This is a genomic window from Flavobacterium lacustre (genome assembly GCF_027474525.2).
Lineage (GTDB): Bacteria > Bacteroidota > Bacteroidia > Flavobacteriales > Flavobacteriaceae > Flavobacterium > Flavobacterium lacustre.
Genome location: NZ_CP114882.2, coordinates 1671578 through 1729248 on the forward strand (window position 1 = coordinate 1671578; position 57671 = coordinate 1729248).

General features: G+C 34.5%; 50 protein-coding genes (2 of these 50 running past the window's edge). 45 read left to right on the forward strand and 5 right to left on the reverse strand.

The window, feature by feature from the left end; translation table 11 throughout:
- The 12 genes from O6P34_RS07280 to O6P34_RS07335 form a co-directional block, all read left to right on the forward strand.
- Positions 1–2652, forward strand: the 3' portion of a protein-coding gene (locus tag O6P34_RS07280) for a DUF8693 domain-containing protein (RefSeq protein ID WP_269686659.1). It extends 1908 nt beyond the left edge of the window; the window shows 2652 of its 4560 coding nt (coding positions 1909–4560); the start codon falls outside the window, past its left edge; its stop codon occupies positions 2650–2652.
- Between the two features lie 21 nt (positions 2653–2673).
- Complete coding sequence (locus O6P34_RS07285; protein ID WP_269686660.1) at positions 2674–2883, forward strand: hypothetical protein; 210 nt, start codon at positions 2674–2676, stop codon at positions 2881–2883.
- A 224-nt stretch (positions 2884–3107) separates the two neighbouring features.
- Positions 3108–3638: a hypoxanthine phosphoribosyltransferase gene (hpt, locus tag O6P34_RS07290; protein WP_269686661.1), complete on the forward strand. Its 531-nt coding sequence runs from the start codon at positions 3108–3110 to the stop codon at positions 3636–3638.
- 18 nt (positions 3639–3656) lie between these two features.
- Positions 3657–4229 carry an adenylate kinase gene (locus O6P34_RS07295; protein ID WP_269686662.1) on the forward strand — a complete coding sequence of 191 codons (573 nt, stop codon included), beginning with the start codon at positions 3657–3659 and terminating at the stop codon, positions 4227–4229.
- Between the two features lie 183 nt (positions 4230–4412).
- Positions 4413–5687: a hemolysin family protein gene (locus tag O6P34_RS07300; protein ID WP_269686663.1), complete on the forward strand. Its 1275-nt coding sequence runs from the start codon at positions 4413–4415 to the stop codon at positions 5685–5687.
- A 78-nt stretch (positions 5688–5765) separates the two neighbouring features.
- Complete coding sequence (gene obgE / locus O6P34_RS07305) at positions 5766–6767, forward strand: GTPase ObgE (protein WP_269686664.1); 1002 nt, start codon at positions 5766–5768, stop codon at positions 6765–6767.
- 180 nt (positions 6768–6947) lie between these two features.
- Entirely contained in the window at positions 6948–9092 is a 2145-nt protein-coding gene (locus O6P34_RS07310) for a S46 family peptidase (RefSeq protein WP_269686665.1), read from the forward strand.
- A 123-nt stretch (positions 9093–9215) separates the two neighbouring features.
- Positions 9216–9929, forward strand: coding sequence for a tetratricopeptide repeat protein (locus O6P34_RS07315; protein WP_269686666.1), 714 nt, complete (start codon positions 9216–9218; stop codon positions 9927–9929).
- Positions 9926–11281, forward strand: coding sequence for a UDP-N-acetylmuramate--L-alanine ligase (locus tag O6P34_RS07320; protein ID WP_269686667.1), 1356 nt, complete (start codon positions 9926–9928; stop codon positions 11279–11281). The genes O6P34_RS07315 and O6P34_RS07320 overlap by 4 nt, the downstream gene beginning before the upstream one ends.
- A 55-nt stretch (positions 11282–11336) precedes the next feature.
- Positions 11337–12029 carry a RadC family protein gene (radC, locus tag O6P34_RS07325; RefSeq protein WP_269686668.1) on the forward strand — a complete coding sequence of 231 codons (693 nt, stop codon included), beginning with the start codon at positions 11337–11339 and terminating at the stop codon, positions 12027–12029.
- Between the two features lie 9 nt (positions 12030–12038).
- Positions 12039–12728 (forward strand): YjjG family noncanonical pyrimidine nucleotidase, encoded by a 690-nt coding sequence (locus O6P34_RS07330; protein ID WP_269686669.1) that lies wholly within the window; start codon positions 12039–12041, stop codon positions 12726–12728.
- A gap of 2 nt (positions 12729–12730) precedes the next feature.
- Entirely contained in the window at positions 12731–13495 is a 765-nt protein-coding gene (locus tag O6P34_RS07335; protein WP_269686670.1) for a hypothetical protein, read from the forward strand.
- Between the two features lie 111 nt (positions 13496–13606).
- Here O6P34_RS07335 and O6P34_RS07340 read toward each other — a convergent pair whose 3' ends face one another.
- Positions 13607–14884 carry a replication-associated recombination protein A gene (locus O6P34_RS07340; RefSeq protein WP_269686671.1) on the reverse strand — a complete coding sequence of 426 codons (1278 nt, stop codon included), beginning with the start codon at positions 14882–14884 and terminating at the stop codon, positions 13607–13609.
- 296 nt (positions 14885–15180) lie between these two features.
- Between O6P34_RS07340 and O6P34_RS07345 the strand changes: the two genes are divergently transcribed.
- Positions 15181–15942, forward strand: a complete 762-nt coding sequence (locus O6P34_RS07345; RefSeq protein ID WP_269686672.1) for a rhomboid family intramembrane serine protease — start codon at positions 15181–15183, stop codon at positions 15940–15942.
- Between the two features lie 61 nt (positions 15943–16003).
- Here the strand turns inward: O6P34_RS07345 and rlmB are convergent, their stop codons facing one another.
- Together rlmB and O6P34_RS07355 are read right to left on the reverse strand one after the other, a co-directional pair.
- Complete coding sequence (gene rlmB / locus O6P34_RS07350) at positions 16004–16738, reverse strand: 23S rRNA (guanosine(2251)-2'-O)-methyltransferase RlmB (protein ID WP_269686673.1); 735 nt, start codon at positions 16736–16738, stop codon at positions 16004–16006.
- Positions 16739–16902: 164 nt separating this feature from the next.
- Positions 16903–18240, reverse strand: a complete 1338-nt coding sequence (locus O6P34_RS07355; RefSeq protein WP_269686674.1) for an erythromycin esterase family protein — start codon at positions 18238–18240, stop codon at positions 16903–16905.
- Between the two features lie 390 nt (positions 18241–18630).
- Between O6P34_RS07355 and eno the strand changes: the two genes are divergently transcribed.
- The 4 genes from eno to ctlX all read left to right on the forward strand — a co-directional run bounded on the left by eno (position 18631) and on the right by ctlX (position 23332).
- Positions 18631–19923, forward strand: a complete 1293-nt coding sequence (gene eno / locus O6P34_RS07360) for a phosphopyruvate hydratase (protein ID WP_269686675.1) — start codon at positions 18631–18633, stop codon at positions 19921–19923.
- A gap of 154 nt (positions 19924–20077) precedes the next feature.
- The gene (locus tag O6P34_RS07365; RefSeq protein ID WP_269686676.1) at positions 20078–21358 is read left to right on the forward strand and encodes a citrate synthase; all 1281 of its coding nucleotides are present in this window, start codon (positions 20078–20080) and stop codon (positions 21356–21358) included.
- A gap of 72 nt (positions 21359–21430) precedes the next feature.
- Positions 21431–22345, forward strand: coding sequence for a dimethylarginine dimethylaminohydrolase family protein (locus O6P34_RS07370; RefSeq protein WP_269686677.1), 915 nt, complete (start codon positions 21431–21433; stop codon positions 22343–22345).
- Between the two features lie 51 nt (positions 22346–22396).
- Positions 22397–23332 carry a citrulline utilization hydrolase CtlX gene (gene ctlX, locus O6P34_RS07375; RefSeq protein ID WP_269686678.1) on the forward strand — a complete coding sequence of 312 codons (936 nt, stop codon included), beginning with the start codon at positions 22397–22399 and terminating at the stop codon, positions 23330–23332.
- Positions 23333–23381: 49 nt separating this feature from the next.
- On the opposite strand, the gene O6P34_RS07380 is transcribed toward ctlX, so the two are convergent.
- A complete protein-coding gene (locus O6P34_RS07380) occupies positions 23382–24011 on the reverse strand; it encodes a MarC family NAAT transporter (RefSeq protein WP_269686679.1) in 630 nt (209 codons plus the stop codon).
- A 154-nt stretch (positions 24012–24165) separates the two neighbouring features.
- Here O6P34_RS07380 and O6P34_RS07385 point away from each other — a divergent pair, with 154 nt between their 5' ends.
- Positions 24166–24531 (forward strand): CoA-binding protein, encoded by a 366-nt coding sequence (locus O6P34_RS07385; RefSeq protein WP_269686680.1) that lies wholly within the window; start codon positions 24166–24168, stop codon positions 24529–24531.
- A gap of 35 nt (positions 24532–24566) precedes the next feature.
- Here O6P34_RS07385 and O6P34_RS07390 read toward each other — a convergent pair whose 3' ends face one another.
- Positions 24567–26075 carry a sodium:solute symporter gene (locus O6P34_RS07390; RefSeq protein WP_269686681.1) on the reverse strand — a complete coding sequence of 503 codons (1509 nt, stop codon included), beginning with the start codon at positions 26073–26075 and terminating at the stop codon, positions 24567–24569.
- A 131-nt stretch (positions 26076–26206) separates the two neighbouring features.
- Here O6P34_RS07390 and recR point away from each other — a divergent pair, with 131 nt between their 5' ends.
- The 27 genes from recR to O6P34_RS07525 form a co-directional block, all read left to right on the forward strand.
- Positions 26207–26827, forward strand: a complete 621-nt coding sequence (gene recR, locus O6P34_RS07395) for a recombination mediator RecR (protein WP_269686682.1) — start codon at positions 26207–26209, stop codon at positions 26825–26827.
- Positions 26828–26896: 69 nt separating this feature from the next.
- Positions 26897–27688, forward strand: coding sequence for a polysaccharide biosynthesis/export family protein (locus O6P34_RS07400; protein ID WP_269686683.1), 792 nt, complete (start codon positions 26897–26899; stop codon positions 27686–27688).
- 14 nt (positions 27689–27702) lie between these two features.
- On the forward strand, positions 27703–30162 hold the full coding sequence (locus O6P34_RS07405) for a polysaccharide biosynthesis tyrosine autokinase (RefSeq protein ID WP_269686684.1): 2460 nt from the start codon (positions 27703–27705) through the stop codon (positions 30160–30162).
- A 24-nt stretch (positions 30163–30186) separates the two neighbouring features.
- The gene (locus O6P34_RS07410) at positions 30187–31173 is read left to right on the forward strand and encodes an SDR family oxidoreductase (RefSeq protein ID WP_432419587.1); all 987 of its coding nucleotides are present in this window, start codon (positions 30187–30189) and stop codon (positions 31171–31173) included.
- An 80-nt stretch (positions 31174–31253) separates the two neighbouring features.
- On the forward strand, positions 31254–32645 hold the full coding sequence (locus O6P34_RS07415) for a UDP-glucose 6-dehydrogenase (protein WP_269686685.1): 1392 nt from the start codon (positions 31254–31256) through the stop codon (positions 32643–32645).
- A 113-nt stretch (positions 32646–32758) separates the two neighbouring features.
- Positions 32759–33226 (forward strand): UpxY family transcription antiterminator, encoded by a 468-nt coding sequence (locus O6P34_RS07420; RefSeq protein ID WP_269686686.1) that lies wholly within the window; start codon positions 32759–32761, stop codon positions 33224–33226.
- Between the two features lie 130 nt (positions 33227–33356).
- Positions 33357–34406 carry a dTDP-glucose 4,6-dehydratase gene (gene rfbB / locus O6P34_RS07425; protein ID WP_269686687.1) on the forward strand — a complete coding sequence of 350 codons (1050 nt, stop codon included), beginning with the start codon at positions 33357–33359 and terminating at the stop codon, positions 34404–34406.
- A gap of 646 nt (positions 34407–35052) precedes the next feature.
- Entirely contained in the window at positions 35053–36336 is a 1284-nt protein-coding gene (locus tag O6P34_RS07430; RefSeq protein ID WP_269686688.1) for a nucleotide sugar dehydrogenase, read from the forward strand.
- A 326-nt stretch (positions 36337–36662) separates the two neighbouring features.
- Positions 36663–37088 (forward strand): adenylyltransferase/cytidyltransferase family protein, encoded by a 426-nt coding sequence (locus O6P34_RS07435; protein WP_269686689.1) that lies wholly within the window; start codon positions 36663–36665, stop codon positions 37086–37088.
- Positions 37089–37369: 281 nt separating this feature from the next.
- Positions 37370–38377, forward strand: coding sequence for a mannose-1-phosphate guanylyltransferase (locus O6P34_RS07440; protein ID WP_269686690.1), 1008 nt, complete (start codon positions 37370–37372; stop codon positions 38375–38377).
- Positions 38378–38389: 12 nt separating this feature from the next.
- Positions 38390–39340 (forward strand): GDP-L-fucose synthase family protein, encoded by a 951-nt coding sequence (locus O6P34_RS07445; RefSeq protein ID WP_269686691.1) that lies wholly within the window; start codon positions 38390–38392, stop codon positions 39338–39340.
- A 291-nt stretch (positions 39341–39631) separates the two neighbouring features.
- Positions 39632–39979, forward strand: a complete 348-nt coding sequence (locus tag O6P34_RS07450; protein WP_269686692.1) for a four helix bundle protein — start codon at positions 39632–39634, stop codon at positions 39977–39979.
- A 64-nt stretch (positions 39980–40043) separates the two neighbouring features.
- Complete coding sequence (gene gmd / locus O6P34_RS07455) at positions 40044–41138, forward strand: GDP-mannose 4,6-dehydratase (RefSeq protein ID WP_269686693.1); 1095 nt, start codon at positions 40044–40046, stop codon at positions 41136–41138.
- A 670-nt stretch (positions 41139–41808) separates the two neighbouring features.
- The gene (locus O6P34_RS07460; RefSeq protein ID WP_269686694.1) at positions 41809–43341 is read left to right on the forward strand and encodes a lipopolysaccharide biosynthesis protein; all 1533 of its coding nucleotides are present in this window, start codon (positions 41809–41811) and stop codon (positions 43339–43341) included.
- A 23-nt stretch (positions 43342–43364) separates the two neighbouring features.
- Positions 43365–44621, forward strand: a complete 1257-nt coding sequence (locus O6P34_RS07465) for a polysaccharide pyruvyl transferase family protein (protein ID WP_269686695.1) — start codon at positions 43365–43367, stop codon at positions 44619–44621.
- Positions 44622–44625: 4 nt separating this feature from the next.
- Positions 44626–45777 carry a glycosyltransferase family protein gene (locus O6P34_RS07470; protein WP_269686696.1) on the forward strand — a complete coding sequence of 384 codons (1152 nt, stop codon included), beginning with the start codon at positions 44626–44628 and terminating at the stop codon, positions 45775–45777.
- 284 nt (positions 45778–46061) lie between these two features.
- Positions 46062–46643 (forward strand): acyltransferase, encoded by a 582-nt coding sequence (locus O6P34_RS07475; RefSeq protein WP_269686697.1) that lies wholly within the window; start codon positions 46062–46064, stop codon positions 46641–46643.
- A gap of 2 nt (positions 46644–46645) precedes the next feature.
- Positions 46646–47803 (forward strand): glycosyltransferase, encoded by a 1158-nt coding sequence (locus tag O6P34_RS07480; protein WP_269686698.1) that lies wholly within the window; start codon positions 46646–46648, stop codon positions 47801–47803.
- Entirely contained in the window at positions 47794–49047 is a 1254-nt protein-coding gene (locus tag O6P34_RS07485) for an O-antigen ligase family protein (RefSeq protein ID WP_269686699.1), read from the forward strand. The genes O6P34_RS07480 and O6P34_RS07485 overlap by 10 nt, the downstream gene beginning before the upstream one ends.
- A gap of 3 nt (positions 49048–49050) precedes the next feature.
- Positions 49051–49998, forward strand: a complete 948-nt coding sequence (locus tag O6P34_RS07490; RefSeq protein WP_269686700.1) for a glycosyltransferase family protein — start codon at positions 49051–49053, stop codon at positions 49996–49998.
- Between the two features lie 381 nt (positions 49999–50379).
- A complete protein-coding gene (locus O6P34_RS07495) occupies positions 50380–51117 on the forward strand; it encodes a WecB/TagA/CpsF family glycosyltransferase (protein ID WP_269686701.1) in 738 nt (245 codons plus the stop codon).
- Between the two features lie 284 nt (positions 51118–51401).
- Complete coding sequence (locus O6P34_RS07500) at positions 51402–52310, forward strand: NAD-dependent epimerase/dehydratase family protein (protein ID WP_269686702.1); 909 nt, start codon at positions 51402–51404, stop codon at positions 52308–52310.
- The gene (locus O6P34_RS07505; RefSeq protein ID WP_269686703.1) at positions 52307–53260 is read left to right on the forward strand and encodes an MraY family glycosyltransferase; all 954 of its coding nucleotides are present in this window, start codon (positions 52307–52309) and stop codon (positions 53258–53260) included. The genes O6P34_RS07500 and O6P34_RS07505 overlap by 4 nt, the downstream gene beginning before the upstream one ends.
- A complete protein-coding gene (locus O6P34_RS07510; protein WP_269686704.1) occupies positions 53253–53828 on the forward strand; it encodes a PglD-related sugar-binding protein in 576 nt (191 codons plus the stop codon). The genes O6P34_RS07505 and O6P34_RS07510 overlap by 8 nt, the downstream gene beginning before the upstream one ends.
- Positions 53829–54187: 359 nt before the next feature.
- Entirely contained in the window at positions 54188–54766 is a 579-nt protein-coding gene (locus O6P34_RS07515; protein ID WP_269686705.1) for a sugar transferase, read from the forward strand.
- A gap of 63 nt (positions 54767–54829) precedes the next feature.
- Positions 54830–55963, forward strand: coding sequence for a DegT/DnrJ/EryC1/StrS family aminotransferase (locus O6P34_RS07520; protein ID WP_269686706.1), 1134 nt, complete (start codon positions 54830–54832; stop codon positions 55961–55963).
- 428 nt (positions 55964–56391) lie between these two features.
- Positions 56392–57671, forward strand: partial view of a polysaccharide biosynthesis protein gene (locus O6P34_RS07525; protein ID WP_349293433.1) — the 5' portion only. The gene runs 688 nt beyond the window's last position; the window shows 1280 of its 1968 coding nt (coding positions 1–1280); the start codon lies at positions 56392–56394; its stop codon lies beyond the right edge, outside the window.

Genomic DNA, 57671 nt, shown 5'->3' on the forward strand with positions numbered 1-57671 from the left:
GCTGCAGATGTTCTTACAGCAACTGCAAAAGCAACTGGAGAAACAATAAGTTCTAGTTCAAATTCGATAACCGTGGCAGCATCAGCGCCTGCAGCTCCAACAGTTTCGGGGACTTCTTATCAAGCGGGTGCAAGCAGTATTAGTGGTACAGGTGGTCTGGGATCAGGAAACACGTTGACCATATATGTAGATGGTAGTCCAATAGGAACAATTCTTAACGCGCCGGCGAGCTGGACGCTTAGTGGTATTGCTTCGGGACAATTGTACAAAGGTGCTGTTATAACCGCTACTAATACTAATGTGAGTACTGGAGTTGAAAGTGGTTTGTCTAATTCTGTTCCAGTTGTAGGGGTAGCTAGTTTCTGTATTACGGATACTTCTGGAAATCTAATAACTGCTAAGCGATCAGGAGAGACTTTCAATATTAAAATTACGGCTATGGATGGTGCAAATTGTTCTGGTAGCGTGTTTACGGGATTTAATGGTACTGTGGTTTTGAGTAGTTCGACTAATATGCTTTTAGGAGCAGGAACCACGGCGGTATTTGTAAATGGAGTATTGGCTTCACATAGTATTGCTTTGGGTGCTCCAGGTACTGGTATTACTTTATCGGCAATCAATTCTAATGATCCTTCAACAAAAGGTATAGCAACACTCGATGTAACTGCTGCAATTTGGAAAGGAACAACAAGTACTGATTTTAATACTGCATCAAACTGGACAGGAAGTTTTGTTCCTGTTTCAGGAGCGGATATTTCGTTTGATTCACTTGCGGATAATGACTGTTATTTAGACCAAAATAGAACAGTTACCAATATTAATTTTAATAGTACAACCAAAAAATTAAATGTAAACGGAAAAACACTTACTATCAATGGAGCAATTTCAGGAAATGGATCTTCAAGTGGTTTGTTAACCGGAAGTGATAGTTCAAGTTTAGTGTTTACAGGAACAGGAAATGCAGGTACTATTTATATGGATCAAACTACTTTAGGAACTTCAAACGTGCTTGAAAATTTAACATTAAATAGAACTTCTTCGGGGAGTGTGACTTTAGGAAATGCATTGAGTTTAAGTGGAGTTCTAACAGTGACTGCAGGGACATTCAATACAGGAGATCAAATTACTTTTAAAAGCGATGTGAATTCTACAGCTATAGTAGGACCGGTAACAGGAGTTATTAATGGTAAAGTAACCGTAGAACGATTTATTCCGGGACGAAGAGCATTTCGTTTCTTGTCTTCGGCAGTTACCACTACAACAAGTATTCTTGCTAACTGGCAGGAAGGTGTAAATAATAATACGACAACTACAAACAATAATCCAAATCCAGGTTTTGGTACACATATCACAGGTTCTGTTTCCGGCGCCAATGGTTTTGATGCTACACAGACTACAAATGCTTCCATGTATGCATTTAATAATAGTTCTGGTGCTTGGGTTACGGTATTAAATACAGATGTAACTACATTAGAATCAGGATTCCCGTATAGACTATTAGTGAGAGGGGATAGAAGTACTAACCTAAATACAAATACACCTGCGCTAACCAATACGGTGCTAAGAGCTACGGGAACTTTGTATACAGGAACCAAAGTAATAACCGATCTTAATTCAAATGCAGGTGGATATAATTTTATTGGGAATCCATATCAATCACCTGTTGACATGAATCAAGTATTGCAGGCGTCAACAAATTTAAATAAGGTTTTTTATTATATATGGGATCCTACGTTGAATCTTAGAGGAGGTTACGTTTCTGTTGACGTTGGAACAGGGGACAAAGTTCCTAATACATCTTCGGCAACTAAATACTTGCAACCTTGGCAAGGCTGTTTTGTGAAAACAGATGTCGCGGGTTCGCCTTCGCTTAGTTTTCAAGAGGCTTATAAACAAGTAAGTACCGCTAATGTCAATGTTTTTAGAAAGGCAGACGTGACTTCAAGTTTAAGGTTGGAATTATACGAAGCCAATGCTTTTTTAACATCAGGAAAATCTGCCGATGCTTTGTTGATACAATTTGGTTCGGAGAATAGTAATGAAGTAAACAGTAATGATGCTAATAAATTTACGAACCTTGACGAAAATTTTGCAACCAAAAACAATACAACTTTATTAAGTATAGAAAGAAGAGCTTTGCCACAAGCAGAAGAAATAGTTCCGCTTCATGTTAATCAATATCGCAATGCAAATTATACTATTGTTGCTGAAGCAAGTAATATAGAGGGGGTAACACCATTTTTATTAGACAATTTTACGCAAACTTATACTGAAATTCCAGCAACAGGTGTTGTGACTTATAATTATTCTGTTCTTAGTTCCGATGCGCAATCTGTTTCTTCCAGTAGATTTAATATTGTGTTCAAAGCGAGTTCAACATTAGACATTAAATCAAACGAATTAGAATCAGGATTAAAACTTTATCCAAACCTAGTTAAAGACGGTTGGTTTATGATGAGTTCAAGTTCTGATATTCAAAATATAGAAATCGAAATTTTTAATGTATTGGGGCAAAAAATACCATTTAAGACGACGAATATAGATGCTAATACGCTGAAAATAGAGCCTTCAAAATCATCAGCTAAAGGAGTATATTGGGTAAAAATGAAACAGGAAGGACGAATATCTACCCAAAAAATCATCGTTAATTAATTATTTTAAATATACAATTTTATGAATAAGACTAAAATGATGTTAGTTGTACTATTTTTAATGACTAATATAATTTGTTTCGCAGAGGAGACAGCTCCTGCATTTGATGATAATGTAGAAGATGTGCCTGCATCACCTATAAACGAATGGATTTACGGTGCTTTATTAGTTGCTTCTTGTTATGCCGGAGTTGTAATTACAAATGGAACTAAAAAAAGCATCAATAAATAATCTTTAGCAAACGGTTTTATTAGCCACTTCTGTACTGTTTTTTCTGAAAAAGAGAATAGTACAGAAGTGGCTAAATTATTAGTATTCAAATAAGATCTTGTTATTCGGAATAAATTACTCCAATCAATACGATTACTGAATAATTTGATTTGAAAATCCAAATTAATTGTTAGTTGTCAAATCCGAATTCAGTATCTTTGCACATTATTTTAAAATAGTAAATAATGATACAACTTCACGATAAACAATTTGTTCCGTTTATTTCTGCCCAAGAAATAGATTTTGCAATCGCTAAAATAGTTGCTCAAGTTCAAGATGATTTTTTCGATGAAACACCAGTTTTTGTAGGTGTTTTAAACGGTGCTTTCATGGTAGTTTCTGATTTTATGAAATTATACAAGCGTCCCTGCGAAGTATCATTTATAAAAATGGCATCCTATGAAGGAACTTCTTCTTCCGAAACCGTAAAAGAACTCATCGGAATCAATCAGGATTTAACCGGACGTACCGTTATTATAATCGAAGATATCGTTGATACCGGAAATACCCTTTTAGAATTAAAAGAATTATTCAAAAAACAAAACGTAAAACATTTCAAGATTGCTACTCTTTTCTTAAAGCCGGAAGCCTATAAAAAAGACCTTAAAATAGACTACGTAGGCATAAGAATTCCAAATAAATTCATCGTAGGTTTCGGACTCGACTATGATGGTTTAGGCAGAAATTTACCAGAAGTATATCAATTAAAAGACTAACTACACGCAAAATACATTATGATTAACATTGTTTTATTTGGGAAACCAGGCGCAGGAAAAGGAACACAAGCTGAATTTTTGAAAGAAAAATACAAATTAACACACATTTCTACCGGAGATGTATTTCGTTACAATCTAAAAAACGATACCCAGTTAGGTAAAGAAGCAAGAGTGTACATGGACGCTGGCGATTTAGTTCCAGACGAATTGACCACAAAAATGCTGATTGACGAAGTAAACAAACATCCGGATACAAACGGAATTTTGTTCGATGGTTACCCAAGAACAATTTCACAAGCCGAAGCATTAGACGCCTTTTTGACGACAATTGGTTCAAAAGTAGCTGCAACAATTGCACTAGAAGCCGATGATGAAATTCTAATCGCACGATTATTAGAAAGAGGAAAAACCAGCGGAAGAATAGACGATCAAGACGAAGATAAAATCAGAAACCGTTACCAGGAGTACAATGAAAAAACAGCTCCCTTAATGGATTATTATAAAAATCAAGGAAAATTTCATGCCGTGAACGGAATTGGTTCTATCGCAGAAATTACCGAAAGAGTAAGCAGCGTAATTGACAGTTTGTAGGAGCTAATCCAGCTGTACGTTACAAGTCCTCGCTAAAAAAACTATTTTTCCATACCTCAAAAGGAGCTTCCTCCGGTCGCTCTTTTCAGGCAGGAAAAATTAGTTTTTTTAGCTCCGGGCTTTTCACTGCCATCTGGGCTAAAATCAAACAACAGCAAGAGATATTAACGAATACATTAAAAATTGGAAATACTAATAATATTTTTTCTAATACTCCTCAACGGAGTTTTCTCGATGTCGGAAATCGCATTGATTTCGGCTAGGAAAAATAGATTAGAAACCGCGGCAAAAAAAGGAAATAAAAGTGCCAAAATAGCACTCGATTTGGCCAATTCTCCAAACAAATTTTTGTCCACAGTACAAATCGGAATTACACTTATAGGAATATTGACCGGTATTTACAGTGGTGATAAAATAACCGCCGATGTAGAAACGTTTGTACAAGGATTCGAAATACTAAAACCATATGCACATTCAGTCGCAGTAGGAATTGTAGTAGTAGTTTTGACTTTTTTCTCCTTAGTTTTAGGAGAATTATTGCCCAAAAGAATTGGTTTGAATCATCCAGAGTCAATTGCAAAAGCAGTGGCTTTGCCCATGAAAATGGTTTCGATTATTACCGCACCATTCATTTGGATGCTGACCACATCAACGGATTTTTTATTGGATATTTTGCAAATAAAACCAACCGCTGACGGAAAAGTAACCGAAGAAGAAATAAAAGCCATCATCAAAGAAGGAACAGAAGGTGGAGAAGTACAGGAAATAGAACAAGATATTGTAGAGCGAGTTTTTCATATCGGAGACAGAAAAGTCAATTCATTGATGACCCACAGGAAATCAGTGGTTTTCTTACCTTCAGATTCAGATAAAGAACAAGTTAAAGAATTGATGCTAAAAGAACTGCATTCTATTTATCCGGTTTACGGAAACAATTATGATGATATAGTTGGTGTAGTGAACCTGAAAAATATTTTTGCCCATTTTGAAAAAGACAATTTCAATTTGACAGAAATCATGACCGAAGCCCCATTTATAATGGAGCAAACAACAGCCTACACCGCATTAGAAGAATTCAAGAAAACAGGAATTCATTATGCCTTTGTTTCCGATGAATACGGCGTTTTTCAAGGTGTAATTACGTTGAATGATATTCTGGAAGCATTAGTTGGTGATGCATCAGATTTTTATAAAGATGATTTTCAATTAATAGAACGCGAGGACGGAAGCTGGCTGGTAGACGGACATTATTCGTTACATGATTTCTTAACGTATTTCGAGTTAGATGAATTAATAAATGATTATGAAGTAACCACTGTAAGTGGACTTATAATGACCGAACTTTCGCATATCCCTAAACAGGGAGAAAAATTGATTTGGCAAAAATTTGAGTTGGAAGTTATCGATATGGATGGCGTGAAGATTGATAAAGTGATGGTGAAAGCCTTAAAAAAGTAAAAATAGGTAATTAGGTGTTGGGTTCTGGGTGTTAGTTTTACCTAGAACCTTAAACCCAAAAGCCAAAACCCAAAAATAATGACAGAAGGGAATTTTGTAGATTACGTAAAAATATATGTTTCTTCCGGAAAAGGAGGGAAAGGATCTACGCATTTGCATAGAGAAAAATTTATTGAAAAAGGTGGGCCTGATGGTGGTGATGGTGGTCGTGGAGGACACGTTTATTTAGTAGGAAACAAAGGACTTTGGACTTTGTTTCACCTCAAATTTGCGCGTCACATCAAAGCAGGTCACGGTGGTGATGGTGGTGGTGACCGTAGTACAGGTGCTGACGGCGATGATAAATACATCGAAGTGCCATTAGGAACCGTTGTAAAAGATAAAGAAACCGGAGAAACCTTATTCGAAATCACCGAAGACGGCGAAAAACAAATCCTTTCCCGTGGTGGAAAAGGAGGTTTAGGAAACTGGCATTTTAGAAGTTCAACCAATCAAACGCCAAGATATTCTCAACCGGGTTTGCCTGGTGTAGAAATGGATGTGATTCTGGAACTTAAAGTTTTGGCCGATGTAGGATTGGTAGGTTTTCCAAATGCTGGAAAATCAACTTTATTGTCTGTTTTGACTTCTGCTAAACCTAAAATTGCTGATTATCCGTTTACCACTTTAAAACCAAATCTTGGAATTGTAGCGTACAGAGATTTTCAATCGTTTGTAATTGCTGATATTCCGGGGATTATCGAAGGTGCTGCCGAAGGAAAAGGTCTTGGACATTATTTCTTACGTCATATTGAACGTAATTCGACTTTGTTGTTTTTGGTTCCTGTAGATACACCGGATATCAAAGCAGAATATGATATTTTGGTAAACGAATTGACGAAATATAACCCAGAAATGCTTGATAAAGAGCGATTATTGGTAATATCAAAATGCGATATGCTGGATGATGAGCTCAAAGCCGAGTTGAAAACAGAATTAGATGTCGCTTTCAAAGACATTCCTTATATGTTCATTTCTTCTGTTGCCCAACAAGGTTTGTCAGAATTGAAAGATAAATTATGGAAAATGTTGAATGACTAACCGTTATCATTTATATACCAAAAGGTGTTCTAGTAATAGGGCACTTTTTTTTTGTATTGAATTATGTAATTCTTAAAATTTAAGTAATAATCAATAGTTTGATTTTGTTTTTAGATGTAAAATAGGGGTTAGATTACGAAAATGACTTATATTAGCATCACTAAAAATATATTCAAAATTATGAAGAAAGTAGTTTTATTCTTAGCCATGTGTTTGTTGACTTTCCCCGTGAAAGCTGACGAAGGAATGTGGTTCTTGATGTTTATCGAAAGATTGAACCATAGAGATATGGAAAAAATGGGCTTGCAATTGACAGCCGAAGAAATTTACAGTATTAACAATCACAGTTTGAAAGATGCCGTTGTTCAATTCAATGGAGGATGTACTGCTGAAATTGTCTCGAAAGAAGGATTAGTATTGACCAACCACCATTGTGGATACAATGCTATTGCAGAACTGTCTACGGCAGAACAAAATTATCTAAAAGACGGTTTTTGGGCAAAAGACAAAACTGCCGAACTGAAACCAAAATCACTTTACGTTCGTTTTTTCGTTCGTATGGATGATGTTTCCAAAAGAATTTTATCAAAAGTCAATGATAAAATGACAGAGGAAGAAAGAAATAAAGTGATTCAACAAGAAATCGCTTTGATTGAAAAAGAAAATAACGAAGGCGGGAAATATACCGTTTCCGTTCGTCCATTCTTTCAAGGAAATGAATATTATTATTTTGTTTACCAAGATTATAAAGATGTTCGTTTGGTAGGAACACCGCCGGAAAGTGTTGGAAAATTTGGAGGTGATACTGATAACTGGGAATGGCCGCGTCATACGGGAGATTTTTCTATGTTTAGAGTTTACGCTGATAAAGACGGAAATCCAGCAGATTATTCAAAAGAAAATGTGCCTTTACAACCTAAACATTATTTGCCGGTAAGTTTGCAAGGTGTTAAAGAGAATGATTTTGCCATGATTTTAGGATATCCAGGAAGAACAAACCGTTGGGTGCCAGCAAGCGGAATCGAACAAAATGTAAAATTTGCTTATCCTGCCTGGGTAGAAGGTGCTAAAACAGGAATGGACCAAATGAAAAAGTATATGGATAAAGATGCTACTGTAAAATTACAATATGCGTCTAAATATGCTTCGACAGCGAATTATTGGAAAAACCGTCAAGGAATGATTGATGCTTTGACCAAAGCTGGAACTGCAAAAACAAAAACCGCTCAAGAAACTAAATTTAATGTTTGGGCCAATAAAGCCAATAACAAACAAAAATACGGGAATGTAATTGCTACCATTAATAATTATTATGCCAAAACGGATTTGAAATCACGTCATGATAATTATTTGACACAATTGCTGAGAACTTCAAAATATGGTGCTTCGGTGGCTACTTTAGGAAATTCACTTGTTGGATATTACAAAGAAAATGAAGCTAAGAGAACAGAATTATTGCCTAAATTAAATGCTTTAATCGAAACGGTTTATACTGATTTTTATGCGCCTTTAGAAAAAGATATTTTGGTAGCTCAGTTGAATTTGTACGTTTCAAAAGCCTCAGAATACGGAATTGCTCCAGTTGTTGCTCAATTGTCAGCCGAAAATAAAGGAGATTTTACAGGATATGTAAATGATGCTGTGGCAAAAAGTATTTTCGCTTCCAAAGAAAGTGTGTTGGCATTCCTAAATAATCCAAAACCAGAAAACATTGCTACAGATCCATTGTTTGTAATTTCAAATGATTTGATGGCAAAAATTAGAGCTAAATCGGAGGAACAAACGGTTTTAGAAAATGATTTTGCTACATCGTATCGTGTTATGGTTGAAGGATTGCGTGAATCTAAAATGAATGCCATTCAGTATCCGGATGCAAATTCAACCTTGAGATTGAGCTACGGAAAAGTTCGTGCTTTACCGGCAGACAAGCGTAATGATGCTAAAACAAATAATTATACCACAATGACCGGAATGGTTAATAAGTATAAAGCTGGGGATTCGGAATTTGATTTGCCAGCACGATTATTAGAATTGAATAAGGCAAAAGATTTTGGTCAGTATGCAGATAAAGAAGGGTATATGCCAGTCAATTTCCTTACAGACAATGATATTACAGGAGGAAACTCAGGTTCTCCGGTACTTAACGGAAAAGGAGAATTAATAGGAGTTGCCTTCGATGGAAATATTGAAGCCATGGCAGGTGATGTTATTTTTGATAAAAAGTTGCAACGCACCATCAATCTTGATATTCGATATGTACTTTGGATAATCGATAAATATGCAGGTGCGAAACATATTGTTGATGAAATGACAATTGTGAAATAGTTCCTTTTTTCTAAAATTTAAACCGCCTTATTTCGTTTTCAATACGAGATAAGGCGGTTTTTTATTGTTAAACCTTTTGAAACGTTAATAGATTAGAATTATAAATTTTCCTATTTTTGAAGTATGAAACAAATTATAGTTCTCTTTTTATTCTTTCCCCTGATGATTTGGTCTCAATCTAGTTTTGATACTGCCGAAAAACTATTCAAAGAAGACAAGTTTGAACAAGCGCAACCTCTTTTTGAGCAATTTTTAAAAGAAAATCCTTCTAATTTAAAAGCTATCGAATATTTGGGTGACATTGCGGGAAATTATAAATCTTGGGATAAAGCCATTAGTTACTATAAAAAACTAAAACAATTAAAACCAGCCGAAGCTAATTATTACTATAAATATGGAGGTGCTTTAGGAATGAAAGCTAAAGAAGTAAGTAAATTCAAAGCACTCGGAATGATTGATGAAGTAAGGGGTTCCTTTGAAAAAGCAATTGCGCTTAATGCAAAACATATAGAAGCACGCTGGGCTTTAATAGAATTAAATTTGCAGTTGCCCGGAATTGTTGGAGGAAGTCAATCGAAAGCCATACGGTATTCAAACGAATTATTAAAAGTATCTCCAATTGACGGGTATTTATCCAGAGGTCATATCGATGAATATTTCAAAAGATACACTGCTGCTGAACAACAATATAAAAAGGCAATTGCCATAAGCGGTTCCAGGACAAGCTATCAAATGCTAGCTAATTTGTATAAAAATAAAATGAATGAGCCGGAGAAGGCCAATGCCATTTTACAAAAAATTAAATCATTAAATTCATCACCAAAGAAAAATATATGAGAACTCATTTCATAGCGATTGGCGGTAGCGCCATGCACAACCTCGCTTTAGCATTGCATAATAAAGGATACCAAGTTACCGGAAGTGACGATGCTATCTTTGAACCATCAAAATCACGTTTAGACAAAAAAGGGATTTTGCCTGCAGCATTAGGTTGGTTTCCCGAAAAAATCACTTCGGATATTGAAGCTGTAATTCTGGGAATGCATGCCAAAGCTGATAATCCGGAGTTGTTGAAAGCACAGGAATTAGGATTGAAAATATATTCTTATCCGGAATTTTTATACGAACAATCTAAAAATAAAACACGTGTTGTTATTGGTGGTTCTCACGGAAAAACGACTATCACTTCAATGATTTTACATGTTATGCATTATCATAATATTGAAGTAGATTATATGGTTGGCGCTCAATTAGAAGGTTTTGACACTATGGTTCATCTTACCGATTCTAATGATTTTATGGTATTGGAAGGTGATGAATATTTGTCTTCGCCAATAGACAGAAGACCGAAATTTCATTTGTACCAACCTAATATTGCTTTGATTTCTGGAATTGCTTGGGATCATATTAATGTGTTTCCAACGTATGAAAATTACGTAGAGCAGTTTGAGATTTTTATTGAAAAAATTACAAATGGAGGAATCTTAGTCTATAACGAAGATGATTCCGAAGTAAAGCGTGTTGCAGAAGCAGCGACGAATCCAATCCGGAAATTAGCGTATCATACTCCAAAATATACGGTTAATGATGGCGTTACTCTTTTAGAAACTCCCGAAGGCGCTATGCCAATTGAAGTTTTTGGTGCCCATAATTTAAATAATTTGGCTGGAGCCAAATGGATTTGTCAAAATATGGGCGTTGATGAAGCTGATTTTTACGAAGCTATTGCCAGTTTCAAAGGCGCTTCTAAACGATTGGAGAAAATTGCCGAAAGCAAAACTAAAGTTGCATATAAAGATTTTGCGCATTCGCCAAGTAAAGTTTCAGCGACTACAAAAGCCGTAAAAGAGCAATATCCAAATCGAACTTTGGTAGCTTGTTTAGAATTGCATACCTACAGTAGTTTGAATGCCGAATTTCTGAAAGAATACGAAGGAGCTTTAGAATATGCGGACAAAGCAGTTGTTTTTTACTCGCCCGATGCCGTGAAAATCAAACAGCTCGAAGAAGTGACTTATGAGCAAATTGCGAAAGCATTCAACAGAGAAGATTTAATTATTTATACGAATCCAAAAGATTTCAAAGACTATTTGTTTCATTTGAATTTAGAAAATTCAGCATTATTATTGATGAGTTCCGGTAATTATGGCGGATTGAATTTTGATGAGGTGAAGGAATTGATAGGTTAGTTTTGCATGTAGAATCCTTTTTTTAAGGTTGCCCCCAAATACTTATAAATGCTAAATGGAACAAAATAATTTTCCGATAACCCATTGGTCCGAAGATGATAAACCACGCGAAAAACTAATGCTAAAAGGCAAAAGTGCTTTGAGTGATGCCGAACTGATTGCTATTTTGATTGGCTCGGGAAGTCGCAGTGAATCGGCAGTGGATTTAAGCAAACGAATTTTGTCGAGTGTCGATAATAATTTAAATGCTTTAGGAAAATTGTCCATTTCACAATTGATGAGTTTTAAAGGAATCGGTGAAGCCAAAGCCATTTCGATAATCGCAGCAATGGAATTAGGTAGGCGAAGACGCGCAGAAGATGCAGTTGAATTGATAAAAATTACTTCAAGCAAGAAGATTTTTGAAATCATGCAACCTATTATTGGTGAGTTGCCGCATGAAGAATTTTGGATTGTGTATTTGAATAATTCGAATAAAGTAATTTCAAAATCACAATTAAGCAAAGGCGGAATTACGGGAACGCTGGTTGATGTTCGTTTGGTTTTTAAAACAGCATTAGAAATGGGAGCAACTGCACTGATTCTTTGTCATAATCATCCTTCGGGAACTTTGATTCCAAGTGATGCGGATAAACAAATTACAAAAAAGTTGAAAGTCGCCGGAGACAGTTTAGAAATAAAAATTCTGGATCATTTGATTGTTACCGAAAATAATTACTTTAGTTTTGTTGATGAAGGAATATTCTAGAATACTACAATGAAAAATACGAATATAAGACACATCTTCTTCGATTTAGATCACACCCTTTGGGATTTTGATAAAAATTCGGAATTGACATTTGAAACTATTTTCAATACAAACCATCCAACTATTGAAACGGCGGCATTTATTGAGAAATATGTCCCGATAAATCAGGCTTGTTGGAAATTATACCAGTATGATAAAATTACGCATGCAGAATTGCGTTATGCTAGATTGAAACATTCATTTGATGCGCTCCAGTATACTATTTCGGATGCTGAAATTGACCAGATAGCAGAGGATTATATTCGATTATTGCCTGAAAATAATAATTTGTTTGAAGGAACTTTTGAGATTTTGGACTATTTGAGTAAGAATTATACGCTCCATATTATTACAAACGGTTTTGCAGAAGTTCAATATAAGAAAATCAGTAATTCAAAGATTGGCAGCTATTTTCAAACAATTACAAATTCGGAAATGGCGGGAGTGAAGAAGCCAAATCCCATTATTTTTGAATACGCTTTAGATTTGGCCAAAGCCAAAAAAGAAAACAGCATCATGATTGGTGATTGTTTAGAAGCAGATGTTCAAGGTGCATTAGATGTGGGGTTAGAAGCAATTTTTTTTAATGCAAACAAAGTCGATGTTTCCCAAAACATCGTACAAATTAATCATTTATTAGAACTAAAAAAATATTTATAATTATGAAAACACGTTTCTTATTTCTGCTCTTTTTTGTGGTGAGTTATTCTTTCTCACAATCCGTAAACGATTACAAAGCCGTAATTGTTCCTTTAAAATACGATTTTCTAAAAACCGAAAATCAGTATCGTCTTAATACATTAACAAAATTTGATCTCAAAAAGGCCGGTTTTGAAGCTTTTTATGAAAATGAAGCCATTCCAACAGAATTCAATGACAGATGTAGTTTGTTGTATGTAGATGTGAAAAAAGTGAATGCATTTTTGATAACTAAACTTTTTATCACTCTTTCAGATTGTCAAGGAAAAATTGTTTTTCAATCTGAAATGGGGAAAAGTAAAGAGAAAGATTATGGAGTTGCTTATAACGAAGCACTCAATAAAGCTTTTCAATTTGTTAATGATTTAGGGTACAAATACAATGGAGCAGCAGTTCCTGTAGCTGCGGCAGAACCTGTAAAAGCAGCTGTAGCACAAGAAGTAAATCCGGTAGTGACAGTGACTCCGGTAATTTCGGTAATTGATAATAAGGTTTCAGAAAGTGTAGATTCTGGTTTACTTTATGCACAGCCTACACCTACAGGATTTCAATTAATTAATAGTGAACCTAAAGTCATTATGAAAATTTATAAAACATCTGTCAAAGATTATTATACCGCTGCAAAAGGAGAAGTTCAAGGCGTTTTGATAGCAAAAGACAATCAATGGTTTTTTGAATATTACCAAAACGACAAGTTGATTTCCGAAAAAGTAAACGTTAAGTTCTAGATTTCAGATTAAGAAGGTTAAATAACTTTTCTAAATAATATAAAGAAAAACGTCTTGAGTAATCAAGACGTTTTTCTTTATATTATTCACCACTCACGATTCACACTACATTCAATATCCATATTTATTTTTCCAACGGTTTTTAAGAAATTCCCTAGTTGAGTTTTCTCTCGAATTATTTCCCGGAACATACAAAGCAGTATTGCTGACCGCATCAGGCAGAAATTCCTGTTCGGCAAAATTGTTAGCATAATCATGTGAATATTTATAATCTTCGCCATACCCCAATTCCTTCATTAATTTAGTTGGCGCATTACGCAAATGAATGGGAACCGGTAAATCTCCGGTTTGTTTCACTAATTGTTGCGCGTTTCCAATCGCTAAATACGAAGCATTACTTTTTGGGGAAGTAGCTAAATAAATAGCACATTGGCTCAGCAAAATTCTACTTTCGGGATAACCAATCGTTGTCACCGCCTGAAAAGTATTATTCGCCATAATAAAAGCAGTCGGATTGGCATTTCCAATATCTTCGCTCGAAAGAATCAACATTCGTCGGGCAATAAATTTCACATCTTCGCCACCTTCAATCATTCTGGCAAGCCAATACACAGCGCCGTTAGGATCACTTCCGCGGATTGATTTTATAAATGCCGAAACAATATCATAATGTTGTTCGCCACTTTTGTCATACAAAACCGTATTTTGTTGCACCAATTCAAAAACGCGGTCATTTGTAATAGTCACTTCCTCGGCTTCTGAAGCATTTACAACCAACTCAAATATATTCAACAACTTGCGTCCGTCGCCTCCCGAAAGGCGCAATAAAGCTTCCGATTCTACTAAATTTATTTTTTTCTCTCGCAACATCACATCCGTCGTCATGGCGCGTTGCAGCAATGTTTCTAAATCCTGTTTCGTAAAAGCATTCAAAATATAAACCTGACAACGCGATAATAAAGCCGGAATCACCTCAAAACTCGGATTTTCGGTCGTGGCGCCAATAAGCGTAATCCAGCCTTTTTCGACCGCAGCCAGCAACGAATCCTGTTGTGATTTACTAAACCTGTGAATCTCATCAATAAAAAGAATCGGATTTTTGGTAGTAAAAAGTCCGCCACTTTGTTTCGCTTTCTCAATCACATCCCGAATATCTTTCACCCCGGAATTTATAGCGCTCAAAATATAAAACGGGCGCTTCGATTCCTGCGCAATAATTTGTGCCAAAGTCGTTTTCCCCGTTCCCGGTGGTCCCCAAAAAATTAAAGATGGAATAATTCCCTTTGCAATTTGTTGCGTCAAAGAGCCGTTTGGTCCCACCAAATGCGATTGACTGATATAATCTTCTAATTTTTGTGGGCGTATGCGTTCTGCCAGTGGTGCTTCCATTTGGTAAAATTACATAATTTTGAGTTTTTTCGAGTATAATTTTCCGAAGCAATTTCCAGCACTCCGTTTCAAGTCCTCGCCAGAACCGCTATTTTTCTAACCATAAAAGGAGCTTCCTCCGGTCGCTCTTTTCCGGCGAGAAAAATTAGCGGTTCCGGCTGCGGGCTTTTCACTTCGGTCTGGGCTAGGCATTCCTTTTCAAAACACTATTTTTGTGTACTATGACAAAATAGCATTAAAATATTTTTGGACAACTATTTGATTTATAAAAAACATCTAACCAACCCAAAGCCACAATGGATAACCATTTTAAATTTACAAATTCCGTTATCTTACTTCCCTTATTTTTTGTCCTGACCCTGTGGTTTGTTTTTTGGCTTGAAATCCGTTTTGATTTCGATTTTGTTCAAAACGGAATAAACCCCAGAACCTTTTCCGGTTTACAAGGCATAATTTTCAGTCCATTTATTCATTCAAATATTGAGCATTTATATAATAATTCATTGCCATTATTGGTATTGTTGGCAGCATTGCAATTTTTCTATTCTAAGCAAGCTTTGGCCGTTATTGGGTACGGAATATTGGTGTCAGGAATCTTAACTTGGATAATCGGACGCGGGAATTACCACATTGGCGCCAGTGGTTTGGTATATGTCTTAGTCAGTTTTATTTTTTTCAAAGGAATCCTGACAAAATATTATCGGTTAGTAGCCTTGTCGCTTGCAGTTGTTGTCGTTTACGGCGGAATGGTTTGGTATGTTTTTCCAAAAGTCGATGAAACCATTTCGTGGGAAGGACATTTAGCCGGATTGGTAACCGGATTGGCGCTTTCGTTGCTTTACAAAACATCCGAATATAAAAAGGTGCCAAAATACGATTGGGAACATCCTGATTTTAATCCGAACGAAGATAAATTTCTGCAGCGTTTTGATGAAAACGGCAATTTTGTAAACCTGCCAAAAGTAGAACCGGAAGAGGAATTTCAACCTTATTTTTCTATAAATTTACCTGTAATTTATACTGTTCTGCCCAACAAAAAAAAGGAATCAAAACCGTAGTCTTGATTCCTTTTTATATTTAATTTTTAATAGTATATCCGCAATTGGAATCCGCTATTATCTAACTTCTTTGTCTTACCGCTTCGTATAAAAATGCGCCACAAGCAACTGATACGTTCAAAGAACCGATGGTTCCAAACATAGGTAATTTAGCTTTTTCGTCAACAATTTTTAGCACAGAAGGGTTAATACCGCGATCTTCAGAACCCATTATTATAGCAACTGATTCTTTCAGGTTAACGTCATAAATGGTTTGTTCTGTTTTTTCGGTAGCGGCAACGGTTTTTATACCAGAACCTTGCAAGTAAAAAATAGCATCTTTAATATGTTCTACTTTACAAATAGGCACATTAAAAACAGCACCTGCAGATGTTTTAACCGTGTCTCCATTTACAGGAGCAGAACCGGCTTTTTGAACTATAATTCCGTTTACGCCAGTACATTCAGCAGTTCTGATGATAGCACCAAAATTACGCGCATCTGATATTTGATCTAATATTAAAAACAAAGGCACTTTGCCTGATTCAATTGTAGCTTCAACTAAATGTTCCAAATCAATAAAACCAATAGGCGATATGCTGGCTACGGCACCTTGGTGGTTGTTTGGTGTTAGTCTGTTTAATTTTTCAACCGGAACGTAAGAGAAATTTACATTAGCGCGTTTCATCACTTTCATCAAGTCCTTCATTAACTCGCCTGAAATTTCTTTTTGTATAAAGACTTTGTCTACTTCCTTCCCTGATTGTATAGCCTCGATAATGGCTCGTATTCCGAATATTAGATGTTCTTTTTCCATGGCGCAAAGATAGTTTTTTTGTTTTAGTATTCAACTTGGTTTTTTAGTCACTTTTCGGTTGTTTCAACGGAAAGGGCAAAACGCAATAGTATCAACAGAAACTAAACCATTCTGTGCTAATAGCAAAACTGATTTTTAAAGACAATTTATGCGCAATGAAAGCTTTATATCCCAAAAGGATAAGTGTCCGGAACTTGATTTTTTTCGGTTTGAATGTGTATCGGGTGTAAAGCGGTTGTTTCATCAAGAAAGATAAAAGCATCATAGCGTTCCGGTAAAATAGTTGGAACATAATTCCCGAATCTTTCGTGTTCAGGATTGTAAACAACCCCAATGGCGCGATGTCCTATAGGTGAGCCGAAGTTTTTTTTATCTTTAAGTTTATTCAACAAGAGTAATCTGTTTTTTCCTTTGCTTGCTTGATGAAAATAATGTTCCCAGCTTCCTTCGGTGGCTTCAGGGACTTTGATTTTTCTCATGTCATCACCCCAATTTCGTCCGGCAACTACACTTCCTTTATAGGAACCAAAACCTACTGCTACAACTCCATCATTTGAATGTTGTTCTCTCAATAATTGTCCTACATTGACCATTCCTTCGCTGGCCATATTTGTAGCGCGCGCATCACCAATGTGAGTGTTGTGTTCCCAAACAATTATTTTGGCTTCTTTACCATGAAATTTCATCAGGCGTTCTATTGTAGAAACCATATGCTCGTCGCGAATATTCCAAGATGCCGAACCTCTTTTTATCATAGCCCGATAATATTTTTCAGCGTTTCTTGCTACGAATGCATTCTGTTCTGTACTCATAACATTTTCGGCGTCCGAATTATAATTTTCGGCATTAGTTCTTATTTCAGTAAGCATTTGCAGAACTTCTTTTTCGCATAATTCAGGAACCAGAGCCGAAGCTCTTGCATAAGATTGCCCTTCATCCTGGCCAAAAGGTTCAAAACATTCCATTGCTTTTTTCGCACTTTGAAGTGCTTTCGAGTCATTTTTTTTAAGATATTCAATTATCGAATGCATTGATTCTCTGAAACTGTAAACATCCAATCCGTAAAATCCGATTCGTTTATCTGAGGACCGATTTTCGTTATAAATTTTCAACCAGTCTATAAATGCGGCAACTTCCCAATTTGCCCACATCCAGGTTGGCCATCGGTTGAATTCACTTATTACGCTGTATAAGTCGGTTCCTGAGTTTGAATATCCTTTTGCAAATCGATTTAAGCGATAGCAGTCCGGCCAGTCACCTTCAACACCTACAAAAGAAAAACCTTTTTCCTGAATGAGACGTTGGGTGATTTTAGCTCTCCAAGTATAGTATTCATGTGTTCCGTGAGAGGCTTCGCCAAGCAAAACATATTTTGCAGTTCCGATATATTCCATTAAAGGGTCTAAGTCTTCCAGAGTTTCTAATGCTGAAGAAGAATGGCTCAATGATTCGATAATTTCTTTAGAATTATTGATCGTTTTTATGCTTTTATGTGTTTCCATTATAGCTTTTTTTTAAAATGATTAATTCAGGATTAATATCTGGTTAAGCTTGGTTTTGTGTCATCAAAAAGACTATGTAAAATTAAATTAAATATTTGATAATGAGTGTTTTATGTTGTTTTTATTTTTGAGGTGTTTGTGAATAAATAAAAAAGTTTCCATTTTTTATGGCTAAAGGGTTTAGGACTTTTTTAAGTGCATTTTTTTTCAATTAAACGGGAGAAATATAACATTTGGCTACAAAATAATTATAAAATGGATTTTAGCTTTTTTTGTCTAAAAATTACAACGTTTTCGTTAATAACATTCAAAAATTTTGTATAATCATTAAAAAAGATGTAATATATTTGTAATTATAAATAAAAAGTTCAACATTTTAAATAAATTGATATGAGTATTATTATTAAAATTCACGCAAGACAAATTTTTGATTCTAGAGGAAATCCTACTATTGAGGTTGATGTAGTTACAGAAAACGGTGTTTTGGGTAGAGCAGCAGTTCCATCAGGAGCTTCAACAGGAGAACACGAAGCAGTAGAATTACGTGATGGTGGAAAAGCATTTTTAGGAAAAGGAGTTTTGAATGCGGTGAAGAATGTTAATACTTTAATTGCAGAAGAGTTAATTGGAACATCTGTTTTTGAACAAAATGTAATCGATCAAATGATGATTGATTTAGATGGTACACCAAACAAATCAAGTTTAGGAGCTAATGCTATTCTTGGAGTTTCTCTTGCTGTTGCAAAAGCAGCTGCAAATGAATTAGGTCTTCCTTTATACAGATATATCGGTGGAGTTTCGGCAAACACTTTGCCAGTTCCTATGATGAACATCATCAATGGTGGATCTCACTCTGATGCGCCGATTGCGTTTCAAGAATTTATGATTTTCCCTGTAAAAGCAACTTCTTTTTCTCATGCAATGCAAATGGGAACTGAGATTTTTCATAGCTTGAAAAAAGTATTACACGATAGAGGTCTTTCAACAGCAGTAGGTGATGAAGGTGGTTTTGCACCAAATTTAGCCGGTGGAACAGAAGATGCTTTAGATACTATCAAAAAAGCTGTAGAAGCAGCAGGTTATACTTTTGGAGACGAAGTTATGATTGCGCTTGACTGTGCATCTTCAGAATTTTATGTAGATGGTAAATATGATTATTCTAAATTCGAAGGAGAAACAGGAAAAATCAGATCGTCTGCAGAACAAGTGGAATATTTAGCTGAATTAGTAGCTAAATATCCAATTATTTCTATCGAAGACGGTATGTATGAAAATGACTGGGATGGATGGAAATTATTAACAGAGAAAATTGGTGATAAAGTACAATTAGTTGGAGATGATTTGTTTGTAACTAACGTAGAGCGTTTGTCTACAGGTATCGAAAAAGGAATCGCAAACTCAATTTTAGTAAAAGTAAACCAAATTGGTACTTTGACTGAAACTATTGCAGCTGTAAACATGGCGAAAAATGCAGGGTATACTTCAGTAATGTCTCACCGTTCAGGAGAAACAGAAGACAATACTATTGCAGATTTAGCAGTAGCATTGAATTGTGGTCAAATTAAAACAGGTTCAGCTTCTCGTTCAGATCGTATGGCAAAATACAATCAATTATTGAGAATTGAAGAAGAATTAGGAAATACTGCTTATTTTCCAGGTAAAAATGCCTTTAAAATAAAATAATTCTTCAAAATAGCATTTTAAAAGCCATTTGCCATTTGCAAGTGGCTTTTTTTTTGAATTTTAACATTTTCATTTCGATATTCATTTTTTAATTAATGCGGAATTCCTTAGATTTGGTAATTATTATTTAATAAAGTTTATTTCCTATTATATTATGTCAAAAATAGCAACATTAGAAATAGATGGTAACAAATTTGAGCTTCCTATTGTTATAGGAAGTGAGAACGAGGCTGCTGTCGATATTAGTAAATTACGTGATCAATCGGGAGTTATTACTCTTGATCCAGGTTACAAAAATTCAGGTTCATGTAAGAGTGAAATCACTTTCCTGGACGGTGAGTTGGGTATTTTGCGTTACCGTGGATATGCAATTGAAGATTTAGCTGAAAAAGCACATTTTCTTGAAGTGTCTTATTTAGTTATTTTCGGTGAATTGCCAACAGCCAGCCAATTATTGCAATATGAGACTGATATCAGAAAATATACTTTGGTAAATGAAGAAATGAAAAGCATCATTGATGGTTTTCCAAAAACGGCACATCCAATGGGTGTTTTATCGGCGTTGACAAGTGCTTTAACGGCATTCAATCCAAAGTCAGTAAATGCTGAGAATGAAAAAGAAATGTATGAGGCAGTTTGTAAAACCATGGGTAAATTCTTGGTTATTGCAACTTGGACTTATAGAAAAAGTATGGGTTTCCCTTTGAATTATTATGATAATACAAAAGGATATGTAGAAAACTTTATGCATTTAATGTTTGAATTACCAACGGGACCTTATACACCAGATCCTGTAGTTATAAATGCACTTGATAAACTTTTTATTCTTCATGCAGATCACGAACAAAACTGTTCTACATCTACAGTAAGAATGGTGGGTTCTTCTCATGCAGGATTATTTGCTTCAATCTCTGCAGGAGTTTCTGCACTTTGGGGACCGTTGCACGGTGGAGCTAATCAAGCTGTTCTTGAAATGTTGGAAGACATTCAAAAAGATGGTGGTGATGCCGACAAATATTTAGCGAAAGCCAAAGATAAAAATGATCCTTTCCGTTTAATGGGATTTGGTCACAGAGTTTATAAAAATTTCGATCCAAGAGCAAAAATTATCAAAAAAGCTGCAGATGAGGTTTTATCTACTTTAGGAGTAGATGATCCAATTTTGTCTATTGCAAAAAGATTAGAAGAGTCTGCTTTGCAAGATGATTATTTTAAATCAAGAAATCTATATCCAAACGTAGATTTCTATTCTGGTATTATTTACAGAGCGTTAGGAATTCCAACGGATATGTTTACCGTTATGTTTGCAATTGGAAGATTGCCAGGATGGATTGCACAATGGAAAGAAATGCGTGAAAACAAAGAGCCGATAGGAAGGCCAAGACAAATATATGTAGGATATCCTTTGAGGGAATTCAAGAGATCTCAGGAATAAATAAACTTAAAAAGCTTCACTAATCGGTGAAGCTTTTTTATTTTTTTATCTTTGTCAAAATTCAATAGAAATATGCTAGAATTAAATATAAAGAATGAAACCTCAAGACTGCGTGCCGTAGTTTTAGGAACGGCCATTAATAATGGGCCGACACCATCTATTGAAGAAGCTTATGATCCCAAATCATTAGAGCACATTTTGGCGGGAACTTACCCAAAAGAATCTGAAATGGTAGTTGAAATGGAGGCTTTTAATGCCGTACTGAAAAAATATCAGGTTACTGTTTTTCGTCCCCAATTAATAGAAAATTACAATCAAATTTTCACAAGAGATATTGGCTTTGTTATAGACGATACGTTTATTAAATCGAATATTTTGCCGGATAGAGAACGGGAATTAGATGCGATTCAATATGTAATTGATCAAATAAATCCAGCAAAAGTCGTTCGTCCTCCAGAGGAAGTTCATATTGAAGGCGGCGACGTGATGCTATGGAACAATTATATTTTTATTGGTACTTATAAAGGAAGCGATTATAAAGATTACATTACAGCAAGAACAAATTGGCAAGGTGTTGAATACATCAAACAGTTGTTTCCAAATAAAATCGTCAAAGAATTTGATTTAGTAAAATCTAAAATTGAAGCGCGTGATAATGCGTTGCATTTAGATTGTTGTTTTCAGCCTGTCGGAACTGACAAGGGAATTATTTACAAAAGAGGATTTCGGGAAGAAGCTGATTATATGTTTCTGGTAAATCTTTTTGGAAAAGAAAACCTATTTCACATTACAAGAGAAGAAATGTATCATATGAACTCAAATGTTTTTTCTATTGCTCCAGATGTAGTGGTGTCCGAAAGAAATTTTACGAGATTAAACAATTGGTTGCGGGCAAATAATTTTACGGTTGAAGAAATTCCGTATGCAGAGATTGCAAAACAAGAAGGATTATTACGATGTTCGACTTTACCTTTAATTAGAGATTAAAAAAAACGTAGCGACTGCAATTCGTTTCTGCGAAAAATAAAAAATATAAAAATGAAACAAACTACCAATTCCATATTGATGATTCGCCCGGTTGCGTTTCGTATGAACGAGCAAACCGCTGTAAATAATTATTATCAGAAAGTGCTTGATGGTCTTTTGCCGTCAACAGTAAATGCTAAAGCGCAACAGGAATTTGATGCTTTTGTTGCAAAACTAAGAGCTGTTGGTGTTGAGGTTATTGTAGTGGATGATGTTTTAAATCCTGATACACCAGATAGTATTTTTCCAAACAATTGGATTTCTTTTCATGAAAATGGAGATGTCGCTTTATATCCTATGTTTGCAGAAAACCGTCGTCTGGAACGGCGTGAAGATATTTTGGACATTCTGGAAGAAGAAGGATTCATAATTAATAATATTATGGATTATACTTCGGCAGAGGAAGATGGTTTTTTCTTGGAAGGAACGGGAAGTTTAGTTTTAGACCGAGAAAACGGAAAAGCCTATTGCGCATTGTCACCAAGATCGGATGAGGAATTATTTATAGAATTCTGTGAAGATTTTGAATTTACACCGGTTATTTTCGAAGCTTTTCAAACCGTTAATCAAGAACGTAAATTGATTTATCATACCAATGTAATGATGTGTTTGGGAGAAACGTTTGCCGTTATTTGTGCCGATGCTATCGATGATAAAAAAGAACGCAAAATGGTACTCGAAAGTTTGAGAGGAGATGAAAAGGAAGTTGTTCTTATTACAGAAGCCCAAGTCAATAATTTTGCAGGAAATATGCTTGAGGTTAAAGGAACTGATGACAGACGCTATTTAGTAATGAGTGCTTCGGCACATCAAAGTTTGACCAAAAAACAAATTGCCCAACTCGAAGAACATGTAACTATTTTAAGCTCGAGCTTAGATACTATCGAGGCTTGTGGCGGAGGAAGTGCCCGATGTATGATGGCAGAGATTTTTTTGCCAAGAGCATAAATAAGAAAAATAACCCTGAAAGAGTTTATCCTTTTTCAGGGTTTTTATTTTAAAGTAAATTTCCTTTGATGATATTCAGGATGGCACTTACGATATATTGAATCCCAATGGCAATTACTATGAAACCTACAATTCTGGAGATGGCTACAATTCCGGATGCGCCAAGTATTTTGGCTAAATAATGTGCGCTTCTGAGGATAACGAAAATGGCTATGGCAATTGCTAAAATAGCCAAAGTAGAAATAATAATTTCCCGGGTTGAATGGTGCTCCTGATAAAAAGCAATAAGTAATGAAATAGAACCAGGTCCTGCCAGCATTGGGATAGCTAATGGAGTTAATGCGATATCATTTCGTTTTTGCGCATCGGTTTCTATTTTTTTATTAATACCTCTCTTTTTGTTGAATTTTCCCGAAAGCAATGAAAATCCAGAACTTACAATGATGATACCTCCGGCAATACGGAGCGCATCAATGCTGACTCCAAAAAAAGTCAACACATATTGTCCTATAAAAAAAGAGACGATAAGAATAATAAAGACATTTACAGCGGTCCATAATGAAATTCTGGAACGCTCTTTTTTAGAATCTTCATGTGTAAGTCCCACGAAAATAGGAACTGTTCCAATAGGATTTAATACAGAAAATAAAGCGGCGAATAGATAGATGAAAAGATCCATGTTGTTTGGTTTAAAGCTGTAAAAATAGTGTATTTTAAATTTTAGAAGTGTATTTCGTGTTAGGAAGTTGTTTTGTTCTCGGAGCAACTAAACACTAAAATAGCTAAACCTCTAACCCTTTTTTGATTACTTTTGCAAAATATAATTATAGAAAATGAAAAATAAGAAAACAGTAGTCATTGGTGCAACAACAAAACCTGAAAAATATGCTTTTAAAGCGATTACAATGCTCGTTGATAAAGGACATTCGGTTCTTGCATTAGGACAAAATGCTGGTGAAGTGGCAGGTGTAAAAATCCAAACCAAAGCGATTCCGTTAAAAAGCATAGATACCGTTACACTTTACATCAATGCGACACGTCAACGCGATTATTATAATTATATAGTTGAAGCTAAACCAAAGCGTGTTATTTTCAATCCTGGAACCGAAAATCCGGAGTTCTATCAATTATTGCAATTAAATAATATAAAAGTCGAAGTGGCTTGTACACTAGTTTTATTGACGACAAATCAATATTAGACTTTACTATCTGCATTTAATCCATTAAGGTGTTATTAAAACTGTGTCGCTTTTGTTGCGGGTTTGCTTATTAACAGTAATCCAACAAAAGTGATAAGACCGTTTATGATAATTAATTCATTGTCAAAAACATAACCAAAGAAAAGTGTTTTAGAGTTTTCGCTGATAAAGAAAGTTAGCGCAGGGGAAAGAATGCATATAAATGGAACGAGTTTGTCTTGGACCGTTTTAGATTTTAGAAATAATCCAAAGCAATACAATCCCAAAAGCGGTCCATAAGTATATGAAGCTACTCTAAAAATCATTCCGACTACCGAACTATCATTGATGGAATTAAAAAAAACAATGACTAAGAACATCAGAAAAGAAAAACCAACATGAATAAAATGTCGGGTTCGGATTATGTTCGGTTTGTTTAAATTCTCGGTTTTATCCATACCTAAAAAATCAACACAAAACGAAGTGGTTAGAGCCGTTAAAGCGGAATCAGTTGTAGCAAAAGTAGCTGCGGTTAATCCCAACAAGAAGACTACAGAAGGAATTAGTGTTAAATGATTAAAGGCGATTTCCGGAAAAAGTAAATCGGTTCTTGGTTTTCCTGAAATTAAATCTAATGGTACTTCAATGCCATTTTTCTCGGCATAAATATAAAGTAAAGCACCAACACTCAGGAAAAATATATTAATAAGTACAAAAATTCCGGTAAAAGTAAACATGTTTTTTTGGGCCTCGCCAATGGTGGCGCAACTCAAGTTCTTTTGCATTAAATCTTGATCTAAACCAACCATTGCAATGGTTACGAAAATACCACCAAGAATTTGTTTTACAAAATGAAATTTACTGGAAATAAAATCTTCAAAGAAAAATATTTTAGAATAATTACTGTTTTTAACGGTTTCGAAAGCCTGAAAAATGCTTAGATCTAAACTGCTGCAAATAAAATAGATGGTCAAAAAAACAGATGAAACTAAGAAGAATGTTTGTAAAGTGTCTGTAATAATAATCGTCTTTAAACCTCCGCGATACGTATACGAAAAAATTAAAGCCAGCGAAATTAAAACGGTTAAAGCAAACGGAATATTATAATAATCAAAAACGAAGCGCTGAAGAACAATAACCACGAGATATAATCTAAAAGAAGAACCAATTGTTCGACTAATTAAGAAAATAGTGGCAGCCGTTTTATAAGAGTAAATACCTAAACGGTGTTCGATATAGCCATAAATTGAGGTCAGATTCATTCGGTAATACAACGGAAGCAGTAGCTTGGCGATGATTATAAATCCAATGGCATTTCCTAGTACAAACTGAAAATATTTGAATTGTTCTCCTGTTGGCGCACCAACTTCTCCAGGAACTGAGATAAAAGTAACCCCAGAAAGAGCTGTTCCAATCATCCCGAAAGCAACCAAATACCATTTAGAATTTTTATTGGCCTTAAAAAAAGTATCATTTCCACTATCTTTTTTGCTGACGGCATGAGAGATATAAAATAAAATTCCAAAATAAACGATTATAAGAAGTAAGATGGTGCTTGGGCTCATTTTTTAGATTTAAAGTAGCCAAAATACAATTTTTTGTTTAATGGATTATTTGTTTGAACTTTTTTCTATTTATAAAAATCGAATGAATAATAGCTTATGGTACAAATAAACAAATTAGTACATTTGCAATTATGGAATTTTCTTCAAAATTATTAGAAAAAGCGGTTAACGAAATGTCACAATTGCCCGGAATAGGTAAGCGAACGGCTCTCCGACTGGTATTACATTTATTAAAACAACCCAAAGAACAAACCGGTTTTCTGGCTCAGGCTTTGGTGACTATGCGGGAAGATATTAAGTATTGTAGTAGTTGTCATAATATTTCGGATAGTATTTTGTGTGAAATATGTGCTAATACAAGCAGAAATCATCAAATTATTTGTGTTGTAGAAGATATTAGAGATGTAATGGCGATAGAAAACACGGGGCAATTCAGGGGAATTTATCATGTTTTGGGAGGGAAAATTTCACCGATAGACGGTGTTGGACCGAGTCAATTGAATATTGTTTCTTTGGTTGATAAAATAAAATCAGGAAATGTAAGTGAGATAATTTTTGCGTTGAGCTCAACAATGGAAGGCGATACGACCAATTTTTATATTTATAAGCAAATCTCAGATTGTTCTATTGTAATATCTACCATTGCAAGAGGAATTTCGGTTGGCGATGAGCTGGAATATGCAGATGAAGTTACTTTGGGAAGAAGCATATTGCAAAGAGTCCCTTTTGAAAAGTCTTTTAAACAAAATTAACCACATAATGAATTGCGATGCTTTTTAAATAGTAAATGAAAAGCTATATTTGTTGCTAAAAATAGTATAATGAGCAAAACCGGATTTTATTTATTGCTGACCATAAGTGTTTTATTTTCCTCTTGTATCTCGACTCAAGATTTAATCTATCTTCAAAAAAAGGATAAATCACAAGAAGATGCTTCAATTGTTGCTGTAGGGTCAAAACCATACAGGTTGCAAACTAATGATGTTTTGAGCATAACTATAAAAGCTATAGATCCAAAACTTGTAGCTATTTTTAATCCGTCAAATGATGGAGCTGGCGGTGGAAAATCAGAATCAGGATTGTATTTTGATGGTTTTACTGTAGATGATCATGGTAATATAAGAATTCCTGTTTTAGGAGAATTAAATGTCATTGGTTATACGCTGGATGAAATTAGAATTAGAATAGAAAAGCAACTGTTAGCTGAATATTTTAACAAAGAAGCTGATATTTTTGTCACCGTTCGATTAGCAGGTTTGCGTTATACTATCAATGGAGAAATTGGAGGTCCTGGTACAAAAATATTATTTCAAGACAACGTGACTATTATGGAAGCTATTGCAAATTCCGGAGATATCACTATTACCGGGAATAGAAAAGCAGTTACGGTTATGAGAAAAACTCCTACCGGAGTTCAAATGCATGATTTAGACCTTACAGATATCAATGTGATGCAATCGCCATATTACTATTTGCAGCCTAATGATTTTATCTATGTGAAACCGCTCAAGCAAAAAACTTGGGGGACAGGAAAAACCGGTTTAGAGTCATTGGGAACAATTATTACCCTACTTTCTTTGGCAACGACTACTTTTTTATTATTAAAAAATTAATACACATTTAAAAAATGTTAGATATAAAAGATTTTTCGATTTTTGAGAGCCAGACTAGTTTCGACTTTAAGGGCTTTTTAATTAAAATCGGAAGTTATTGGAAATGGTTTCTGCTGAGTTTACTAATTACTTTCACCATTGCTTATGAGGTAAATATTAGAAAGGAAAAGATTTACGCAATGGAAACACTTATTGTGGTAAAGGAAGAAACAAATCCGTTGTTTACCTCTAATACAAGTTTGACATTCAATTGGGGTGGTACTTCGGATCAGGTTCAAACTATTTCTACTACATTGCAATCCAGGTCTCATAATGAGTTAGTTGTAGATAAATTGCAATATTATATTAATTATTTAGTACAAGGAGAATACAAACTTATTGATGCTTACGGAGCGGCTCCTTTTTATGTCAATATTGATAAAACTAAAGGTCAAATAGCAGGAAATCTAATTGGAATTAAGTTTTTAAGTGAAAACGAATATGAAATCAGAATTCCATTCGAAAACAGTTCGGTTTCGATACTGACCTATTCTAATAATTCATATGGCACCACAGCCGTTCAAACTGGAGATTTCATAAAGCGATATAAAGTAGGAGAGCAGGTTTCATTGCCTTTTTTGAATTGGAAATTACAAATAAAAGACAATCCGGGATTTTATAAAGGAAACGAGTATTTTGTACAATTTAATGATTTTGACGGAACAGTTTCTGCTTATAAAGGAATAAGTGTGAGTACCGAAGATAAAGGCGGGTCAATTATTACCTTAGGGATGCAAGGAACAAATAAAGCCAGAATGGTGGAATATTTGAATGCAACCGTTAAAATGCTTATCAAAAGACAGTTAGATAGTAAAAACCAATTTGCGACTAATACAATATCCTTTATAGACAGTACTTTAGTGGCAATGGAATCGCAACTGAAAGAAACCGGAGATGAGCTAAAATCATTCCGAAAAGATAAAAATATCTTTGATGTTGAAGATGGGGGAGCAAAATTCTCAGAGAAAATACTCGGATATGATGTCACTAAGGATGAGGTGACTCGTAAAATGACGTATTACAATTCCTTAAAAGCGTATTTAAAAAATAGTGTTGATTATTCTAAACTTCCTGCGCCATCAGTAGCGGGAATTGAAGATCCAAATATTGTGGTTAATGTTTCTAAATTGATTTCACTTTCCACGCAAAGATCCGAAATGGCTTACGCTGTTAAAAGTGATAAAATATTTAAAGATTTTGATAATCAAATGATGGCTGTCAAAAATGTTTTGTTGGAGAATATTGCTACTGCAAAAGCTTCTTTACAATATGATTTAGCCATGATTAACGGTAAAATTAATGAGACGGAAAGTACCATTAAACAGCTTCCGGAAGACCAACAGGAATTAATTAAAATAAAAAGAAAATATGACTTAAGCGATAATATTTACAGCACGTTTCTTCAAAAACGAAGTGAGGCTGATATCGTAAAAGCAGCAAACTTATCTGATATTCATTTTATTGACCCGGCAAAAGATGTTGGAGGCGGATTAATCGGTCCCAAAACATCTGTGAACTATGTATTGGCGTTGTTTTTGGGAATACTATTTCCGTTGCTTATTGTTTTTGGAATTTTCTTTATTAATAACTCCATTCAGAATACTGAGGATATTAGTAAGTTGACACAGATTCCGCTAATTGGTGTAGTTGGTGTGAATAAAGAAGAGAGTGATTTGGCTGTTTTTGATAAGCCTAAATCAGCGTTGTCCGAATCGTTTAGAGCAATTCGTTCTTCACTGCAATTTTTGTATAAAAAACAATTAGTTGATGGTGCTAAAACCTTGATGATAACCTCATCGGTCAGCGGTGAAGGAAAGACTTTTTGTTCGATAAATATCTCTACTATTTTTGCATTAAGCGAGAAAAAGACGGTCATTGTGGGATTAGATTTAAGAAAACCGAAGTTGTTTGATGAATTTAATTTATCCAATGAAGTTGGTGTGGTGAATTATTTAATTAAGCAAAAAACACTTGATGAAATTATAAATCATACGCAAATACCGTTTTTAGACGTCATCCTTTCGGGACCAATTCCTCCCAATCCTGCAGAGATGATTTTGAGTGATGGTTTGAAGGAATTAATTGAAGAATTAAAAGAAAAATACGACTATATTATTTTAGATACACCGCCTGTTGGTTTGGTTTCTGATGCATTGGAGTTGGCGCAATACTGTGATGTGACACTTTACATCGTTAGACAAAACTTTACTAAAAAGGAAATGATTACGTTATTGAATAACAGGGTGAAACGCGGAGAACTTCATAATACGAGTATTATTTTGAATAGTTTTGAAAATAAAGCCAAATATGGAGCAGGCTATGGCTATGGTTACGGCTATGGTTACGGTTACGGGACCTATTCTAATGGGTATCATGATGAGGAGGAAAATAAAAGCATTGTTAAGAAAACAATTCAAAAGTTGAGAAAAAAATAAAGGTACTTTGTTGTTTAAATAAATATGATGAAAGAAAAAACGAACAGTACCATACTAATTACGGGAGGAGCCGGATTTATTGGCTCTAATCTTTGTGAACATTTTTTATCCAAAGGGTATAAGGTGATTTGTCTGGATAATTTTGCAACAGGTCACCGACATAATTTAGCCGGGTTTGTTGATAATGAGAATTTTCGATTGATAGAAGGGGATATTCGGAATTCTGTTGATTGTGAAAAGGCTGTACAAGGAGTTGATTATATTTTGCATGAAGCTGCTTTGGGCTCTGTGCCTCGTTCTATTATTGATCCCGTAACGACTAATGAAGTTAATGTTTCCGGGTTTTTGAATATGCTTGTTGCTGCCAGAGATGCAAAAGTGAAACGCTTTATTTATGCCGCAAGTTCTTCTACTTATGGAGATTCTCAAGGGTTGCCTAAAGTTGAGGATGTTATAGGAAAACCACTTTCGCCTTATGCGATTACTAAATATGTTAACGAATTGTATGCTGAGATTTTCAGTACTACATATGGTTTAGAAACAATCGGATTGCGTTATTTTAATGTTTTTGGAAGAAAACAAGATCCCAAAGGGGCGTATGCCGCGGTGATTCCGAAGTTTGTGATGCAATTGATGCAATTGGAGTCTCCAATATTGAACGGAGATGGGAATTATTCCCGTGATTTCACTTATATCGATAATGTGATTCAGATGAATGAATTGGCGATGACTACTGAAAATCAGGAGGCGTTGAACACCGTTTATAATACAGCTTACGGTGACCGAACGACTTTGAATGAATTACTGGTTTATTTGAAGGAGTACCTGTCTCAATATGATGAAAGGATTGCGAATGTTGCTGTAATACATGGACCAAACCGGGCGGGAGATATTCCGCATTCGTTGGCCAGCATTGATAAGGCCAAAAAGTTATTAGGGTATCATCCGCAGTTTTCTATAGCGGAAGGTCTAAAAGAAGCGGTTGATTGGTATTGGAATAATCTAAAATAGATAGTATGCATGGGTTCTGATTTAGTGCCAATGCATACTTTTTTACCTTAAAATAGAGTTATAAATTAAAATTAAATTACATGAAAATTACAAAAATTTGTTGCATCGGAGCCGGATATGTTGGAGGACCAACTATGGCTGTTATTGCGCAAAAATGCCCCCACATTAAAGTTACTGTAGTTGATTTGAATGAAGAACGCATTGCCGCCTGGAATGATGAAAATGTGGATAATATTCCTATTTATGAGCCAGGTTTAAGTGCCATTGTTGCAGAAGCAAGAGGTAGAAATCTTTTTTTCTCTACTGCTGTAGAACAAGCCATTGATGAAGCCCAAGTCATTTTTATTTCGGTGAATACGCCAACCAAAACCTACGGAAAAGGAAAAGGAATGGCTGCTGATTTAAAATATATTGAATTATGTGCGAGACAAATTGCAAGAGTAGCCAAAGACAATAAAATTGTAGTGGAGAAATCTACTCTTCCCGTGCGTACTGCTGAAGCTATCAAAAGTATTTTGGACAATACCGGTAATGGTGTTGAATTTCAAATTTTATCCAATCCGGAGTTTCTTGCAGAAGGTACTGCCGTTACGGATTTATTGCATCCGGATCGTATCTTAATTGGTGGTGACACTACAGTTGAAGGTCAAAAAGCGATTCAATCGTTAGTTGATGTGTATGCTAATTGGGTACCTGCTGATAAAATATTAACCACTAATGTATGGTCTTCGGAATTGTCTAAATTGACGGCTAATGCTTTTTTGGCACAACGTATTTCTTCGATTAATGCATTATCCGAACTTTGTGAAAAAACAGGTGCTGATGTGAATGAAGTAGCGCGCGCCATAGGAATGGACAGCCGTATTGGGCCAAAGTTTCTTAAAGCTTCTGTTGGTTTTGGTGGTTCTTGTTTTCAAAAGGATATTTTAAACTTGGTGTATATTGCTAAATCGTATGGTTTGAATGAAGTAGCTGATTATTGGGAGCAAGTCATTATTATGAATGACCATCAGAAGAAACGATTTTCTAATACAATTGTTCAAACGCTTTACAATACTGTTGCCGATAAAAAAATCACATTTTTGGGTTGGGCTTTCAAAAAAGATACTAATGATACCCGAGAATCAGCAGCGATTTATGTTGCAGATGATTTGATTAACGAACAGGCTAAAATTGCTGTTTACGATCCTAAAGTTTCCAGAAAAAAGGTTTTAGCAGATTTGGATTATTTAGAAACCAGAACTGCCGAAAGCAATATGAAAAGTATCAGCTCGTATGAAGATGCTTACACTGCCTGTGAAGGCGCCCATGCCATCGCTGTTCTTACCGAATGGGATGAATTTGTTCAGTATGACTGGCAGAAAATTTATGATTCGATGCATAAGCCTGCTTTTGTTTTTGACGGAAGAAATTTACTTGACAAAGCCGCATTAGAACAAATCGGGTTTGTTTATCAGGCGATAGGCTCTTAATTGATTTTAAAAAGGTTGTTTAATGTCTAATTTGCGGTTTATTTTTTTGTAAGCCGCATTTGAATTGAATAATCGGCAAGTGAATATTATTTTTTTATTTTAATATAAAGTACGTGAAACATTGGTATGTAGTTTATACAAAACCTAAATGGGAAAAGAAAGTTGCGGAACAATTGGAACAATTGGGAATTACCTGTTTCTGCCCGTTGATTACTCAAGTACGTCAATGGTCAGATCGAAAAAAGAAAGTAGAAGTACCTCTTTTTAATTCGTATGTTTTTGTTCAGTTATTGTATTCCGAAAGAAATACTGTTTTTAATTCAGTTGGAGTTGTCCGGTATTTGTTTTGGTTGGGGAAACCCGCCATTGTTCGCGATGAAGAGATTTGTGTTATAAGGGATTGGATTAACGGCACGGATTCTTGTGAAGTGTCTGTTGTGCCTTTTCAGATTGGTGACAGCATACAATTAGAATCCGGACCTTTTTCTTCTCAAAAAGCGATTGTGCAGGAAGTGACAAATACTCATTATGTATTGGTCTTGGAGTCGCTTGGCTGTGTGTTGAAGATGAAGTATAATTAGGGGGTTGGGGTACTGGGTTTTTGGGTTTTTGGGTTTTGGGTGTTAGGTGTTAGGTTATGGGTGTTGGGTTTTAGGTCTTAGGTTTTGGGAGTTAGGTTTTGAGGTTGGTTTTGGAAAAAAGATAAATGAAATGAAAAAAATATTAATTACCGGAGGAGCCGGATTTATTGGGTCTCACGTTGTGCGTTTGTTTGTGACTAAATATAGGGATTATCACATCTATAATTTGGATGCTTTAACGTATGCAGGTAATTTAGAGAATCTTACTGATATTGAAGCGGCGCCCAATTATACCTTTATTAAAGGCGATATCACCGATGCCGATTTTATTTCGGAATTGTTCGAACAACATGCCTTTGAAGGGGTGATTCATCTTGCGGCAGAGTCGCATGTGGATCGTTCTATTGAAGACCCTTTGGCGTTTGTGAAGACTAATGTGTTTGGTACCGTGAATTTGTTGAATGCTGCAAAAAAGGAGTGGGAGAATGCGTTTGAGGGCAAACGGTTTTATCATATCAGTACCGATGAGGTATACGGCTCGTTAGGTGCCGAAGGATTGTTTACAGAGACTACCGCTTATGATCCTAATTCTCCTTATTCGGCGTCCAAAGCCAGTTCCGACCATTTTGTCAGAGCTTATGGCGAGACTTACGGACTGCCTTATGTCCTTACCAATTGTTCCAATAATTATGGTCCGAATCATTTTCCGGAAAAATTGATTCCTCTGTTTATTCATAACATTATTGCCAATAAACCATTGCCTGTATATGGTGACGGGAATTATACACGCGATTGGCTGTTTGTTGAAGATCATGCCAGAGCTATCGATTTGGTTTTTCATCAAGGAGCTGCTCAAGAAACCTATAATATTGGTGGTTTTAATGAATGGAAAAATATAGATTTAGTGCGATTGCTTTGCTCCATCATGGATGGTAAATTGGGAAGAAGACCCGGTAAATCGGCTGAATTAATCACTTATGTAAAAGACAGACCCGGTCATGATTTGCGTTATGCTATTGATGCCACTAAAATAAAAGAGCAATTAGGCTGGGAGCCTTCAGTTACCTTTGAGCAGGGCTTAGAAATTACCGTCAATTGGTATTTGAACCATCCGGAATGGTTGGATCATGTGACTTCTGGCGCTTATTTGAATTATTATGATGTGAAAAGTGAGGAGTGAATCGTGAGAAGTGAGTGGTGAGAAGTGAATAGTGAGAAGTGAAAGGTGAATCGTGATTAGTTTAGGTGTGAATGGTGAGAAGTGAGAAGTGAAAAGTGGGTAAGTTAAAAAAATATAGGGGTTTGACTTTTTAATTAAAGTTGAACCCTTTTTTTAATAGGTTAAGATCTGGTTGAGCATTGATAACTAGTTGTTAGGTTTACTCTTCATTTAATATTTGTTGCATTAAAAAAAGGGGGGTAAATAAAATTTTTTCTCTTTTTTATTTAAAAAAGACAAATTTATCTCTTCCTAAGAAGCGAATACGATTTCGTAATTGTATGCTTATGGGCTTTTTTTTATCTAAATTAGTTCATAATTGGATTTTGAACAGGAAATTGGACTTTTTCATCTGTAATTACGTTTTAAAACATGAGTATTTTATTTTAAAACATGAGTTGATTTATAGGTAGTTACTCATTTTTTAATTAAAAGTTACAATTTTTTAATCTTTGAAAGCGGTTGGAAATTGGTGATATTCAGGTTTTGTAACTATATTTGTCCATGAAGGGTATGATTTTTTCCGCACCAATTTATGGGAGTGGGGAATGCGAAGCGGTAGGATTATGTTTGCTATATTTGGCGAAAAAATAGTTTTTTTAAAGTTATGGATTCAAACAGTAAAATAGCAGTTATAGGTTTAGGTTATGTTGGTTTACCATTGGCACGATTATTTGCAACGCAACATGCTGTGGTAGGATTTGATATTAATGCGGCAAGGGTTTCTGCTTTGCAATCCGGAACTGATACCACGCTTGAGGTCGATGATACCACCTTACAAAAAGTGCTTGTTGACACGAATAGTGGTGCAATCGGATTGTATTGTACTACTGATTTAGCGGAAATTGCGGATTGTCACTATTATATCGTTACGGTTCCTACACCTGTAGATAAAAATAACCGTCCTGATTTAACTCCCTTGTATAAAGCCAGTGAAGCCGTTGGTAAAGTGTTGAAAAAGGGTGACATTGTCATCTATGAATCGACCGTTTATCCGGGTGTTACTGAAGAGGAATGTGTTCCTGTATTGGAACGGATTTCAGGATTGCAGTTTAATGTTGATTTTTTTGCTGGATATTCGCCAGAGCGCATCAATCCGGGCGATAAATTACATACTGTAGAAAAAATATTAAAAGTTACTTCCGGTTCTACTCCTGCCATAGGAGCCAAAGTAAACGCTTTGTACCAAACCGTAATTACTGCGGGAACGTATCTGGCTCCCTCTATAAAAGTAGCCGAAGCTGCCAAAGTGATTGAGAATTCCCAGCGGGATATTAATATTGCTTTTGTAAACGAATTGGCCAAAATATTCCATTTAATGGATATTGATACGCATGAAGTATTAGCGGCAGCCGGAACCAAGTGGAATTTTTTACCCTTTAAACCCGGATTAGTCGGTGGGCATTGTATCGGTGTTGATCCTTATTATTTGGCACAACGTGCCCAAGAATTTGGATATCATCCTGAAATTATTTTAGCAGGGCGTCGTTTGAATGACAGTATGGGAGAATATGTAGCTTCGCAAATTGTTAAGTTGATGATTAAAAAAGGAATCTCTGTCCATGGCGCTACGCTGTTGATGTTGGGGATTACTTTCAAAGAAAATTGTCCAGATGTTCGCAATACTAAAATTGTAGATGTTATTTCTGCTCTTAAAGAGTACGGAATTGCAGTTACTATTTATGATCCTTTAGTAGATCCTATAGCCGTACAACATGAATATGGCCTTGAAACTGTTGTTACCCCTCCGAATCAAAAATTTGATTCCGTTGTTTTAGCTGTAGCACACCACGAATTTTTAGCCCTTGATTTACGTCAGTTTCAGAAAGAGAACAGTTTACTGTATGATGTAAAAGGGGTATTGGGTGATGGAGTTGATGGAAGGCTTTAGTTGGGTGTTTGGTTCTGGGTATTGGGTTTTGGGTATTGGGTTTTGGGTTTTGGGTGAATGGTGAGAAGTGAGTGGTGAATGGTGAGAGGTGAATGATGAGTGGTGAATTGTGAATTGTGAGTGGTGAGAAGTTACAGATAGCAAGTTTATTTTTTGGATTTTTCAAATCCTTTGTTTTATTCAATACTGCATTTAGATACCTATATAAATTAATACGTTTCCTTTTACTATACTATTTAGATCGTTTTAGCGTTTTTTTTCGCTAAAAAATAATTGTTAGTTGGAATGCCCCCCTTGTCGATAAACACTTAAAATAGTAAAAAAATATGAAAATAGGAATCACTTTTAGCGCATTCGATTTGTTGCATGCGGGACATATTACGATGTTAGAAGAAGCGAAACGTCAATGTGATTATTTGATTGCGGCTTTGCAAACGGATCCTACGATTGACCGTCCCGAAAAAAACAGGCCTACCCAATCTGTGGTAGAACGTTACATTCAGTTGAAAGGATGCAAATTTGTTGATGAAATTGTGCCTTATGCGACTGAACAGGATTTAGAAGATATTTTGCGCTCTTTCCGAATTGATGTGCGTATCATTGGAGATGAATACAAAGACAAAAATTTTACCGGCCGTACTTATTGTGAAGAAAAAGGGATTGACCTCTATTTTAATGTACGGGATCATCGGTTTTCCAGCAGCAGTCTTCGTAAGGAAGTTGCTGAGAAGGAATTGCTGAAGGTGAAGTAGGGCTTTTTGGGTTCTGGGTGTTGGGTTCTGGGTTTTAGGTGTTAGTGAAAGGTGAGTTGTGAGAAGTGAGTTGTGAATGGTGAGAAGTGAATGGTGGGAAGTGAAAAGTTGCAGCATTTAGGTTGTTTTTAAACCTTTACTAAAGAAACAAAAAAAAGAGGTGGGATTAATTTTATCCTGCTCCAAAAAAATATAATTTTAATTGCCCCAATAGGCTGTTTTGTAAATCCCAAATTGATTTAACGAATCACTTAAAATTACTAATTACAGAAAAAAATAATATGGAAAAACTACATTCGATTACACATGTCATTCTTACGGGAGGTGTTGGGAGCCGTTTATGGCCGCTATCCAGAAAAAGCCAACCCAAACAATATTTAGATTTATTTGAAGGTAAATCTTTATTTGAAATGACTGTGGAACGTAATCGTACTTTGGTAGACCAGGTTATGGTTGTGGGAAATATTGACAATTGTCATTTGAGCCGACAGGTACTGGAGAAGTCTAATACTCCTTATATTGATATTATAGAATCTACTCCGAGAAATACTGCAGCGGCTATTGCTTTTGCTGCATTGGCTTCTGATCCGGAGGCTATTTTAATTGTAACACCATCCGATCATATTATAGATGATATGGAACAGTACAATCAGGCCATTCAGGAAGCGATTGAAAAAGCTTCCCAAGGTTTTATTGTCACTTTTGGTATCGTTCCGACCAAACCTGAAACGGGATATGGTTACATTGAAAGAAAAGGAGACAATGTCGTTTCTTTTCGGGAAAAGCCCAATAAAGTTACGGCAACTGATTTCATAGCCAAAGGCAATTTTCTTTGGAACAGCGGTATGTTTTGTTTTAAAGCAGGCGTTTTATTGGACGAATTAAAGGCTTTTCATCCTGAAGTATATGAAAAATCAAAAATAGCCTGGGAAGCTAATATTGCGGGAAATTTGGATTTAGCTTTATCCATGGATATTCCTTCTATCAGTATTGATTATGCTGTAATGGAGCGTAGTAAAAAGATAAAAGTAGTTCCTTCGACCTTTGTTTGGTCTGATTTGGGTTCCTTTGAATCGGTCTATGATTATTTGGTTTCTAAAGGACACCCTGTTGACAGTAATGGGAATATGGTTATTGGAACGAACAATTACACCGCTTTTATAGGTGTTAAAAATACCATATTTGTTCATACCGAGACTGCTAATTTGATTTTGCAAAAAGAATCCTCTCAGGATGTTAAAAATATTTACAGTGCTTTGGAAAAACAAAATTCTGATTTATTGAATTAATAAAATCACACTATGAATAACGATACTAAAATATATATTGCGGGTCATAATGGTATGGTAGGGAGTGCTATTTGGCGTACCTTATCTGCTAAAGGATATACTAATTTATTAGGGGTTTCCAGCAACCAATTGGACTTGAGAAATCAACAGGCGGTTCAAGACTTTATCCGTTTGGAACAGCCCGATGTTATTATTGACGCAGCGGCACGTGTTGGTGGGATTTTGGCCAATAATGATTATCCCTATCCCTTTATTATGGAGAATATGCAAATCCAGAATAATCTAATCGATACCGCTTTGCAATCCGGTGTTGAAAAATTTATTTTTTTGGGCAGTTCTTGTATCTATCCTAAATTAGCCCCTCAGCCTTTGAAAGAGGACTATTTACTTACTGGTGTTTTGGAACCTACGAATGAGTGGTATGCGATTGCTAAAATTACCGGCGTAAAAGCCTGTCAAGCAATTCGCAAACAATTTGGTAAAGATTATGTAAGCTTGATGCCTACTAATTTATACGGTACCCATGATAATTTTGATTTGAACACCTCACATGTTTTGCCTGCTATGATGCGAAAATTTCATGAGGCGAAATTAAATAATCATGCTCCGGTAACCCTTTGGGGCAGCGGAACTCCTATGCGGGAATTTTTATTTGTGGATGACATGGCTGCAGCAGTAGTTTTTGCTTTAGAAAATAAACTGCCGGACTATTTATACAATATTGGAACAGGAGAAGATTTGACTATCCAACAACTGGCCGAAACCATTCAAAAAATCACAGGACATCAGGGAGCCATCATTTGGGATAGCAGCAAACCGGACGGCACTCCACGGAAATTGATGGATATTTCCAAGATGCACGAATTAGGCTGGAAACATCAGGTGCAGTTGGAAGAAGGGATCCAATTGACTTACGATTGGTTTGTGGAGCATGCGGATGCGTTTAAGCAAGTGAAGATGTAGGGTTGTTTTTCGTTTACCGTATTTCGTTTTTCGTCCATCGTTTATGAAACAACAAATAACGGGCAACGGAAATTGGTTTTTTTTCGTCCATCGTCCATCGTATTTCGTCCATCGTTTATGAAACAGCGAATAACGAACAAGGGGCAACGAGCAAGGAATAACGAGCAACGGAAATCGGTTTTTTTTCGTCCATCGTCCATCGTTTTTCGTCCATCGTTGATGAAACAACAAATAACGAGCAACGAATAACGGGCAGCGAACAACGAAAATCGTTTACCGCAAATACATATTATGGAGTCAAATTTAGAAGTTTGGAAATTAGCACATCAATTAACTATAGCTGTTTATAAAATTACTCAAACCTTCCCTAAATCAGAACAATTTGGTCTTGTTAGTCAAGTCAGAAGAAGTGTAAGCAGCGTTCCAACAAATATAATTGAAGGACAGGCCAGACAATATAAAAAAGAATTTATTCAGTTTTTATATATAGCTAAAGGTTCATTAGAAGAAACCAATTATCATTTATATTTATCCAAAGATTTAGGATACATTAGTGAAATTGAATATCAATTTTTATTTGAATTGTGTACCAGAATAAAAATGATGTTATATAAATTAATAAAGTCAATGCAACAGTAAGCGTTTTTTCGTTTACCGTTTTTGGTTCATCGACCAACGAAAATCGAACAACAAATAATAAAACATGAGTACAAAACAAAAAGTTGCCCTAGTAACAGGTATTACAGGTCAAGACGGATCTTATTTAGCTGAATTATTATTGGAAAAAGGATATCAAGTGCATGGCGTAAAAAGACGTGCCTCTTCTTTTAATACGCAGCGAATTGATCATATTTATCAAGACCAACACGAGAATCATGTTAATTTTAAATTGCACTATGGTGATTTGACTGATTCTACCAATATCATAAGAATCATTCAGGAAGTACAACCTGATGAGATTTATAATTTGGGAGCTATGTCTCATGTTAAGGTATCTTTTGATTCTCCAGAATATGTGGCTAACGTCGATGGTATTGGTACTTTGAGAATATTAGAAGCTGTTCGAATTCTTGGTCTTGAAAAGAGAACCAGAATCTATCAAGCCTCTACTTCTGAGTTGTACGGAGGCTTAGCAGAAAATAAAAATGCTGCCGGATTTTATGACGAGAACTCTCCATTCTATCCCCGTTCTCCTTATGGTGTAGCTAAGATTTATGGCTTTTGGATTACCAAAAACTATCGTGAAGCTTATGGTATTTATGCCTGTAACGGCATCTTGTTTAACCATGAATCCCCAAGAAGAGGAGAAACTTTTGTAACCCGTAAAATTACTATGGCAACGGCTGCTATTGCTTTGGGAAAACAAGATTGTTTGTATTTAGGAAATTTGAATTCGCAAAGAGACTGGGGACATGCTAAAGATTATGTAGAAGCTATGTGGAGAATTCTGCAACAAGAGGTAGCTGAAGACTATGTCATTGCCACGGGAGTTACCACCTATATTCGTGATTTTGTGCGTTATTCTTTTGCTGAGATAGGTGTTGAATTGGCCTTTGAAGGGGAGAATGAAAATGAAACCGCTACAGTTATTGCTTGTACTAATCCAGATTATCAATTGGAATTAGGAAAAGTAGTGGTACGAGTTGATCCACAATACTACCGTCCTACCGAGGTTGATTTGTTGATTGGAGATCCAAGCAAATCTAAAAAATTGGGATGGGAACCTCAATATGACCTTGCCGGATTAGTGAAAGAGATGGTGGCTAGTGATTTGGAGATTTTAAAAAGAATACACTAATTTTTTTACTATTTTCTAGTATGCTATAGTTTGACGAAGACCTCTTTGCTTTAAAGACCAATTATACTATTTTGAATAGGAACTGGGTGTTGGGCGTTAGGTTTTAGGTGTTGGTTTTTGGGTACTGGGTTTGCGATACTGGATTGCTACACTTACATATTGTTATATAACTGATTGCAGTCAATTTAAAGCGAGTTAGGTTACGAAGTCAGGAGTCTTTACACTACGGGTAATAAATGTTAAACTATTTGTTAGTTGTCTGATGAGAAAGCTATTTTTTATGTAGTTGAACTAAAAACCAATTCAAAGCGTAATCGATTTTGCAGCTTGAATAATTTATGCAGAGTCTTTGAAACTAATGAGAAAAGACTCCTACACGAAAGTCGGCAGCTACACTACTATAAATTATTTCCAGTATATCAGAACAAATTTTTCTAAAGTGAATTAGCGTCTGAGACAAAAAATATCTATACTATTTTCGTTCTATGTGTTATAGTAAATGATACTAACAATAGCGGCTACTAAATTAGAATTATAGTCTGAATATGACTTAGCCGATTTACCAAAATAAATTCAAAATATAAAATGTGGCAATTGTTTAGAACGCCCATTCCTACTGTTTATAGACAAAGAGACTATTTCTTACTGTCGTTTTTTTAATATATAAAAGATGTCTGATAATAAGCGTATTGTAAAAAATTCTTTTTTTTTGTATGGGAGAATGTTGTTTTCCATATTGATAGCATTTTATTCTGTACGATTTGTTCTTAATAATTTAGGTATTGAAGATTATGGAATATATAATGTAATAGGTGGTGTTATTGCAATGTTATCTTTTTTCAATAGTGCGATGATATCTAGTACCCAAAGGCATCTGTCTTATGAAATGGGAAAAGGTTCCGAAAAAGATGTTAAAAAAATTTTTAATGCCAGTTTAAGAATCCATTTGGGTATTGCTTTATTGGTGGTACTAATAGGAGAAAGTTTGGGTCCCTTTATTATAAAAAATGTTTTAGAAATTCCAGCTAAAAGATTAGTCGCTTCTTTATGGGTTTATCAATGTGTTATTTTTATATTATTTTTTGATATACTAAGTTTACCTTTTCAGGCTATAACCATTGCAAAAGAGCATATGCAGGTTATTGCAGTTCGAGATATTTTTTCCAGTATAGGTAGGTTGTTAATTGCTGTTGTTTTGGGTTATGTATTTACCGACCGATTAATTTTATATGGATTATTACTGTTGTCGCTTAATTTTTTTGTGTGTTTTTCTTTTTATTGGTATTGCAGGAAACATTATCAGGATTGCCAAATATTGAAAGATAGATATGATATTTCCTTATACAAAGAATTGTTAGGGTTTGCTGGATGGACACTTTTTGGAGCATTAGCGGCAATGTCCAGAATTCAAGGAAATTCCCTTATTTTGAATGTTTTTTATGGGCCTAAAATGAATGCTGCTTTTGGTATTTCTAATCAAATATCAAGTCAAGCTCAATCAGTATCAAATGTTTTTTTACAAGCCTCAAATCCTCAAATAATTAAAAATTTCAGTTCAGGGGATAAAGAAAAAGCGTTTAAATTAGCTAATTTTATTTCTCGATTTTCTTTTTATGTTTTATTTTCTTTTTGCTTACCTATTCTGCTTAATATTGATTTTGTGCTTCAGTTTTGGCTTAAGAATGTTCCTGAATTTTCCGCAATTTTTTGTCAGCTAATGATTGTAAATTTTTTGATTGGAGTACTTTGTAATCCAATTATAACTTTAATCCAGGCTACAGGCAGGATTAGAAATTTTCAAATTATAAACAGTTTCGTTTTTCTATTAAATATTCCAATATCCTATATTTTATTAAAGTTAAATTTCCCTCCCTATACAATTGTCTATGGTCTTATTGTATCTACATTCATGGGTAATATTGTTAAATTATATTTTATACAGTTTTTAGATAATTTTTCAATTAAGAATTGGTTAAGAGAGGTTTTGTTTAGAGTTATTCTTGTTACTGTTTTTGCTGTTGTTTTATCCTTTTTATTCCTTTTGCTTTTTCCTGCTACTACCGGTTTTATTAATTTCTTATTTTCCAGTAGTATCTTTTTCTTTATTACTATTGTTATCATAGCTCTTTTTGGTATTAGAAGGGATGAAAAAATATTTATTATGAATTTTTTAAAAGCAAAAGTAAAGGCTAAAAAGATTTGATATCAGCGAATTAAATTTAGTAATTGTATCTATATTTAGGCTCCGGAATTTGTCTTAATACAGAATTTACTCTATTCTTTTCAGAAGAAAAACAGCAATTAATCATTACAAATAATAATAGAATTTTTATAATGCAAGATCTTAAAAAGAAAAATAGAATATTTTATTATGATGGATTTACCCAATTTGCTAATACAGGGGATTTATTGATTAATAAGACTTTATTGGATATAATTTCATCGAAAGGAATGATTGTGGTTAATGATGCAAAAATGCCTGTTTCATATAAAAATGAATTACTGTATGATGTTAGTAATGTTTTACTGGTTTCAGAGAACTTAACTAATTTGTCTTTTTCCAGAATGATTATAGATTCCCTTTTAAAAAATTTTATATTTAAGAAGACTGAAATCTATATTTTAGAAAATCCTGGGCATCATATCAGTAAATTAATAAAACCAGGAAAAAGTCATTACAAAGATTTTTTTAAAAAGTATGTTCAAAGTATGTTAGGGTGTAATATCCTGAAAATTGGAGTGACTTTAGGCCCATATTCTGATTCTATGTCTATTTTCTATTCTAGAATTTCCAAATTATATCATTCAATATTAATTAGAGATTTTAAGACTTTAGAATTAACGAATCAATTTAATTTCAGCAATGTTTCTTATATTCCTGATTTAGCATGGGCTTACAATCATGATAAATTTGTAAGGACTCCTACGGTAGAAATCCCTAAAACTAAATATATAGTTATTAGTTTTCGAGATGCTATTGAAGGTACTATCAGAAATTCAGATTATTATAATCAAATACAAAATTCTATAGAGCAGATTTTGAAAGCAAATTTAGGTTATACGATTGTTTTTTCTTTTCAAGTGGCGTATGATCGAGAAGTATGTAAAGACTTCGTTGCTTTATTTGGAGCTAAATATGATGTTGTATTTATTGACAACTGTTTAAGTATTTCAGATGCAATGCATCTTTATTCAAATTCTGAGATGGTTATAAGCAATAGACTGCATGTCCTTTTATTAGCTATAAAATCTAAAACATTACCAGTAGCCATAACCAATGTTTCACAACATAATAAACTGGTGAGTATGTTTTATGATGAAAATGTTAATGAATGTGTTATAGATGTTGAAAGCTTGGATTTAACAAATCAATTGGATGCTTTATACAATCAGAAAGATATGATATTAAATAAATTTGATTTAATTGTAAAGAAGAATATGCAACTTATTATTAGAGGGATTAATCAGATTTTTAAAGTGTAATCATATGACTCCAGCCATAATTGTAATAGCATATAATAGACCAGATTCGATTTTGAGATTGTTCAAATCACTTTCTGTTGCTCATTATTTGCAGAAGGATGTTACATTGCTTATAAGTATTGATTATCAGGAATCTGAAAATCATGATCGAGTAATAGAAATTGCAACTAATTTTGAATGGCCTTTTGGTGAGAAAAAAATTATAGCCCATCAAAAGAATTTAGGATTAAAAAAGCATGTTTTGAGTTGCGGGAATTTAGTTGCGGACTATGAGTCTATCATAATGCTTGAAGATGATATTTTTGTAAGTCCTTATTTTTATGAATATGCATGTGAAGCATTATGTTTTTACCAAGACTCCAATGAAATAGCTGGTATATCGCTGTATTGTCACAAGAAAAATTTTGTGGCCAATTTGCCTTTTGAATTAATACCCGATTCTAATGATGTTTTTTTTCTGCAAATTGCTTCTTCATGGGGGCAGGCTTGGACTAAAAAGCAATGGTTTGATTTTAGGGATTGGATGTCTATCGCCGATCATAATTTAGATTACCTACCTTCTAATGTAAAGACTTGGCCAGAATCTTCTTGGCTAAAACATTTTATTCGATATTTAATTTTAAAAAATAAATATTTTGTTTATCCCACTAAATCATTGAGTACTAATTTTGGAGATAGTGGAACACATAATTTAAACAAAAATGTTGAATGTCAAGTTCCTCTTTTCATGGGTAACAGTTACCGATTTGTAAAAATTAGTGATTCGTTTAATGTATATGATGCTTTTTTTGAAATTCTGCCATCAAGACTGAAATTGTTAGTTCCTGAATTGAACCAAATTGATTTTTCTGTTGATCTTTATGGGAAAAAAGAACTTAAGAATATTTCCACAAAATATTTGTTGTCCAGTAAAATAGCCAAAAAGGATTGTAGCAAAATGGTTTCTAGTTTTGGTTTAGAATTGAAGCCTAATATATTAAATGTATTTTATACTATAAAAGGCGATGTGTTTAAATTAAATCTTAAGGATGAATTTGAAGACGAGACTTCCTCCTTTGATATTTTTAATTCAATAATTTTTGAATATTTTTACACAAAATTGCCGCTCAAAAAATTATTTATTTTTGTAATCTATCAATTAAAAAGAATTTTATGATTTTAAATTTTTTAAAAGTATTGATTAAGCCAATTTGGCAAGTTTTTTAATCTAGCGATATTGAATTTCAGTTTAAAAAAAATATCCTACCCTAAAGTTATTAGGTAAAAATAGTATTCAAAATTCAATCAACTTGTAAGAATTTATAAAATGTTTTGCCTTATTCGATAATGAGAGTAGTTTTATTGCGAAGTATTAAATTTTAAATAGTAGAAACTTGATATAAATTGACTAAAAATAACTGCATTAGTTTTCATTTAGTTAAAATTTTAGAAAATTGAGAGATGATAAATAAGGTAATTAGTAGAGTTGGTATAATTTTTAATGCTTTTAGGTTTCATTTAAAGGGTGTTAAATATGGTAAAAGAATAAGAATTAAGGGCTATGCTAGCATTAAAATAGGTAAAGAAGCTACAATTACTATTGGAGATAATTTTGTTCTTATTAGTGGGAATATGTATAATTCAATAGGTAGAAATATTGAAAGTTGTATTCGTGTTGATGATCATGCGGAAATAGTAATTGGGAACGATGTTGGTATGAGTAATGTAAGCATATGGTCTAAAAAATCAATTTATATAGGCAATAATGTTAAAATAGGAGCAGATACTATTATTGTTGATTCGGATATGCATTCTATGAATTACTTGCAAAGAAGAAATGTTCATGAGGATTCTCAAAATGCAATTAAAAAGCCAATTCACATAGGGAATGATGTTTTTATAGGAACTCGTTCTATTATCTGTAAGGGAGTTTCTATAGGTGATAATTCAATTATTGGTGCAGGAAGCATTGTTGTAAAGGACATTCCAATCAATGAAATTTGGGCAGGTAATCCCGCCAGGTTTATAAAAAAAATTATTTAATAATGAACATATTAGTATTTGATATACATATAACTGGACATCATTCAGAATACATATCGCATTTTGTTGATTATCTCGTTACTAACGCAAGTAAGGATAACTATTATTTTATAGTTCATCCTTCCTTTTGCGAGAAATTCCCTGAAATTGTAGCTGCTGCGCATAAAGTAGATTATATTCATATTGTGCCAATTGCACAGGATGCGTTTTTAACTATGGATTCTGTCAATAGGATTAAAAGGTCTATTAATTATTTTAAATTAATGAATTTTTATAGTATTCAATACAAGGTTGATCTTTGTTATTTACTTCATATGAATGTATTTCAGATTGCATTAGGGTTGTATAAAGTACCTTATAAAATTAGAGGCATATTGTTTATGCAGTTTACTAATATGAAAATTAGTTCTGTCAAAGATTATTATTATTATCTAAGGCGTTATTTTCCAATGCTTTTATGTATTCGTAATCAAAAATTAGATTCTGTTTTTTTGTTAAATGACAGTGATAGTGCTGTTTTATTAAATGATAAGTTTAAAAAAGAGGCTGTTTTCAAGTATCTGCCAGATCCTGTACCATTTGTGGTCAGTGAAAAAGATTTTGATCTTCGAACATTTTATGGGATTGATAAGGAACGGAAAATATTTCTTCATTTTGGATCACTTTCAGAAAGAAAAGGGACATTAGACATACTTGATTCCGTTTATTTTTTGCAAGAAAATCAAAAAACAACAACAATAGTTTTGGCAGGTAAGGCGACAGATGCTTTTGATGCAGTATTGTCTGAAAAAATTTCTAAAATAAGAAAAGTTACTGATGTTCAGGTAGTTTGGGATAATAGTTTTATATCAAATGAACGAGTTGTAGCTTTATTTAATCAATGTGATGCGGTACTAATACCGTATAAAAATGCCGAAGCTTCCAGTGGAGTATTAGGTCATGCAATTCATTCCGGTAAAAAGGTTATCGGACCATCAAATGGACTAATAGGGAAGCTTATAAAAAATAATGATTTAGGAGTCTGTATTGATTCTATAAATCCTGAAAAAATAGCAAGTGCTTTGTTTTCAAAGTTTTTAGATGAAAAATCTGCTATTAATTCAGCCTATTTAGAAGAACATAAGCCGGCTAATTTTATTAAAACATTATTATGTACTTAAAAAAAGCACAAAATAAAATATTTGATTTATTTGCCGCTACCAGTATAATTGCGGTATTTTCATTTGGTTTCTTTTTTTCTATATTGTCTTTTTATTTGGGTTTTACTGAAGAAGAAGGAGTACTTAATTCAGTAGGTAGAACTTTTACATTTCTTATCTGTTTTTTTTGTATTCTGGTAGCAATTAGAACAAAATTGTATCAACTGTATTTAACTAAAAATTCAATATTCCTTTTGCTGCTCTATGTATATTATGCAGGAATAATTTATAATGATCTTTATTTGGTTTATGATTCAGATGTAGTTTTTTTAGATGCTGACCGGAATGCGATTATGCAGCGTATTATCCGATTGGTTTTTATACCCATGTTGTCCCTAATCGTTTTTAGAAGAGAATCTCTAGATTTAGTGCTGTGTGCAAAGATTATTTTTTTTATTCTATTCTGGTCTTTGTTAGCCTCTTTGACAATTTTACAGTTGAATCTGGGAGATGCAGTTGAGGAAAGAGTAGGGGTCAGCGGTGAGTTGAATTCTCTCAATATGGGGTATTGGGCTGCGACAGAGTTTTTGCTCGCATTATTTTTATTAACGAAAAGTAATAAAGCATATAAAATATTTTATTTGTTTTTAGGGTTGCCTTTATCTCTTTATGTGATTATGATTTCGGGATCCAGAGGTCCATTATTATATACCGTAATAATTGCATTGTATTATTTATACTTGTCTAATGGTTCCATAATAAACAAGAAAATACTAAAATTCAGTATTGTTATTTTTGTCCTTATTTTGTTATTCGATTATAGTTTTATTTTGGAAATTATAAAAGGATTTAATCCCGTTTTTGTAGAACGTATTGAAAAAGCAATTAATGAAGGAGATTCGTCGGGAAGGGATGGTTTGTATATGACTGCTATAGATCAGTTTTTAAAAAAACCTTTTTTTGGTGATTACTTTGTGTTGACTTCGGGAATTTATAAAGGATTTTATCCCCATAATATTATAATTGAAGCGTTGATGGCTTTGGGATTAGTTGGTGCGATTCCTTTATTTGTATTGATGGGAAAAACATTTTACCGCATCCATTTTATTTTGAAAATTAATAATGATAATGCATGGATTGCCCTGTTTTTTTTAATCTCCTTTTTTAAAGGATTGTCAACATGGAATCTTTATGGGAATGCGTTACTCTGGGTTAGCATGTTTATAATTCTAACTTATGATATAAAAGAACTTAAAAATGATTAAAACATGCAGTTAGCTCCAATATGTTTATTTGTTTATAACCGATTAGATGAAACTAAAATTACTGTTGAGGCGCTAAAAGCTAATTTTTTGGCGGCAGAAAGTAAGTTGTTTATTTTTTCAGACGGATTTAAAAATGCAGAAACGCAATCCAAAGTAGAAGAAGTAAGAGCGTATATCAAAACGATTACAGGTTTTAAAGAGATTACTCTTATTGAAAGTGCTGTTAATAAAGGATTAGCGAGTTCTATTATTGAAGGTGTTACAAAAATTGTTAATACACACGGAACAGTTATTGTGCTTGAAGATGATTTGGTGACCACACCAAACTTTTTGGATTTTATGAATCAATCTCTTCAGTTTTATGAAAGTAACACAAGTATTCAATCGATTAGTGGTTTTTCAATGAAAATTAAAAATAAATTGAAAGATTCAGATGTTTTTTTTCATCAACGAACCCATTCATGGGGTTGGGCAACTTGGGGAAATCGATGGGATAAAAATATTTTTTACCCCATCTACATTACAGATACAATAGCCAGTAAGCCAAATATTTTAAAAAATTTCAATAAGCAGTGTGGTAATGATATTTCAGAAATGTTATTAAACTCTTTATCAGGTAAAAATAATTCCTGGTACGTAAGGTGGGTTTTTGATCATTTTATTACTAAAAGGCTAACGGTTTATCCTTTTCTTTCAAAAGTTTATAACATTGGTTTTTCTGATAATGGGACTCATTGTAAAGGGATTGATGTTTTTAAAACAGAGATTGACCAACTTCATTTAAAAAAATTCCTTTTTTTGGAGCAATTCGAAAATCAATTAATTAATAATGATTTTTTAGAATATTTCAGAAAAAGCTATAAACTTAAATTTAGATTGAAACTTTTATTAACACAATCCGGTAGAATTGAGGTTTATAGAGATGTCAAAAATAAAATTTTAAAAAAATAAATTTTTAAATTCAGGGAAGATTTAGTTTAAGTACATTATTTTTCAATTCCCACTACATTTAAAATATTTATCGAAAAAAATTATAGTGAAGTATCATTAAATTAGATCAGAACACTTTGTCGTAGTATTCTTCAAATTGTTCCATCATTTTTTTACATTAAACATTTTGTTTTGCCTTTTTATTTTTAAAATAAATAGTCCTATTAAAGCTATATGTGAGTTTTTTTAGCCATTTTTAGTTTTTTTAATAGATTATTACATTCTATATTATTAAATATAATCAGATAATAATTTTTATTGTTTCAAAATTTCACAATGTTTATCATTTTATAATCCCACTAAACATCTTACTGTCTAAAATTTAAATAGCCTCTAAAAATTATGAATAAATATTTCAATGTTAATTTCCAATTTGATCACCAAGAATTAGAAAAAATAATAGAAGAAACATCTTTGATTGGTAAAGGATATTGTTGTTTTGTTGATGCTACATCACTGGTCTATTCGTATAAAAATGAAAATTTCAGAAGTATTTTGAATGCCTCACTTGCAAATTCTTGTGATGGAAGTTATATTGCATTATTGGCCAGTAAAATTCATAATAAGAGTTTAAAAGAATATATAGGACCTGATTTTTTTAAAAAATTTATTTACAAAAATAATACGCAATTTATAATTGGAAATACAGAAATTGTTTTTAATAAAGTAAAGGATAAATTAGAATTAAATGGCATACCTACTTCTAATCTTTATTTCATTCCTTTACCTTTTAAGTCAGTTGAAGAATTCGATTATGCAGCAATAGCATCAAAGATAAACAAAATAAGTCCACGATATATTTGGGTCTCTTTAGGAGCTCCAAAGCAAGAAGAGTTTATGTCCAGATTATTGCCTTATATTGATAAAGGAGTTATGATTGGTGTAGGCGCAGCACTGAATTATTTTACCGGAGAAGTGAAAGATATTCCTAATTGGGCCAGAAAAATGCATTTGATTTGGTTGTATCGAATTTTTACTGAACCCAAAAAACAAATCAAAAGGTGCAAAGAAATTTTGTTGGTATTACCAAAACTCTATTCACAAGAGAAAAAAAAGATAAAGCAAATTAAGCCTGTCTAAGTTTTAAAGACTTTATTAGCAATTTTGTGTTATTGATTAAGATGATTGATGGTCAAGCTTATTTTTCATTGATTGATGTTCGTTTTTAAAAAAGGTTAATTGGTTAACTGGTTAATCGTTGATTGCTATTCGTTTTTAAAAAAGGTTAATTAGTTAACTGGTTAATCGTTGATCGTTGGTCGTTGGTCGTTTTGAAAAGGTTAATCGTTGATGGATATTCGTTTTTCGATTCGAATACCTTTTTGTTAGTTCAATATATTTAAATTAAATTGATTTGTCATTCTATGGTTTTAATAACGGGAATTACCGGTTTTGTAGGACAGAATTTGAGTGCATATTTATCGGATTCATATCAGATTAAAGGTGTTTCTAGAGTGTCTTCTGATGCAAATCTGTCTTATGCTGATTTCTTTGAAGGGAATTCAACTTGTGATGCTATTGTTCATCTTGCCGGCAAAGCGCATGATTTAAAGAAAACCTCCAATGATTCGGACTATTATGAGGCTAATTTTGAGTTGACCCAAAAATTATACGATCAATTTTTACAATCCAATGCTCAAACATTTATTTATATCAGTTCGGTTAAAGCTGTTGCGGATACTGTAACAGGCGTTTTAACGGAAGATGCTTTTCCTAATCCTATTACGGTATATGGGAAGTCCAAAAAAATGGCGGAAGACTATATTTTAGCCCATTTGCCGTCTGATAAAAAAGTATATATCTTGCGTCCGTGTATGATACATGGTCCGGGAAATAAAGGAAATCTTAATTTATTGTACGGTTTAGTGTCAAAAGGCGTTCCCTATCCCTTAGGGGCTTATACCAATAACCGGTCTTTTTTAAGTATCGAAAATCTATGTTTTGTTATTGATCATTTATTAAAAAAGGACATACCCTCAGCTGTTTTTAATGTTGCGGATGATGTTCCCTTATCTACCAATGAAGTGATTGCATTGGTATCAGAATCTTTGGGTAAGAAGGCTAAAATCATTGCTTTGCCCAAAGCAATCATTCATGTTGTTGCCCAAGTTGGTGATATTTTGCCTCTACCCATCAATTCCGAAAAATTGCAAAAATTAACTGAAAATTATGTCGTCAGTACGGCTAAAATTAAATCCGCTTTAGGGATTTCTTTACCGGTCTCTTCAAGAGCCGGTCTTTTAAACACTTTTAACTCGTTTCGTAATTCATGACTTATTTTATTGTTTTACTTCTTTTGTTTGCCTTGGAGCTTTTTTATTTTAAAATAGCCGACCGGTATAATATTATCGACAAACCCAATCATCGTTCTTCTCATACCCGTATTACTTTGCGCGGGGGAGGAATTATTTTTCCCATTGCGTTGTTGATTGCCTTTTTTTTAGGGTATGTCTCTGCTGTGGTTACCGGCGCTGTTGTTTTGGTCGCTGTTGTCAGTTTCATCGATGATGTTTATCCGTTGTCCACTTTGCCCCGGTTTTTATCCCATTGTATAGCTTGTGGTCTTTTGGTTTTTGAATTGCAGCTTTTTTCAGAACCTTTATGGCTTTTGCCTATTCTTTTTGTCTTACTGATTGGTTGGATTAATGCCTTTAATTTTATGGATGGCATTAATGGTATAACGGTACTTTATGCTTTGGTCAGTATTCTTACTTTTGCTTATTTGTATCAAGGCGATGAACAGTTTTCTGTATTGGTTCTGTTGGGTTTGGCTTGTATCGTATTTGGTTTTTTCAATGTCAGAAAACGTGCTGTGACTTTTGCCGGAGATGTCGGCAGTATTAGTATGGCCGTTTTTCTTGCTTATTTTATGGTACAGCTTATTTTCGAAAAAGGCCAAATCGGTTATCTTTTGTTTTTTAGTGTCTATGGAATAGATGCTATTGTTACGATTTTGTATCGCATCAAAAATAAAGAAAACATTCTTCAGGCGCATCGCAGTCATTTGTATCAATATTTAGCCAACGAACTAGGCTGGTCTCATGTAACGGTTTCGGTACTGTATGCCCTGTTTCAATTTGTTATTAATGTTGTTGTATTGGCATTAATTGCTGCCGAACAATTGTCTGTTTTTGTTTTTCTGGTCATCGGTATGGCTTTGACAGGTGTCTATTTGGGTATTCGAATTAAGGTGCTGCAACGTATTAAACCTAACTATGCCTAGTCCTTTACTTATTATAGGGGCAGGTGGTGTAGGAAGAGAAATTGCAGCTACACTCCGGAACAGTGCGTTTAGTACCTATAGTGTAAAAGGATTTGTAGATGATGGTTTGGCAGCAGGCATACTAGTTCATTCTTTGCCTGTAGTAGGGGATTTAGACTGGCTTTTGCAACAAGCCGAACCGTATGCTGTTGTAATTGCTATAGGAAATCCTAAAATTAGGGCTATAATCCTCGAAAAGTTGAAGGATTGTTCTTTTGAATTTCCTGCGATTGTTCATCCCAACGTTCGCATTCACGATACCGACAGGGTTCAGATTGGCCCCGGATGTTATTTGGCCGACGGTTGTATTCTGACCACTGATATTACTCTTGAAGCTTTTTGTTTTTTGAATACTGCTTGTACGTTGCAACATGATACTTATGTAGAGCATAATTCGGTTTTAATGCCCGGAGTCCGAATTACCGCTGGTGCCCGAATTGGAACCGGTACTTATATTGCCGCTAATTGTGTTATTACAACTTCGGATACGGTTGCTCCTCATAGTGTGATTACCCGATCGATTCGTTAGGTTTTTTATAATATCAGCATAAAAAGACCGTGAATTTGCCAATTATATTTTTTTTGATTTGGATTGTTTTTACCGCAAATTCACATATTTTAAAGGTATCGTTTTTGAAAAAAGGTAAAAACGTTTCATTGTTGAGCGTAAATTATAGGTTTTTATAGGTTTTTTTTAAACACACTTCGGCTTTGTTTTGTGCAGGCTCGATACATCGTTTTTAAAATAGGTAAAGGCGTTTCACTTTTTGAAAGTTTATCATAGCTCTGTGTAAGGCTAAAGTTGGTTTGTTTGGTTCTTTTTTTTATGTTTGCGTTACTTTTAGGCTTGCCCCTTTCTACTATTTGCCAACTAACCGGTCCTTATTGATGATTAAACGGCTTTTTGATTTTATTTTTTCATTCCTTGGTTTGGTTGTTACCGGATGGTTGGTGTTGATTTTTTATCTTTTGGCCACTATTGATACCCGACAAAGCGGTTTGTTTGTACAAGAACGTATTGGTCAATATGGCAAAAGGTTTAGTATATACAAGCTTCGGACCATGCGGTGGAATGCTGCCGGTCAGCCGGAGATTTCGGCTTTAGGGGTTTTCCTTCGGAAGTCTAAAATAGATGAATTGCCTCAACTGTATAATGTTTTGGTGAATGATATGAGTTTTGTAGGGCCCAGACCTGATGTTGCCGGTTATTATGATCAATTGCAAGGAGACGCCCGAATGCTTTTGGATTTAAAGCCCGGGATTACCGGTCCCGCCAGTCTTAAATATTACAATGAAGAGCAGCTGTTGTCGCAACAGGCAGACCCTGATTATTATAATGATACTGTTATTTTTCCGGATAAAGTTCGGATTAATTTGAATTATCAAGCGAAACAATCCTTGGGATTGGATTTAACTATTTTATTTTTTACCCTGTTTAAAAAAAAGGGAGAATTCCTTTCGCTTTAAAAATGGTCCTATTATTTAGGGTTTTCCTTTACCTTTGTGCCAGTTTTTAATTGTTATTCGTACATGAACAGTAATACAATTCCGCTTTCGTCTCCACATATGGGCGAAAGCGAACAAAAATATATCACGGAAACGTTAGCCTCTAATTGGGTTACTTCCTTAGGTCCTAATCTGGCTCTCTTTGAAGACCGTTTAGAAGCCTATTTGGGTTCGGGAGCCGTAGCCGCATTAAATTCGGGCACTTCGGCGATTCATCTTGGACTGATTTTGTTAGGTGTTCAAGCCGGTGATGAAGTCCTTTGTCAGACGATGACATTTTCTGCTTCTGCCAATCCCATTTTGTATCAAGGTGCTACACCTGTTTTTATCGATAGTGAACCGGATACGTGGAATTTATGTCCAGTCGCTTTAGAGGATGCCATACAAGACCGAATTGCTAAGGGTGTAACACCTAAGGCTATTATAGCGGTTCATTTGTATGGTGTGCCTTATCAAGTTGACGCCATTCGGGAAGTTGCGGATCGCTATGGAATTCCCATACTTGAAGATGCTGCAGAAGCTTTAGGCAGCAGTTATAAAGGACAACGCTGTGGTACTTTTGGCGACATTGGTATCTTTTCTTTTAATGGAAATAAAATCATTACGACTTCTTCCGGAGGCGCTCTGGTATTGCGTACCGCTGCGCTGAAAAAGAAAGCTATTTTTTATGCCACACAATCCAAAGACGATGCGCCCCATTATCAGCATAGTACAATAGGGTATAATTACCGGATGAGTAATATATGTGCCGCCATAGGTCTTGGCCAGCTGGAAGTTTTAGACGAGCGTCTGAGATTGCGCAGTGCGATGCATGATTTTTATGTTGAGCTGTTTAAGTCCATTCCCGGCGTAACGGTTTATACAGTTCCTCATGCTGATTATGCTTCAAATTATTGGTTGACGACTCTTTTAATCCGTCCCGAGCTGACTGGTGGTATAACCCGAGAAACCGTCCGGCAAGCCTTAAACGACGCTGCTATAGATTGCAGGCCTTTATGGAAACCGATGCATTTACAACCTCTTTTTGAAAATCAACCGTATTATGGCGGTACAGTATCCGCCACTCTTTTTGACATCGGACTTTGTATGCCTTCCGGTTCTGCTCTGACCGATGCGGATCGAAGCAGGATTAAAGAGGTGTTGATGGGGGTTTTTTAGGGGGTGGGTATTGGGTCCTGGGTCTTGGGTCCTGGGTTTTGGGTGAATCGTGAATTGTGAAAGGTGAGTGTTGTGAATCGTGAGTTGTGAAAAGTGAGTGTTGTGAATCGTGAATGGTGAGAGGTGAAAAGTAGCAGGGTTCAGGTGTTGGGTTTTGGGTGATAGGTTTTGGGTGTTAGGTTTTCGGTATTAGGTATTGGGTTTTGATGTTGTATCGATAAATGAGACTCTTTTTTTACCTTATTTAATTTTAAAAAAAAAACTATTGCACAATTCTTAAAAAAGATGTTTTCTATCCGCTTTTTAGTGAAAAATCAATTTTACCTAAAGGGTTTTGAAAAGTTATTGTTTGTTTAAAATGTTTTATCATTATATTTGATACTCTTGTAGGAGTATGTTGAAGAAATTAAATTTAAAAATCACTTGATTTGAATAGTAATAAACCCCATAGTAAAACGGCTCCTTTTTCTACTTATTTTTCGAGAGCTAATTTAAGATTGAGTATTAGTAATTTGAGCTATTTGCCCCGATGGATAATTGTTGCCATAGATTTTATGGTATTGTTTATCGCTTTCTTTTTAACTTATTTATTGTTTAGAGGCACCGGATTGGATTATGTTATCACGCCTCATGAATTCGTTTTTATCAGTTCTTTTTTTGGTGTTAATGTCTTTTTCTTTTGGATTTTCAGAACCTACTCGGGAATTATTCGACACTCTTCTTACATCGATGCCGTTAAACTTTTGTTTTCCCAGTTGTCGGTATTGATTTTCTTTCTTTTTTTTAATTTTGTATTTGAAATTCTTACCAAAGAAAAAGCCTTTTTAAATACGGCTCTTTTTATCAATGTAGTGCTTTCTTTTTGCGGGTTGTTTTTATATCGTGTGGTTGTTAAGCAAACTTTTGAGCTGTATTTCTCAGAAAAAAATAGTACTAAATTAATTCGGACCATCATTTACGGAACGGATGCCAATGCCATTTCGGTTGCGAATGCTTTGAAATTTGAAACCCCATCCCGTTTTAAAATTGTTGGATTTGTCGATCGGAACAACCAGAATGCTTCTAAACGGATGTTGGATTTACCGATATTAGTCCAGAAGAAAAAACTACCGGCTTTGATGCGTTCTGTAGCCGCCGAAGGCGTTATTATGGCCGATAAAAGTTTGTCAAAGGAAGAACAATTGCTTATCGTTGATCAATGTCTGGAATACAATTACCGCGTTTATACGGTTCCTTTGATTTCTGATTGGGAAAATCAAAAAGAGATTTCGCAAAAAGTAAAGAACATTCAAATTGAAGATTTATTGGAGCGAAAACCAATCGTATTGGACAGTAAATCCATCTCGAAACAATTAAAAGACAAAACCATTTTAATTTCGGGTGCGGCAGGATCTATAGGCAGCGAAATCGTTCGTCAGGTGTTGGGCTTTGGCCCTAAATGTGTTATTATGCTGGATCAGGCTGAAACACCACTGCATCATCTTTGTTTAGAAACCCGCAAGTTGGGTTCCGCTACAATTATCCATACGGTTATCGCCGATGTTCGCAATAAAGAGGCTATGAATCGGATTTTTAAAAAATACCAGCCCCAGGTTGTTTATCATGCGGCGGCTTACAAGCATGTTCCTTTGATGGAGGAGAATCCTTCTCAGGCTATTTTGACTAATATCGAAGGGACCAAAAATCTAGCCGATTTATCCTGTTTGTA

Excerpts from the sequence above, each read along its gene's own strand:
- O6P34_RS07495 (WP_269686701.1), top strand. The coding sequence starts at position 50,380 with ATGAATAAATATTTCAATGTTAATTTCCAATTTGATCACCAAGAATTA.
- O6P34_RS07390 (WP_269686681.1), bottom strand. The coding sequence starts at position 26,075 with ATGAGCCCAAGCACCATCTTACTTCTTATAATCGTTTATTTTGGAATT.
- O6P34_RS07515 (WP_269686705.1), top strand. The coding sequence starts at position 54,188 with ATGATTAAACGGCTTTTTGATTTTATTTTTTCATTCCTTGGTTTGGTT.
- O6P34_RS07500 (WP_269686702.1), top strand. The coding sequence starts at position 51,402 with ATGGTTTTAATAACGGGAATTACCGGTTTTGTAGGACAGAATTTGAGT.
- O6P34_RS07430 (WP_269686688.1), top strand. The coding sequence starts at position 35,053 with ATGGATTCAAACAGTAAAATAGCAGTTATAGGTTTAGGTTATGTTGGT.
- O6P34_RS07485 (WP_269686699.1), top strand. The coding sequence starts at position 47,794 with ATGTACTTAAAAAAAGCACAAAATAAAATATTTGATTTATTTGCCGCT.
- O6P34_RS07450 (WP_269686692.1), top strand. The coding sequence starts at position 39,632 with ATGGAGTCAAATTTAGAAGTTTGGAAATTAGCACATCAATTAACTATA.
- O6P34_RS07320 (WP_269686667.1), top strand. The coding sequence starts at position 9,926 with ATGAGAACTCATTTCATAGCGATTGGCGGTAGCGCCATGCACAACCTC.
- O6P34_RS07520 (WP_269686706.1), top strand. The coding sequence starts at position 54,830 with ATGAACAGTAATACAATTCCGCTTTCGTCTCCACATATGGGCGAAAGC.
- O6P34_RS07355 (WP_269686674.1), bottom strand. The coding sequence starts at position 18,240 with ATGGAAACACATAAAAGCATAAAAACGATCAATAATTCTAAAGAAATT.
- O6P34_RS07365 (WP_269686676.1), top strand. The coding sequence starts at position 20,078 with ATGTCAAAAATAGCAACATTAGAAATAGATGGTAACAAATTTGAGCTT.
- O6P34_RS07345 (WP_269686672.1), top strand. The coding sequence starts at position 15,181 with ATGGATAACCATTTTAAATTTACAAATTCCGTTATCTTACTTCCCTTA.
- O6P34_RS07315 (WP_269686666.1), top strand. The coding sequence starts at position 9,216 with ATGAAACAAATTATAGTTCTCTTTTTATTCTTTCCCCTGATGATTTGG.
- O6P34_RS07330 (WP_269686669.1), top strand. The coding sequence starts at position 12,039 with ATGAAAAATACGAATATAAGACACATCTTCTTCGATTTAGATCACACC.
- O6P34_RS07380 (WP_269686679.1), bottom strand. The coding sequence starts at position 24,011 with ATGGATCTTTTCATCTATCTATTCGCCGCTTTATTTTCTGTATTAAAT.
- radC (WP_269686668.1), top strand. The coding sequence starts at position 11,337 with ATGGAACAAAATAATTTTCCGATAACCCATTGGTCCGAAGATGATAAA.
- O6P34_RS07435 (WP_269686689.1), top strand. The coding sequence starts at position 36,663 with ATGAAAATAGGAATCACTTTTAGCGCATTCGATTTGTTGCATGCGGGA.
- recR (WP_269686682.1), top strand. The coding sequence starts at position 26,207 with ATGGAATTTTCTTCAAAATTATTAGAAAAAGCGGTTAACGAAATGTCA.
- O6P34_RS07400 (WP_269686683.1), top strand. The coding sequence starts at position 26,897 with ATGAGCAAAACCGGATTTTATTTATTGCTGACCATAAGTGTTTTATTT.
- O6P34_RS07340 (WP_269686671.1), bottom strand. The coding sequence starts at position 14,884 with ATGGAAGCACCACTGGCAGAACGCATACGCCCACAAAAATTAGAAGAT.
- obgE (WP_269686664.1), top strand. The coding sequence starts at position 5,766 with ATGACAGAAGGGAATTTTGTAGATTACGTAAAAATATATGTTTCTTCC.
- O6P34_RS07285 (WP_269686660.1), top strand. The coding sequence starts at position 2,674 with ATGAATAAGACTAAAATGATGTTAGTTGTACTATTTTTAATGACTAAT.
- O6P34_RS07440 (WP_269686690.1), top strand. The coding sequence starts at position 37,370 with ATGGAAAAACTACATTCGATTACACATGTCATTCTTACGGGAGGTGTT.
- hpt (WP_269686661.1), top strand. The coding sequence starts at position 3,108 with ATGATACAACTTCACGATAAACAATTTGTTCCGTTTATTTCTGCCCAA.
- O6P34_RS07370 (WP_269686677.1), top strand. The coding sequence starts at position 21,431 with ATGCTAGAATTAAATATAAAGAATGAAACCTCAAGACTGCGTGCCGTA.
- O6P34_RS07415 (WP_269686685.1), top strand. The coding sequence starts at position 31,254 with ATGAAAATTACAAAAATTTGTTGCATCGGAGCCGGATATGTTGGAGGA.
- O6P34_RS07385 (WP_269686680.1), top strand. The coding sequence starts at position 24,166 with ATGAAAAATAAGAAAACAGTAGTCATTGGTGCAACAACAAAACCTGAA.
- O6P34_RS07310 (WP_269686665.1), top strand. The coding sequence starts at position 6,948 with ATGAAGAAAGTAGTTTTATTCTTAGCCATGTGTTTGTTGACTTTCCCC.
- O6P34_RS07470 (WP_269686696.1), top strand. The coding sequence starts at position 44,626 with ATGACTCCAGCCATAATTGTAATAGCATATAATAGACCAGATTCGATT.
- O6P34_RS07335 (WP_269686670.1), top strand. The coding sequence starts at position 12,731 with ATGAAAACACGTTTCTTATTTCTGCTCTTTTTTGTGGTGAGTTATTCT.
- rfbB (WP_269686687.1), top strand. The coding sequence starts at position 33,357 with ATGAAAAAAATATTAATTACCGGAGGAGCCGGATTTATTGGGTCTCAC.
- O6P34_RS07460 (WP_269686694.1), top strand. The coding sequence starts at position 41,809 with ATGTCTGATAATAAGCGTATTGTAAAAAATTCTTTTTTTTTGTATGGG.
- gmd (WP_269686693.1), top strand. The coding sequence starts at position 40,044 with ATGAGTACAAAACAAAAAGTTGCCCTAGTAACAGGTATTACAGGTCAA.
- O6P34_RS07295 (WP_269686662.1), top strand. The coding sequence starts at position 3,657 with ATGATTAACATTGTTTTATTTGGGAAACCAGGCGCAGGAAAAGGAACA.
- O6P34_RS07445 (WP_269686691.1), top strand. The coding sequence starts at position 38,390 with ATGAATAACGATACTAAAATATATATTGCGGGTCATAATGGTATGGTA.
- ctlX (WP_269686678.1), top strand. The coding sequence starts at position 22,397 with ATGAAACAAACTACCAATTCCATATTGATGATTCGCCCGGTTGCGTTT.
- O6P34_RS07480 (WP_269686698.1), top strand. The coding sequence starts at position 46,646 with ATGAACATATTAGTATTTGATATACATATAACTGGACATCATTCAGAA.
- O6P34_RS07490 (WP_269686700.1), top strand. The coding sequence starts at position 49,051 with ATGCAGTTAGCTCCAATATGTTTATTTGTTTATAACCGATTAGATGAA.
- O6P34_RS07410 (WP_432419587.1), top strand. The coding sequence starts at position 30,187 with ATGATGAAAGAAAAAACGAACAGTACCATACTAATTACGGGAGGAGCC.
- O6P34_RS07475 (WP_269686697.1), top strand. The coding sequence starts at position 46,062 with ATGATAAATAAGGTAATTAGTAGAGTTGGTATAATTTTTAATGCTTTT.
- eno (WP_269686675.1), top strand. The coding sequence starts at position 18,631 with ATGAGTATTATTATTAAAATTCACGCAAGACAAATTTTTGATTCTAGA.
- rlmB (WP_269686673.1), bottom strand. The coding sequence starts at position 16,738 with ATGGAAAAAGAACATCTAATATTCGGAATACGAGCCATTATCGAGGCT.
- O6P34_RS07510 (WP_269686704.1), top strand. The coding sequence starts at position 53,253 with ATGCCTAGTCCTTTACTTATTATAGGGGCAGGTGGTGTAGGAAGAGAA.
- O6P34_RS07505 (WP_269686703.1), top strand. The coding sequence starts at position 52,307 with ATGACTTATTTTATTGTTTTACTTCTTTTGTTTGCCTTGGAGCTTTTT.
- O6P34_RS07405 (WP_269686684.1), top strand. The coding sequence starts at position 27,703 with ATGTTAGATATAAAAGATTTTTCGATTTTTGAGAGCCAGACTAGTTTC.